Origin of the sequence: Arthrobacter sp. UYP6, assembly GCF_040547315.1 — a bacterium.
Classification (GTDB): domain Bacteria; phylum Actinomycetota; class Actinomycetes; order Actinomycetales; family Micrococcaceae; genus Arthrobacter_B.
The window spans coordinates 1-55,993 of sequence record NZ_JBEPPM010000001.1; the positions used below are offsets into that span (position 1 = coordinate 1).

The 55,993-nt window shown below is 63.8% G+C and carries 56 protein-coding genes (1 of these 56 cut by a window edge); 15 read left to right on the plus strand and 41 right to left on the minus strand.

All coding sequences use genetic code 11. The features are described from left to right. From ABIB35_RS00005 to ABIB35_RS00035, 7 genes are all read right to left on the minus strand, one after another. Window positions 1–203 (minus strand): hypothetical protein (locus ABIB35_RS00005; protein WP_354177850.1); only part of this gene is annotated, 203 nt, incomplete at its 3' end. Window positions 204–396: 193 nt separating this feature from the next. Continuing rightward, a complete protein-coding gene (locus tag ABIB35_RS00010) occupies window positions 397–2,070 on the minus strand; it encodes a leucyl aminopeptidase family protein (protein ID WP_354177851.1) in 1,674 nt (557 codons plus the stop codon). 12 nt (window positions 2,071–2,082) lie between these two features. Continuing rightward, window positions 2,083–2,250: a DUF3117 domain-containing protein gene (locus tag ABIB35_RS00015; RefSeq protein ID WP_354177852.1), complete on the minus strand. Its 168-nt coding sequence runs from the start codon at window positions 2,248–2,250 to the stop codon at window positions 2,083–2,085. A 156-nt stretch (window positions 2,251–2,406) separates the two neighbouring features. Then, window positions 2,407–3,693 carry a putative hexosyltransferase gene (locus ABIB35_RS00020; protein WP_354177853.1) on the minus strand — a complete coding sequence of 429 codons (1,287 nt, stop codon included), beginning with the start codon at window positions 3,691–3,693 and terminating at the stop codon, window positions 2,407–2,409. Next, a complete protein-coding gene (locus tag ABIB35_RS00025) occupies window positions 3,653–4,231 on the minus strand; it encodes a DNA-3-methyladenine glycosylase I (protein ID WP_354177854.1) in 579 nt (192 codons plus the stop codon). The genes ABIB35_RS00020 and ABIB35_RS00025 overlap by 41 nt, the downstream gene beginning before the upstream one ends. Continuing rightward, window positions 4,228–4,599 carry a DivIVA domain-containing protein gene (locus tag ABIB35_RS00030; protein ID WP_354177856.1) on the minus strand — a complete coding sequence of 124 codons (372 nt, stop codon included), beginning with the start codon at window positions 4,597–4,599 and terminating at the stop codon, window positions 4,228–4,230. The genes ABIB35_RS00025 and ABIB35_RS00030 overlap by 4 nt, the downstream gene beginning before the upstream one ends. Window positions 4,600–4,667: 68 nt before the next feature. Further along, window positions 4,668–5,438, minus strand: a complete 771-nt coding sequence (locus ABIB35_RS00035) for an LOG family protein (protein ID WP_354177858.1) — start codon at window positions 5,436–5,438, stop codon at window positions 4,668–4,670. A 136-nt stretch (window positions 5,439–5,574) separates the two neighbouring features. On the opposite strand from ABIB35_RS00035, the gene ABIB35_RS00040 reads away from it, so the two are divergent. From ABIB35_RS00040 to ABIB35_RS00055, 4 genes are all read left to right on the plus strand, one after another. Beyond that, window positions 5,575–6,351 (plus strand): amino acid ABC transporter ATP-binding protein, encoded by a 777-nt coding sequence (locus ABIB35_RS00040; RefSeq protein ID WP_354177860.1) that lies wholly within the window; start codon window positions 5,575–5,577, stop codon window positions 6,349–6,351. A 134-nt stretch (window positions 6,352–6,485) separates the two neighbouring features. After that, the gene (locus ABIB35_RS00045; RefSeq protein ID WP_354177862.1) at window positions 6,486–7,331 is read left to right on the plus strand and encodes a glutamate ABC transporter substrate-binding protein; all 846 of its coding nucleotides are present in this window, start codon (window positions 6,486–6,488) and stop codon (window positions 7,329–7,331) included. A 101-nt stretch (window positions 7,332–7,432) separates the two neighbouring features. Next, a complete protein-coding gene (locus ABIB35_RS00050) occupies window positions 7,433–8,101 on the plus strand; it encodes an amino acid ABC transporter permease (RefSeq protein ID WP_354177864.1) in 669 nt (222 codons plus the stop codon). Beyond that, the gene (locus tag ABIB35_RS00055; protein ID WP_354177866.1) at window positions 8,098–8,973 is read left to right on the plus strand and encodes an amino acid ABC transporter permease; all 876 of its coding nucleotides are present in this window, start codon (window positions 8,098–8,100) and stop codon (window positions 8,971–8,973) included. The genes ABIB35_RS00050 and ABIB35_RS00055 overlap by 4 nt, the downstream gene beginning before the upstream one ends. 80 nt (window positions 8,974–9,053) lie before the next feature. Here the strand turns inward: ABIB35_RS00055 and dapE are convergent, their stop codons facing one another. Further along, entirely contained in the window at window positions 9,054–10,145 is a 1,092-nt protein-coding gene (gene dapE / locus ABIB35_RS00060) for a succinyl-diaminopimelate desuccinylase (protein ID WP_354177868.1), read from the minus strand. 94 nt (window positions 10,146–10,239) lie between these two features. On the opposite strand from dapE, the gene dapD reads away from it, so the two are divergent. From dapD to galE, 3 genes are read left to right on the plus strand one after another with little or no spacing between them, the layout of a single operon-like run. Then, complete coding sequence (dapD, locus tag ABIB35_RS00065; protein WP_354177870.1) at window positions 10,240–11,220, plus strand: 2,3,4,5-tetrahydropyridine-2,6-dicarboxylate N-succinyltransferase; 981 nt, start codon at window positions 10,240–10,242, stop codon at window positions 11,218–11,220. A gap of 12 nt (window positions 11,221–11,232) precedes the next feature. After that, window positions 11,233–12,105: a hypothetical protein gene (locus ABIB35_RS00070; RefSeq protein ID WP_354177872.1), complete on the plus strand. Its 873-nt coding sequence runs from the start codon at window positions 11,233–11,235 to the stop codon at window positions 12,103–12,105. Window positions 12,106–12,141: 36 nt separating this feature from the next. Beyond that, a complete protein-coding gene (gene galE, locus ABIB35_RS00075; protein ID WP_354177874.1) occupies window positions 12,142–13,158 on the plus strand; it encodes a UDP-glucose 4-epimerase GalE in 1,017 nt (338 codons plus the stop codon). Window positions 13,159–13,255: 97 nt separating this feature from the next. Here galE and ABIB35_RS00080 read toward each other — a convergent pair whose 3' ends face one another. The 3 genes from ABIB35_RS00080 to fdxA form a co-directional block, all read right to left on the minus strand. Then, window positions 13,256–14,548, minus strand: coding sequence for a citrate synthase (locus ABIB35_RS00080; RefSeq protein WP_354177876.1), 1,293 nt, complete (start codon window positions 14,546–14,548; stop codon window positions 13,256–13,258). Window positions 14,549–14,729: 181 nt separating this feature from the next. Continuing rightward, window positions 14,730–15,884, minus strand: a complete 1,155-nt coding sequence (gene dapC / locus ABIB35_RS00085; RefSeq protein ID WP_354177878.1) for a succinyldiaminopimelate transaminase — start codon at window positions 15,882–15,884, stop codon at window positions 14,730–14,732. Further along, window positions 15,881–16,207 carry a ferredoxin gene (gene fdxA / locus ABIB35_RS00090; RefSeq protein WP_229964965.1) on the minus strand — a complete coding sequence of 109 codons (327 nt, stop codon included), beginning with the start codon at window positions 16,205–16,207 and terminating at the stop codon, window positions 15,881–15,883. Before fdxA ends, dapC begins: the two co-directional genes overlap by 4 nt. A 121-nt stretch (window positions 16,208–16,328) precedes the next feature. Between fdxA and ABIB35_RS00095 the strand changes: the two genes are divergently transcribed. Continuing rightward, window positions 16,329–16,562 (plus strand): putative acetyltransferase, encoded by a 234-nt coding sequence (locus tag ABIB35_RS00095; protein WP_354177880.1) that lies wholly within the window; start codon window positions 16,329–16,331, stop codon window positions 16,560–16,562. 142 nt (window positions 16,563–16,704) lie between these two features. Here ABIB35_RS00095 and ABIB35_RS00100 read toward each other — a convergent pair whose 3' ends face one another. The 13 genes from ABIB35_RS00100 to ABIB35_RS00160 all read right to left on the minus strand — a co-directional run bounded on the left by ABIB35_RS00100 (window position 16,705) and on the right by ABIB35_RS00160 (window position 34,715). After that, window positions 16,705–17,175: a hypothetical protein gene (locus tag ABIB35_RS00100; protein ID WP_354177882.1), complete on the minus strand. Its 471-nt coding sequence runs from the start codon at window positions 17,173–17,175 to the stop codon at window positions 16,705–16,707. 19 nt (window positions 17,176–17,194) lie between these two features. After that, a complete protein-coding gene (gene typA, locus ABIB35_RS00105) occupies window positions 17,195–19,117 on the minus strand; it encodes a translational GTPase TypA (RefSeq protein WP_354177884.1) in 1,923 nt (640 codons plus the stop codon). Between the two features lie 309 nt (window positions 19,118–19,426). Further along, on the minus strand, window positions 19,427–21,133 hold the full coding sequence (locus tag ABIB35_RS00110) for an ABC transporter ATP-binding protein (protein ID WP_354177886.1): 1,707 nt from the start codon (window positions 21,131–21,133) through the stop codon (window positions 19,427–19,429). Further along, window positions 21,130–22,083 carry an ABC transporter permease gene (locus ABIB35_RS00115; RefSeq protein ID WP_354177888.1) on the minus strand — a complete coding sequence of 318 codons (954 nt, stop codon included), beginning with the start codon at window positions 22,081–22,083 and terminating at the stop codon, window positions 21,130–21,132. Before ABIB35_RS00115 ends, ABIB35_RS00110 begins: the two co-directional genes overlap by 4 nt. Beyond that, window positions 22,076–23,002 (minus strand): ABC transporter permease, encoded by a 927-nt coding sequence (locus ABIB35_RS00120; protein ID WP_354177890.1) that lies wholly within the window; start codon window positions 23,000–23,002, stop codon window positions 22,076–22,078. Before ABIB35_RS00120 ends, ABIB35_RS00115 begins: the two co-directional genes overlap by 8 nt. Window positions 23,003–23,132: 130 nt before the next feature. Then, a complete protein-coding gene (locus ABIB35_RS00125) occupies window positions 23,133–24,776 on the minus strand; it encodes a peptide ABC transporter substrate-binding protein (RefSeq protein ID WP_354177892.1) in 1,644 nt (547 codons plus the stop codon). Window positions 24,777–25,094: 318 nt separating this feature from the next. Then, entirely contained in the window at window positions 25,095–26,894 is a 1,800-nt protein-coding gene (locus tag ABIB35_RS00130) for an ABC transporter family substrate-binding protein (RefSeq protein WP_354177893.1), read from the minus strand. Window positions 26,895–27,042: 148 nt separating this feature from the next. Next, a complete protein-coding gene (locus tag ABIB35_RS00135; RefSeq protein WP_354178361.1) occupies window positions 27,043–29,298 on the minus strand; it encodes an exo-beta-d-1,3/1,6-glucosidase in 2,256 nt (751 codons plus the stop codon). Further along, a complete protein-coding gene (locus ABIB35_RS00140) occupies window positions 29,298–30,359 on the minus strand; it encodes an ABC transporter permease (protein ID WP_502915687.1) in 1,062 nt (353 codons plus the stop codon). The genes ABIB35_RS00135 and ABIB35_RS00140 overlap by 1 nt, the downstream gene beginning before the upstream one ends. Before the next feature lies 1 nt (window position 30,360). Next, window positions 30,361–31,356: an ABC transporter permease gene (locus ABIB35_RS00145; RefSeq protein WP_354177895.1), complete on the minus strand. Its 996-nt coding sequence runs from the start codon at window positions 31,354–31,356 to the stop codon at window positions 30,361–30,363. Then, on the minus strand, window positions 31,353–32,165 hold the full coding sequence (locus ABIB35_RS00150) for an ABC transporter ATP-binding protein (protein ID WP_354177896.1): 813 nt from the start codon (window positions 32,163–32,165) through the stop codon (window positions 31,353–31,355). Before ABIB35_RS00150 ends, ABIB35_RS00145 begins: the two co-directional genes overlap by 4 nt. Beyond that, window positions 32,162–32,986 carry an ABC transporter ATP-binding protein gene (locus ABIB35_RS00155; protein ID WP_354177898.1) on the minus strand — a complete coding sequence of 275 codons (825 nt, stop codon included), beginning with the start codon at window positions 32,984–32,986 and terminating at the stop codon, window positions 32,162–32,164. Before ABIB35_RS00155 ends, ABIB35_RS00150 begins: the two co-directional genes overlap by 4 nt. Window positions 32,987–33,059: 73 nt before the next feature. Continuing rightward, window positions 33,060–34,715 carry an ABC transporter substrate-binding protein gene (locus tag ABIB35_RS00160; protein WP_354177900.1) on the minus strand — a complete coding sequence of 552 codons (1,656 nt, stop codon included), beginning with the start codon at window positions 34,713–34,715 and terminating at the stop codon, window positions 33,060–33,062. 159 nt (window positions 34,716–34,874) lie between these two features. Between ABIB35_RS00160 and ABIB35_RS00165 the strand changes: the two genes are divergently transcribed. Together ABIB35_RS00165 and ABIB35_RS00170 are read left to right on the plus strand one after the other, a co-directional pair. Further along, on the plus strand, window positions 34,875–35,522 hold the full coding sequence (locus tag ABIB35_RS00165; RefSeq protein ID WP_354177902.1) for a TetR/AcrR family transcriptional regulator: 648 nt from the start codon (window positions 34,875–34,877) through the stop codon (window positions 35,520–35,522). Window positions 35,523–35,616: 94 nt separating this feature from the next. Beyond that, window positions 35,617–36,228: an NAD(P)-dependent oxidoreductase gene (locus ABIB35_RS00170; protein ID WP_354177904.1), complete on the plus strand. Its 612-nt coding sequence runs from the start codon at window positions 35,617–35,619 to the stop codon at window positions 36,226–36,228. A gap of 9 nt (window positions 36,229–36,237) precedes the next feature. Here ABIB35_RS00170 and ABIB35_RS00175 read toward each other — a convergent pair whose 3' ends face one another. Together ABIB35_RS00175 and ABIB35_RS00180 are read right to left on the minus strand one after the other, a co-directional pair. Then, complete coding sequence (locus tag ABIB35_RS00175; protein WP_354177905.1) at window positions 36,238–37,251, minus strand: amidohydrolase family protein; 1,014 nt, start codon at window positions 37,249–37,251, stop codon at window positions 36,238–36,240. 80 nt (window positions 37,252–37,331) lie between these two features. Further along, window positions 37,332–38,027, minus strand: a complete 696-nt coding sequence (locus ABIB35_RS00180) for a helix-turn-helix transcriptional regulator (protein WP_354177907.1) — start codon at window positions 38,025–38,027, stop codon at window positions 37,332–37,334. Window positions 38,028–38,101: 74 nt separating this feature from the next. On the opposite strand from ABIB35_RS00180, the gene ABIB35_RS00185 reads away from it, so the two are divergent. Then, window positions 38,102–38,833 carry an alpha/beta fold hydrolase gene (locus tag ABIB35_RS00185; RefSeq protein WP_354177909.1) on the plus strand — a complete coding sequence of 244 codons (732 nt, stop codon included), beginning with the start codon at window positions 38,102–38,104 and terminating at the stop codon, window positions 38,831–38,833. A 108-nt stretch (window positions 38,834–38,941) separates the two neighbouring features. Next, a complete protein-coding gene (locus ABIB35_RS00190; RefSeq protein ID WP_354177911.1) occupies window positions 38,942–39,400 on the plus strand; it encodes a hypothetical protein in 459 nt (152 codons plus the stop codon). 81 nt (window positions 39,401–39,481) lie between these two features. Here the strand turns inward: ABIB35_RS00190 and ychF are convergent, their stop codons facing one another. The 3 genes from ychF to ABIB35_RS00205 form a co-directional block, all read right to left on the minus strand. Next, window positions 39,482–40,567 (minus strand): redox-regulated ATPase YchF, encoded by a 1,086-nt coding sequence (ychF, locus tag ABIB35_RS00195; protein ID WP_354177913.1) that lies wholly within the window; start codon window positions 40,565–40,567, stop codon window positions 39,482–39,484. A 22-nt stretch (window positions 40,568–40,589) separates the two neighbouring features. Further along, window positions 40,590–41,669: a 4-hydroxy-3-methylbut-2-enyl diphosphate reductase gene (locus ABIB35_RS00200; RefSeq protein ID WP_354177915.1), complete on the minus strand. Its 1,080-nt coding sequence runs from the start codon at window positions 41,667–41,669 to the stop codon at window positions 40,590–40,592. A gap of 125 nt (window positions 41,670–41,794) precedes the next feature. Further along, the gene (locus ABIB35_RS00205; protein WP_354177917.1) at window positions 41,795–42,613 is read right to left on the minus strand and encodes a hypothetical protein; all 819 of its coding nucleotides are present in this window, start codon (window positions 42,611–42,613) and stop codon (window positions 41,795–41,797) included. Between the two features lie 64 nt (window positions 42,614–42,677). Here ABIB35_RS00205 and xseA point away from each other — a divergent pair, with 64 nt between their 5' ends. Beyond that, window positions 42,678–43,979: an exodeoxyribonuclease VII large subunit gene (xseA, locus tag ABIB35_RS00210; protein WP_354177920.1), complete on the plus strand. Its 1,302-nt coding sequence runs from the start codon at window positions 42,678–42,680 to the stop codon at window positions 43,977–43,979. Window positions 43,980–44,088: 109 nt separating this feature from the next. After that, a complete protein-coding gene (locus ABIB35_RS00215) occupies window positions 44,089–44,328 on the plus strand; it encodes an exodeoxyribonuclease VII small subunit (RefSeq protein ID WP_354177922.1) in 240 nt (79 codons plus the stop codon). Between the two features lie 43 nt (window positions 44,329–44,371). On the opposite strand, the gene ABIB35_RS00220 is transcribed toward ABIB35_RS00215, so the two are convergent. The 8 genes from ABIB35_RS00220 to ABIB35_RS00255 form a co-directional block, all read right to left on the minus strand. Continuing rightward, window positions 44,372–45,589, minus strand: a complete 1,218-nt coding sequence (locus ABIB35_RS00220) for a pyridoxal phosphate-dependent aminotransferase (RefSeq protein WP_354177924.1) — start codon at window positions 45,587–45,589, stop codon at window positions 44,372–44,374. 96 nt (window positions 45,590–45,685) lie between these two features. Further along, window positions 45,686–46,648, minus strand: coding sequence for an ABC transporter substrate-binding protein (locus tag ABIB35_RS00225; RefSeq protein ID WP_354177926.1), 963 nt, complete (start codon window positions 46,646–46,648; stop codon window positions 45,686–45,688). After that, window positions 46,645–47,436: an ABC transporter permease gene (locus ABIB35_RS00230; protein WP_354177928.1), complete on the minus strand. Its 792-nt coding sequence runs from the start codon at window positions 47,434–47,436 to the stop codon at window positions 46,645–46,647. The genes ABIB35_RS00225 and ABIB35_RS00230 overlap by 4 nt, the downstream gene beginning before the upstream one ends. A gap of 3 nt (window positions 47,437–47,439) precedes the next feature. Beyond that, a complete protein-coding gene (locus ABIB35_RS00235; protein WP_354177930.1) occupies window positions 47,440–48,210 on the minus strand; it encodes an ABC transporter permease in 771 nt (256 codons plus the stop codon). A 1-nt stretch (window position 48,211) separates the two neighbouring features. After that, window positions 48,212–49,315: an ABC transporter ATP-binding protein gene (locus ABIB35_RS00240; RefSeq protein WP_354178365.1), complete on the minus strand. Its 1,104-nt coding sequence runs from the start codon at window positions 49,313–49,315 to the stop codon at window positions 48,212–48,214. 134 nt (window positions 49,316–49,449) lie between these two features. Continuing rightward, window positions 49,450–49,899, minus strand: coding sequence for an NUDIX hydrolase (locus ABIB35_RS00245; RefSeq protein ID WP_354177931.1), 450 nt, complete (start codon window positions 49,897–49,899; stop codon window positions 49,450–49,452). Further along, the gene (locus tag ABIB35_RS00250) at window positions 49,892–50,818 is read right to left on the minus strand and encodes an N-acetylglucosamine kinase (protein ID WP_354177933.1); all 927 of its coding nucleotides are present in this window, start codon (window positions 50,816–50,818) and stop codon (window positions 49,892–49,894) included. The genes ABIB35_RS00245 and ABIB35_RS00250 overlap by 8 nt, the downstream gene beginning before the upstream one ends. Before the next feature lie 101 nt (window positions 50,819–50,919). Next, window positions 50,920–52,161: an MFS transporter gene (locus tag ABIB35_RS00255; protein ID WP_354177934.1), complete on the minus strand. Its 1,242-nt coding sequence runs from the start codon at window positions 52,159–52,161 to the stop codon at window positions 50,920–50,922. Between the two features lie 205 nt (window positions 52,162–52,366). Between ABIB35_RS00255 and ABIB35_RS00260 the strand changes: the two genes are divergently transcribed. After that, window positions 52,367–52,840: an Lrp/AsnC family transcriptional regulator gene (locus ABIB35_RS00260; protein WP_354177935.1), complete on the plus strand. Its 474-nt coding sequence runs from the start codon at window positions 52,367–52,369 to the stop codon at window positions 52,838–52,840. On the opposite strand, the gene ABIB35_RS00265 is transcribed toward ABIB35_RS00260, so the two are convergent. The 4 genes from ABIB35_RS00265 to galU form a co-directional block, all read right to left on the minus strand. After that, window positions 52,837–54,048 carry an aminoglycoside phosphotransferase family protein gene (locus tag ABIB35_RS00265; protein WP_354177937.1) on the minus strand — a complete coding sequence of 404 codons (1,212 nt, stop codon included), beginning with the start codon at window positions 54,046–54,048 and terminating at the stop codon, window positions 52,837–52,839. The genes ABIB35_RS00260 and ABIB35_RS00265 overlap by 4 nt on opposite strands. An 87-nt stretch (window positions 54,049–54,135) precedes the next feature. Further along, window positions 54,136–55,185 carry a hypothetical protein gene (locus ABIB35_RS00270; RefSeq protein WP_354177939.1) on the minus strand — a complete coding sequence of 350 codons (1,050 nt, stop codon included), beginning with the start codon at window positions 55,183–55,185 and terminating at the stop codon, window positions 54,136–54,138. A gap of 88 nt (window positions 55,186–55,273) precedes the next feature. Further along, window positions 55,274–55,888: a GNAT family N-acetyltransferase gene (locus ABIB35_RS00275; RefSeq protein ID WP_354177941.1), complete on the minus strand. Its 615-nt coding sequence runs from the start codon at window positions 55,886–55,888 to the stop codon at window positions 55,274–55,276. A 4-nt stretch (window positions 55,889–55,892) separates the two neighbouring features. Beyond that, on the minus strand, window positions 55,893–55,993 hold the 3' portion of the coding sequence (galU, locus tag ABIB35_RS00280; RefSeq protein WP_354177943.1) for a UTP--glucose-1-phosphate uridylyltransferase GalU. 805 nt of this gene lie beyond the right edge of the window; 101 of the gene's 906 nt are visible here — the last part of the coding sequence; its start codon lies off the right edge, out of view; it ends in the stop codon at window positions 55,893–55,895.

Here is a 55,993-nt window from a genome sequence, read left to right on the forward strand (position 1 = left end):
GCAGCACACGCCTGCGCCGCCGCCACCGCACACTTCAGCTCCTCCAACAACCGAATCTCATCAATCAACCGCACCCGCTCCGCAGCCTCCAAAGCCTCCAACGGGTCACCCAAGGCAGCCCCCTCAGCGCCGTTTGGGCTGGAAACACCAATGGGGCCGGTGGGAGCATTGCTGCCGTCCTTGACGGCCGGGAAGTAGTACATACCTTCTATTTTAGTGTCGGAAACCAGACAATTTGAGGTATCCAGTTACCGGACATCTGCGTCCAATTACTCGTATTTGCCATGGTCAAGTGGCTTAATTACACGTGCCGAATTACTCGTACCGGCGAAAACCCAGCAACGGTCGCAGCACCTGTATTTTGGCACGGCGCAACCGTACGAGCAGGGCAACTAACTACTCCGCAGGTGGCTGGGGCGCAGACCGATCCCGAAGGAAACTGATGAGCAGCCGTGTTCCGAACCCCGTGGCGCCCTTAGTAATCTCATGACGATCCGAACTGGCACGCATGGGCCCGGCGATATCCAGATGTACCCACGGAACACCGCCCACAAACTTCTCCAGGAAGAGCGCGGCCACAATTGCACCGGCTCCAAACTTGAGCGCGGGGGGTGCCACATGCGCCAGGTCGGCCGTATCCGAGGTCAGTGCGAACTCGTACTCATGGACCAGCGGCAGCGGCCAGATGCGGTCTCCTGAAGTGTTGCCGGCCTTTTCCAGGACACTGAGCAGCTCCGGCGCATTGGAGAAGACCGCACCATACTGTTGTCCCAGGCCCACCGCTGCCGCTCCGGTCAGGGTGGCAATGTCCACCAGCACATCAGGCGAAAGCTCCGCGACGGCGTAGGCAAGTGCGTCAGCAAGGACCATCCTGCCCTCGGCGTCAGTGTTGCCGATCTCCACAGTGGTGCCGTCATACGTCCTCACAACGTCACCGGGCCGGTAAGCGGACGCACCAATGGCGTTTTCCGCCAGGGCAAGAACGCCGGTAACGCGGTGCGGGATCTCCAGCGCGGCAGCAGCCTCGACGGCGGCCAGGACCACGGCCGCACCGGCCATGTCCATCTTCATGCTCATCATGGCCTCACGCGGCTTCAGCGAGATGCCGCCGGAATCAAAAGTGATGCCCTTGCCCGCAAGGACAATATGTTCTCCGCCAGTCGCGTCGTCCCCGGCAGGTACATAGGAGATCTGCACCAGACGCGGCGGATTGGCTGCCCCGGAGCCCACGGCCAGCAGGCCGCCGAATCCCTGCCGCAGAAGTTCGGTCTCGTCCAGTACGGAAAGGCGAAGGCCGGCACGATCGGCGACTACACGGCTTTGTGCGGCCATCCACTCCGGAGTGGCAATGTCTGGCGGGAGGTTCGTCAGGTCCCGCGCGAGCAGGACGGCCCGGGCGGTGATTTGTGCCAGTCGCAGCGCCTCGGGATCCAGCCCGGTGAGTTCCATTTCGCTTGCCACGAGGGGGCCGGCTGGTGTTACGCCTTGTCGAGGAGCACGGTATCCCCCCAAGAAGAAACCTTCAAGGAAGGCCTGCTGTGCGTCGGGGGCCAGCCCGTCAACCACTGCCGCGCGTATTCGGCGGGCACCTTTGGTAGCGCGGGCAAGCGCTGCTCCCGCGCGGCGCATGCCCTGGACGGACTCATCGCCCACGCCCACATAAATAAGTTTGGCGGGCAGCTGCCCGGTTTTGCCCGACGGAGGCTCCACCAACAGCGTTTCACCGGCTTTGCCGGTAATTCCCGCAGTGGCCGCGCGGGCAGCCACGTCCACTGAGTACCAAAGCGCCGTCTCAACGGCACCCCGGCGGGGCTGCGGGGTGGGATGCAGCGCGTCCTCGGTATCCGCCCGGACAGACGTTTCCGGGGCCGCCGCCATGGCCACGGCCAAAACGTCGACTCCTTCTTCAGGTGAGGGCTGCAACCCGGTGCCGGCGGTGGGGGCGCCGGTCCGTGCATGCAGTTGCTCCACTGCGGACACAGCCGTCATGGCTGGGTCCGGCAGTGCGGTTCCGGTGGCCTCCCCGCTGGACGGGGCGGGCTTGGATGATCCTCTGGGAGCTCGCTGCATGGGGTTTATTTCCTAGCTCGTGACGCCCAGAAGGCAATCCTTGAGCATGCCCGCTTCCTCGGCGTTCAGCTCAACAACCAAACGTCCGCCGCCGTCAATCGGCACCCGCAGGATAAGGCTTCGCCCTTCCTTGGTGACTTCCATAGGTCCATCCCCTGTACGCGGTTTCATGGCAGCCATGTTCCAGTTCCCCTTTCACAGTGCGCTGTGGGCGATCCCCCAGTCACATGTAATCCTCTGTCGCACGGCCTTGAAAGCTGCTCCGGCGGCAATTGCCCTTCATTATTCCGCACAATGGTGACGCAAACGAAATTTCGTGTGTTCCCCGCCACAGGATCAGGGTGGATAATCACCTCCGCCGGGAAGCGGAGTCCATCTCCAGAGCCACGCAACCCAAACAATCTGCAGCACAAGGAACCCCAGCGCCACTGCTGGGCGGTAGGCACGGGAGCTGCTCAGGGCCGCCAGCGCCAAGCCGAGCGGGAACAGCGGCAACAACAGGCGGAAGGTGCTGGTTAGCGGATTCAGGAAGGCAAACAGGTACATTGCATAAGCCGCACACCACACCTGCATTTCCACTCCGAGTCTGCGCACCGGTTCGGATAGGAGGCAGATAACCACAAGGGCCACCAGGGCAATCAGCGCCGCCGGACCCATCACGGGGCCGAACAACCGTTCCGCCTCGACAAACCACGGATTGAAGACAAGCAGAGTGTCTCCGCGCCAGGCAGTCTCCGTGTCGGTGTAGGCCCGGAGGTCCCCGGTGTAGGCCCATGCCAGCGCGGGCCAGGTCAGCGCTCCCACCCCGGAAGCAGCTGTCAGGACTGCCATCTGCACCGCTTCGGGCCGAGGGAAGGCTTCCTGCCTTCGCAGCGCCCAGCGCCGCAGGAAAAGGATTCCCATCATGAGGGCAAAGGCCACGCCCACAGGTCGGGAGAGGCACATCACGAGCACCACCGGCACGGCCAGCAGGTACCGGCAGGTTATCAGCAGGTACAGCGACGCAGCCAGCAGCAGCAGATTCAGCGACTCGGCATACGGCACCTGCAGAACAGGCGACACCGGGCTCACAGCCAGGAACACGACGCCCCACAGTGCCGTTCCAGAGGAGGCACGGAGCGCGAAAAGGCGATACACCATCAGCGCCGCTCCAAAGCCTGCCGCGGTGGCCACCAGCGGTGCGAGGACTTCCCAGCCCAGACCCGTCACAGCCGCGAGCACCCGCACAACACCCGGGAAGAGCGCGTAGAACGCCCAGGGGTTCTCCTGCGCACGTCCGGTTTCATCGCGCGGGATCGCAGAGGGGTACCCGTCGGAGAAAATACGCTGGTACCACTCGCTGTCCCAGGCGCCAATGAACTGCAGGTACGACGGCGTTCCCTCCCACCCCCAGGGGTTCAGCCCCTGCTGGGCGGCCACGGCCACAAAGACGGCAAACGAGAAGATGCGGGCAAGGGCCCACACAGCCAGGACCTGCACGTACCACGGCCAGCGGCGGCAGACGGAGGCCACCTGCCCCGCTGCTCGTCCCAGCGCTGCGTTAATCCCCGACGGCGGACGGATGTCCCGTTCCGGAGCCGCGTTACCCGCCATGGCGCACCCAGCAGCTTTCCAAATGGTCATTGACGTACCCGGTGGCCTGCAGCATGGCGTAGGCGGTTGTCGGTCCCACAAAACGGAAGCCGCGCTTCTTCAGCGCCTTAGCCAGAGCCATGGATTCCGCCGTGCTGGCGGGAACCTCGGAAATGCTCCGCGGCGCCGGCCGTGACGGGTCGGGCCGGTGCGCCAGCAGCAGCGCTTCCAGGGATTCACCGTCGCGCAGGTCCAACAGGGCACGCGCATTGGCGATGACGGCGTCGATCTTGGCGCGGTTGCGGACAATGCCCGCGTCAGCCATCAACCGCTCCCGGTCTGCATCGGTAAACCGGGCAACCGCGGCGGGATCAAAGCCTGCAAATGCCAGCCGGAACGCCGGCCGCTTGCGCAGGATCGTGATCCAGCTCAGGCCGGATTGGAAGGCTTCCAGGCTCAGGCGTTCAAACAAAGCCGCTTCACCGGTGACCGGCCGGCCCCATTCCTCATCGTGGTACTGCTGGTAGTCGGCACTGGCCACGGCCCAAGGGCAGCGCAGCAGTCCGTCAGCACCTGCCACGGTGCTCATGAAGGTGCCCCGGGGTCCTCCGGAGTCTTACCCGGGGGCTGCCTGGCTGCAGCGAGGGCGGCATCCCGCTCGGCGAGTGCGGATTCCAGCCGGGCCAGGACCGCGTCAACCTGATCCATCCGGTAGCCCCGCAGTCCCACAGAGAACCTCAGCTTCCCGATGTCCGAGGGCTGCACATTCTCGGGCAGCAGGACCGGCGGCAGCCGCGGGTCAGGTTCCACCAATGAGGATGCGCCGTTGACTGCGGCTGGCCCGGCTGCGGGCGCTCCTGCTGCGGGTGGGGCAGGGTGCGAGCGTGGAAGTCCCACGGCTGCAAGGGCCACGCCCCCTGCGGCGAGAACGGCTACGAAGACCAAAAAGGTTGTCACAGGACCATCGTGCCAGACGGGGGCGGCCCTTTCCGGATTTCCTACCACCCCCGGGAGAACGGCGAGCGCTACGGCGAGACGTGTCCGGCACTGTCGCTGATCATGAGTTCAACGGCTTCAGCCGGGTCGTCCACAATGTGGATCAGGGCCAGGTCCTTGGCCGAGATCATGCCCTCCGCCAGCAGCGTGCCCTTGATCCAGTCCATCAGGGGACCCCAGAAGTCCGTGCCGATCAGGACAATCGGGAAGGAGGTGACCTTCTGCGTTTGGACCAGTGTCATGGCCTCAAACAGCTCGTCCATAGTTCCGAACCCTCCCGGCAGGACAATGAACCCCTGGGCATACTTGACGAACATGGTCTTCCGCACAAAGAAGTAGCGGAAGTTGATGCCCAGGTCCACCCAGTCGTTTAGCCCTGTCTCAAAGGGAAGCTCAATGCCCAGGCCCACGGAAAGTCCCTCTGCCTCGACCGCACCCCTGTTCGCGGCCTCCATGGCACCCGGACCGCCGCCGGTGATGACAGCGAGACCCTCCTCCGCCAGCAGCCGCCCCACTTCTTCGCCGAGCTTGTAATACGGGGAGCCGGGCAGGCTACGGGAGGAACCGAAGACACTGACCGCCGGGCCCAGCTCCGACAGCGTGCCGAATCCCTCTACGAACTCGCTCTGGATGCGCAGCACCCGCCACGGGTCGGTATGCGTAAAGTGCGTCTGGTCCTGTGAGTCGAGCAAGTAGCGGTCAGACTGCAGCACTCGAGCCTGCGCCCTGCGAAGTTCCACGGGTCCGCGCTTACGGGGGCTGCCCGGGCGGGCCCGGGAGGTGTTGTCGCTGATTTCCATGATTCAAGGGTAGCCACATGTATGGCTCCGGTCTCACACGCATTACCCGCCCCGTTTGGTTGCTCTTGAGTCACGATTAGCGGCGATTTGTGGAGTGTGACACATTTCCGACACAATCATTGGCTATCTTTTCCTTATGACCCGCGACACTTCCGAAGGCGCAACGCCTGATTCTGCTGCACCTCTTGTCTCTCTCAAGAACGTCAACAAGCACTTTGGCGACCTGCACGTCCTGAAGGACATCAACCTTGAGGTTGCCCGTGGCGAGGTGGTGGTGGTGATTGGCCCCTCCGGTTCCGGAAAGTCGACACTCTGCCGTGCCATCAACCGTCTTGAGACGATCGACGACGGCGAGATCGCCATCGATGGAAAGGTGCTGCCCGCAGAGGGGAAGGCACTGGCGAAGCTCCGCGCCGACGTCGGCATGGTGTTCCAGTCCTTCAACCTGTTCGCCCACAAATCGATCCTTGACAACGTGTCCCTCGGACCGGTCAAGGTCAAGGGCATGAAGAGCGCCGAAGCAAAGAAGCTCTCCATGGAACTGCTGGACCGGGTGGGCGTCGCCAACCAGGCCAACAAGCTTCCGGCCCAGCTCTCCGGCGGGCAGCAGCAGCGGGTGGCCATTGCCCGGGCGCTGGCCATGAAGCCCAAGGTCATGCTTTTCGACGAACCCACCTCGGCGCTTGACCCGGAAATGATCAACGAGGTGCTGGACACCATGGTGTCCCTGGCCAAGGAGGGCATGACCATGATCGTGGTCACCCACGAAATGGGCTTCGCCCGCAAGGCAGCGGACCGCGTGGTGTTCATGGCTGACGGCCAGATCGTCGAAGAAGCCACGCCGGAAGAATTCTTCACCCATCCCAAGAGCCGCCGCGCCAAGGACTTCCTGGGCAAGATCCTCGCCCACTAGCTGCGGCGTCCACGCTGCCGGCCTCACTGCCGCGGCAGCCTTCAAGCGTTCCACTTTCACCAGATTCACCAGTTGGGGGCAACCCCTTGAAGCAAGGCCAACCCGTCCGGGAAGCCGCTATGCAAGGAGAAAACATGCGCAAGACCCGTTACGCCGCAGTGGCATTTGCCGCTGCCGCAGCACTGACCCTATCCGCCTGCGGAGGCGACTCCGGCGACGAGGCCGGAAGCGGCGCAACCGGTGATGGAGAGAAAATCACCGTCGGCATCAAGTTCGACCAGCCCGGCCTGGGTTTCAAGGACGGCAACGACTACACCGGCTTCGACGTGGACGTGGCCAAGTATGTTGCCAACGAACTGGGCTACTCCGAGGACCAGATCGAGTGGAAGGAAACCCCCTCCGCACAGCGCGAGAACGTGCTGGAGAACGGCGAAGTGGACATGATCTTCGCGACGTACTCCATCACTGACGCCCGCAAGGAGCGCGTTGCCTTCGCCGGACCGTACTTTGTTGCCGGACAGGACCTGCTGGTCAACGCCGACAACACAGACATCACCGGCCCCGAGGACCTGAACGGGAAGAACCTGTGCTCCGTCACCGGTTCCACCTCCGCCCAGAAGGTCAAGGACACCCTGGCCTCGGACGTGAATCTGCTGGAGCAGGGCGGCTACGCCAACTGCGTGACCGCCATGCAGGGCGGTCAGATCGATGCCGTCACCACTGACGACATCATCCTCGCCGGCCTGGCTTCCACGGACGCCAATGCAGGCAAGTTCAAGGTGGTGGGCAACCCGTTCTCCGAAGAGAAGTACGGCGTGGGCATCTCCAAGGACAGCACCCAGTGCGAGGCCATCAACACGGCCATCCGCAAGATGGTCGAGGACGGGTCCTGGGCCGAAGCCATCAAGACCAACACCGAAGGCGCCGACTACCAGTTCGACGAGTCCGTCAACCCGCCGGAGCCCGAAGCCTGCGCCTAACCGCGGCCCCGGGGCCGCACCGGCCCCGCACCCATAGTGCATGCGCAGGAAGGTCCCTTCCTGCGCATGCACCGGTTCTTTCACCATAGAAGAGGTACAACATGGGTGATTTCTTCGCCCTCTTCGAGGATGTCCCCGCCGCATTCTGGGTCAACATCCAGCTCGCGTTCTGGGCCGGCCTGGCATCTCTGGTGCTCGGAACACTCCTCGCCGTCATGCGGATTTCCCCTATCGCCAGCCTGCGCTGGTTTGGGACCGCGTACGTCAACATCTTCCGCAACACGCCGCTGACCATCATCATGGTGTTCTCCGTCCTGGCTCTGTGGGGCCAGCTGCAGATCAACCTCAGCTCAGATTTCAAGCTGAACTTCTTCCTGCTTGCGGTACTTTCCCTGAGTGTCTACCACGCTGCCTTTGTCTGCGAAGCCATCCGCAGCGGCGTGAACACCGTGCCGCTGGGACAGGCCGAAGCAGCCCGGTCCATCGGTCTGTCCTTTGTGCCCGCAGCCTGGCTGATTATCCTTCCGCAGGCCTTCCGCGGCGCCGTGGTGCCGCTGGGAAACGTTGTGATTGCCCTGGTGAAGAACACCACGGTGGCCGCTGCCGCGGGCGTGGCTGAGGCTTCCGGACTGATGAAGACACTGATCGAATTCCGGCCCGATGTCATGACTCAGATCTTCCTGGTCTTTGCGCTCGGATTCGTTGTGCTTGTCATTCCCATCGGCCTGCTCACCACGTGGGCTTCAAAGAAACTGGCGGTTAGCCGATGAGCACGCAGGCAGTCCTGTTTGACGTCCCCGGGCCCAAAGCGCGACGCCGGATCCTGGTTTTCAACATCCTTGGCGCACTGTTCGTGCTGGCCATCCTGGGACTCCTTATCAACGGCCTGGCCGAAAAGGACCAGTTTGAGGCAGCCAAGTGGACCCCGTTTGCTGAGTGGTCCACCTGGCGCTACACGCTGCTTCCCGGGCTGCTGCAGACGCTGAAAGCCGCCGGAGTCGCCGTCGTCACCTCCATCGCCTTTGGCCTCATCTTTGGCTTTGGCCGGTTGTCCGGGCTGGCCCCGATTCGGCGGGTATGCGACGTCGTCGTGGAGTTCCTGCGTGCCGTTCCGGTGCTGCTGATGATGATCTTCCTGTACCAGTTCTTCGCCAAGTCCACCCCGATGGAGGCTGCTGACGCTCCGTTCTACGCCGTGGTGGTGGCGCTGACCCTTTACAACGGCTCGGTGATTGCCGAGCTGGTGCGCTCTGGGGTTTTCGGCCTGCCCAAGGGGCAGCGCGAAGCGGGACTGGCGATCGGGCTTACCCCCGGACAGTCCCTGCGCAGCATCGAAATCCCGCAGGCGCTGGTGGCCATGCTGCCGGCGCTGCTCGGCCAGTTTGTGGTGATCCTCAAGGACTCGGCTCTGGGCTACATCATCGGCTACTCCGATTTGCTGGCCAACGCTCAGCGCCTGGGAGCAGGCGACGGCAATATGCTGCCGTCCCTCCTGGTGGCGGCAGCAATCTTCATTGTGATCAATATGCTCCTGACTTTCACTGCACAGCGGCTCTCCCGCCTGCTCGGTGCCCGGTCCGGCAAGCTCCTGGACCAAGAGGACGCCGTTGATCCGGAAGGCGTCGCCGCTCCGGTGAAATAGCAGCACCTCAACACGGGTGAAGGGGAGAACCGGCGCTGCCGGCTCTCCCCTTCACTTGTTTGTTTGCCTACGTGCCTGCGTTAGCTGAGCCAGGTCCGCAGCGCGGTCAGGCAGGCCCGGACGGCGTTGGCGTGCACGTGCTCGTTGTCGGTATGCGCCAGCAGCGCGTCGCCGGGGCCAAAGTTCACGGCCGGAATCCCCAGGGCACTGAACCGGGCAACGTCGGTCCACCCGTACTTGGGCTTGGGTTCCTCGCCGACGACGGCGACAAAGCTCGCCGCCGCGGGCTGGTCCAGTCCGGGACGGGCGCCGGCTGCCGCGTCGGTGCGGACCAGGTCAAAGCCGGAGAGCAGGTTCCGGACATAGGCGTCGGCTTCTTCCACCGACTTGTCCGGAGCGAAGCGGTAGTTGATTTCCACCGTGGCGGCATCCGGAATCACGTTGCCGGCGGTCCCGCCCCAGATCTTCACGGCATTCAGTGATTCCCGGTAGTCCAGGCCCTCCACTGAAACCGTGGCCGGCTCGTGGTCGCGCAGCCGGGTAAGGATTTCCGCGGCCGCATGGATGGCGTTCTCCCCCATCCAGGCCCGGGCTGAGTGTGCGGCTTTGCCGGCCGTAGTGGCGTGAAAGCGCATGGTTCCGTTGCAGCCGCCTTCCACCGTGCCGTTGGTCGGTTCCAGCAGTACGGCAAAGTCTGCCTCCAGCCACTGCGGATAGCTTTCCTGCAGCCGGCCCAGCCCGGATAGTGAGGCCTCGACTTCCTCGTGGTCGTAAAACACGTAGGTGACGTCCCGTGACGGCTCGGCCAGTGCGGCAGCCAGCACCAGCTGCACGGCTACCCCGCCCTTCATGTCCGTGGCCCCGCGCCCGTACAACACTTCGCCCTCCCAGGAAGAGGGAACTGTTCCGCGCGAGCCGGGGACTGTGGGCAGCGGCACGGTGTCCAGGTGCCCGGCAAGGATGACCCGTTCGGCCCGGCCCAGTGACGTGCGCGCCATGACGGAGTCGCCGTCGCGCACAACCTCCAGATGCGGGAGTGCGCGCAGCGCAGCTTCAACGGCGTCCGCCAGCTCCGTCTCGTTGCCGGACACGCTTTCAATGTCCATGAGGTCGGCGGTCAGCAAGGCAACGTCGCGGGTAAGGTCCAGGGTCCGGAAGGTGGATTTCATCATGTTTCCAGCCTACCGAGGTCCGGGCACCCGCCGGGGAAGCGATCCAACACCGACACCGCCGGTGCCGGAGTCGGCGCATCGGTAGACTTAGGCCATGACTTCACCCTCCTCCTCCCCGACCGCCCGCATTGCCTCCGGCCTGGGCCTGGCCACCATCACCAGTAACGGCACGGTGCTGGATGTCTGGTTTCCGCGGCCCCTGCTTGACGCCCGCGACGAAGCCGGTTCATCCGCCGCCAACTCCCTCGCTGCGGAGCTGGAAGCCGCAGCAGCCGCCATGGCCGACGCCGAGCGCGGCACGCACGGCGAGATCCTCCGTACCGAGATCGACCTTGACGCCGCGCCGGCTGACACTGCCGATGCTTACCTGCGCCTGCACCTGCTCTCCACCCGCCTCGCCGCTCCGAACACGCTGAACCTGGACGGAATCTTCGGCAAGCTGCCCAACGTGGTCTGGACCAACTTCGGGCCGTGCGCCGTGGAGGATTTCGAAGCTGTCCGTCTGCGGCTGCGCGCCCGCGGCCCGGTGACCGTGTTCGGCGTGGACAAGTTCCCGCGGATGACCGACTATGTTCTTCCCTCCGGTGTGAGGATCGCCGACGCCGGCCGGGTCCGCCTGGGCGCCCATCTCGCCGAGGGAACCACGGTCATGCACGAGGGTTTCGTGAACTTCAACGCCGGTACTTTGGGAGTCTCCATGGTGGAAGGCCGTATCTCTGCCGGAGTGGTGGTGGGCAACGGCACCGATGTGGGCGGCGGCGCCTCCATTATGGGCACCCTCTCCGGCGGCGGCCGGGAAAAGATTTCCCTCGGCGAGCGGGTCCTGCTGGGCGCCAACTCCGGGGTGGGAATCAGCATCGGCGACGAATCAGTGGTGGAGGCGGGCCTCTACGTGACGGCCGGCACCCGGGTGTCCGTGCTGGTTCCCGGTGCGGAACCGCAGGTTCTCAAGGCAGTGGAGCTTTCCGGTGTGCCGAACCTGCTTTTCCGCCGTAACTCGACCACTGGGGCGGTGGAAGCCCTCGCCCGCAGTGGCGCCAGCGTAGAGCTCAACGCCGCCCTGCACGCCAACTAGGAGCAGCGGCCCGTGCCTCCGACCTCAGGCTTCCGGCGCAGCACCGGGTTCATCCCGGTGCTGGCGCTGGTGGTCCTCTTCCTTGTGGCGGTCACCGTGTATGCGGTGTCCGTGCTCAGCGATTCGGAGGAGAAGAGGCCGGAGCCGGCGGCCTGCACGGCAACAGCGGACGGTGTCTCCTATCATTTGACTCCCGGGCGGACCGAAACGGCCGCCCTGATAGCGGGAATCTCTGTCCGCCGCGGAATGCCGGCGCGGGCAGCCTCGATTGCGGTGGCCACGGCTATCCAGGAGTCCGGACTGCGGAACCTCGATTACGGGGACGACGCCGGACCGGACTCCCGGGGGCTGTTCCAGCAGCGTCCGTCCCAGGGATGGGGCTCTCAGGAGCAGGTGATGGATCCGACGTATGCCGCAAACGCGTTCTACGATGCCCTGGAAAAAGTTCCAAACTACGCGGACCTGCCGCTGACGGTGGCAGCACAGACGGTACAGCGCAGCGCCTTCCCTGACGCGTATGCCGATCACGAAGCCGAGGCCAAGGCATTTGCCTCGGCACTGACCGGCCACTCCCCCGCCGCGCTGACCTGCACCCTTGCACCGCCGTCGTCCTCCGGGAGCCCGGAAGCCGTTCTTGCCGCGATGACGGCGGTTTACGGACCTGTGGAAGCCACTGTTGAAGGAGACCGCGTCACCGTTGCCGGAACCGGCACGTACGGCTGGTCACTGGCACAATGGTCAGTTGCCAACGCCGATTCCCTGTCCCTGGACTCCGTAGCGTTCGCTGAACGCCGGTTCACGCGTGCCTCCGGTACCTGGGATCCCGCTCCGGCCTCGGAAAACGCCGTGGTCCTGACCGTTGTCCGGGTGGCTGAACAGCCCTGAACCGGAGATCGCCACGGGATCCACTAGTCTGAAAGCATGCGAATACTAGTTACCGGAGGCACCGGATACATCGGATCCCATACGACGTTGGCCCTGCTGGAAGCGGGCCATGACGTTGTGGTCCTGGATAATCTGGTCAATTCCAGCGAAGAATCCCTGAACCGGGTCCAGGACCTCGCCGGACGCAAGGCCGCCTTTGTGCAGGCCGATCTGCTGGATGAGGGCGCTGTCGACAGCGTTTTTGCCGAGCACAGTATTGACGCCGTCATCCATTTTGCCGGGCTGAAAGCCGTGGGCGAATCCGTGGCGAAGCCCCTGTATTACTACCACAACAACGTGGGCGGCACCCTGAACCTGTTGCGCATGATGGACAAGCACAATGTCCGGACGCTGGTCTTCAGCTCCTCCGCCACCGTCTACGGAGCCAGCGAAGAGGTTCCGCTGATCGAGAAGATGCCCATGGATGCGGTAAACCCCTACGGGCGCACCAAGGAACAGATCGAAGACATCCTGGCCGATCTGGGCGCTGCTGACGACCGCTGGAACATCGCACTGCTGCGCTACTTCAATCCCGTGGGCGCCCATGAGTCCGGCCGGATCGGCGAAGACCCCACGGGCGTACCCAACAACCTGCTGCCGTTCGTTGCCCAGGTAGCGGTGGGCCGCCGGGACAAAGTCATGGTCTTCGGCAATGACTATCCCACCCCTGACGGCACCGGCGTGCGCGACTACATCCATGTGGTGGACCTCGCCGCAGGCCACCTTGCCGCCCTGGACTACATCACCACCAAGCCGGGAGTTCGCCGCTGGAACCTGGGAACCGGCAACGGCTCCTCCGTGCTGGACGTGCTTGCCGCCTTCTCCAAGGCCGCCGGCAAGGAGATCCCCTATGAGTTCGCACCGCGGCGTCCCGGAGATGCTGCCGTCAGCTACGCCGATCCCTCAGCGGCGCTGGCGGACCTCGGCTGGTCCGCGCACCGCACCCTTGATGCCATGTGCGAGGACCACTGGCGCTGGCAGAAGAACAATCCGCAGGGCTACGCCGCGTCCTAGCGGGCTGATAACCAAGCAAAGGGCCCCCGGACAATCCGATCGGATTTCCGGGGGCCCTTTGTTGTTGCTACAAGACTGTCCAGCTGCTGCTGCGAGCCTAGCGCGTGGGGTAGTTGCGCTCGGCGGAGCCGATGTAGAGCTGGCGCGGACGCCCGATCTTTGTCTGCGGATCCAGCATCATCTCGCGCCACTGGGCAATCCAGCCCGGCAGGCGGCCAATGGCGAAGAGCACCGTGAACATCTTCTCCGGGAAGCCCATGGCCTTGTAGATCAGGCCGGTGTAGAAGTCCACGTTCGGGTACAGCTTGCGCTCAATGAAGTAATCATCGGCCAGTGCCTTCTCTTCCAGGCGCATGGCGATTTCCAGCAGCTCGTCGTTGCCTCCGAGCTTGGCCAGGATGTCATGGGCAGTGGACTTGACGATCTTGGCGCGCGGATCGTAGTTCTTGTAGACGCGGTGTCCGAAGCCCATGAGCTTCACGCCGTCTTCCTTGTTCTTGACCTTCTCCATGAAGGTTTCCGGTGCCATGCCCGTGGACTTGATCTCCCGGAGCATGTTCAGCACGGCCTCGTTGGCGCCGCCGTGCAGCGGTCCGGAGAGCGCGCTGATGCCGGCGGAAACGGAGGTGAACATGTTGGCGCCGGCGCTGCCCACCAGGCGGACAGTGGAGGTGGAGCAGTTCTGCTCATGGTCCGCATGCAGGACCAGCAGCTGATCCAGTGCCTTGACCAGGTCCGGATCGATTTCGTACGGTTCGGCGGGCAATCCGAAGCTCAGCCGCATGAAGTTTTCCACGAGGTTCATGGAGTTGTCCGGGTAGAGCATGGGCTGGCCGATGCTCTTCTTGTGCGCGTACGCCGCGATGACCGGAAGCTTCGCCATCAGGCGGATGGTGGAGAGTTCCACCTGCTCTTCGTCGAACGGGTCCAGGGAATCCTGGTAGAAGGTGGAGAGGGCGCTCACAGCCGAGGACAGCACCGGCATCGGGTGGGCGTCACGGGGGAATCCGCCGAAGAAACCCTTGAGGTCTTCGTGCAGCAGCGTGTGCCGGCGGATCCGCTGGTCAAAATCGTCCAGCTCGGCGGGAGTGGGAAGGTTTCCATAAATCAGGAGATAGGACGTTTCCAGGAAGCTTGAGTGCTTGGCCAGCTGCTCAATCGGGTAACCGCGGTAGCGCAGAATGCCGGCGTCGCCGTCAATATACGTAATAGCGGACTTCGTGGAGGCGGTATTCATGAAGCCGGGGTCATAGGTGACGGTGCCGGTCTGCTTCAGCAGCTTGGAGACATCGAGGCCCTCGTTGCCTTCCACGGCCGCAACCCGGGGAAGTTCCAGGCGGTCTTCGGTGTTTTCCCCGTAGTGCAGCTGTGCACTGGGACGCTCAGTCATTAAGTCTCCTTCAGGAGTTTGAAGAAACCAGAGCTACGGGCGTCGCATGGATTGGGGGCGCCCATAGTGTCAATTCCGCTAGATCTATTTACGCAAAACGCTACCCTTTCGGCAGGCTTTACAACTAATCGTGGGACCGGTTGTTGTTCAAGCGAAACATACTGCTCTGCCGGTAAACCCGTTATAAGGCGGCAGCACTTAGCCGCCGGGCGGCAGCTGCCACCCGCTCGTCGGAGCCGGTCAGCGCAATCCGAACAAAGCCTGCACCGGCGTCTCCGTAGATGACGCCGGGTCCGGAAACAATACCCAGCCGGGCCAGCCGTTCCACGGTGGCCCAGGTGTCTTCACCGGCGGTTGCCCACAGATAAAGTCCCGCTTCGGAGTGATGGATCCGCAGGCCAAAGGCCTCAAGCGCCGGCACCAGCAGCTCGCGGCGGGCACGGTAGCGGTCCTTCTGCTCCACCACATGCGTGTCGTCTGCCAGCGCGGCCTCCATGGCTGCCTGGACCGGTGCGGGCACAATCATGCCGGCGTGCTTGCGGCTGTTCACCAGGTTGGCGATGATGGCGCCGTCACCGGCTACAAAAGCGGCCCGGTAGCCGGCAATGTTGGACTGCTTGCTCAGGGAATAGACCGAGAGGAGAAGCTCATTGCTGCCGCCGCTGACTGCCGGATCCAGAACACTCGGCACCGGCGAACCGCCCCGGGAGGGGTCCCATTCTTCCCAGCCCAGTTCGGCGTAGCATTCATCCGACGCGACCACTGCGCCGGCAGCCCGGGCGGAATCCACCAGGGCCCGCAGTGAGGAAGCTGACCGCACGATCCCGGTGGGATTGCCCGGTGAATTAACCCAGACCAGCCGCACCCGGGCACGGACGTCGTCGTCGAGCTCGTCCAAGCTATCCGCCGCCACGGCAGTGGCACCGGCCAGGACGGCCCCCATGTCATAGGTGGGGTAGGCAACGGTGGGGCGAACGACGACGTCGCCCTCCCCCAGTCCCAGCAGCAGCGGCAGCCAGGCCACCAGTTCCTTGGAACCGACGGTGGGCATGATGTTCTGCGGATCCAGGCCCGGAACCCCGCGGCGGCGTGCGTACCACGCGGCAATTGCTTCGCGGAGGGACTGTGTCCCGTGCGTAGTGGGGTATCCGGGAGCGTTGGCTGCAGCTGACAGGGCCTCGCGGATGACCGCCGGAGTCGGGTCGACCGGTGTCCCGATGGACAGATTGACGGCACCGTCCGGATGCTCGGACGCCAGCTTGGCGTAGGGTGCCATTGCCTCCCACGGGTACTCCGGCAGGTCCAGTCCGAAGGTCCGGGACGGTGCGCCGCTCATGCCTCTTGGTTCTGCGGAGGCAGGACGGCAATGATCGGGTGGTCCTTGTGCGTGTTGCCGATCTTGGCGGCGCCGCCGGGAGAGCCCAGATCGTCAAAGAACTCAACGTTGGCCTTGTAGTACTCGGCCCATTCTTCGGGCGTGTCATCCTCGTAGTAAATGGCTTCGACGGGGCAGACCGGCTCACAGGCACCGCAGTCGACGCACTCGTCCGGGTGAATGTAGAGGGAGCGTTCACCTTCATAGATGCAGTCCACCGGGCATTCCTCAATACATGCCTTGTCTTTTACATCTACGCATGGCTGCGCAATTACGTACGTCACGTCCCTTGCCTTCCTGATCTGCGGACTATCCCGGACGGGAAAAATCCACGAAGTGATGGTTCCACGTTAGTAGCCCAGACCATTATCTCCCAGCCGGACCCTGCCCGAGTACCATGTAACGGTGAACGTTCCGAGCCCTGCTGCCGTCCTTCGTGCCCTCCCCGACGGCGCGCGCGTGGTGGTCCGCTACCGCATTGAGGGCGGCTTCACCGACGTGCTGGGCTATTTGGTGGCGGCTGCCGAAGAGGACGTCACCGTGGCGGGTAGGCGGGGAAACATCACGGTTCCCTATGCTCTGGTCACCGCTGCCAAGCAGGTTCCGCCGCCGCCCGAACGGCGTGCACCCCGGCGCTGAGTTCCCTTTCGCAGCTGACGGCCGGTGGACCCTGGGTCCAAATGGACCTTGGCTCCAAATGGACCTTGGCTCCAAAAAAGCAGGCGCCGCAGTTTCCCGCGGCGCCTGCTTTTTGTTGTACGACTTCTGTGGGGAGCGAGTACTAGCCCTGATACGGGGGCTGGACCATAGCTTGCCGCTGTGCTGCGTTCGCCTCCGCGGCTACGCGGCGGGCCTTAGCCAGGACCCGCGAGGTGATCATCAGGGCAGCGATGGTGGCTACCGCCTGTCCGAACAGCCAGATGCGGCCTGCCAGGACTATGCCGGGCTGCTCCTCAAGGACAGTACCGGTGATGATCAGCGGAGTGTCCCAGAGGTCCAGAGTGAAGAGGCCCAGCACAACATAGGCCAACAATCCCGCCACCGCACTCCACACCGCGTTACCGGCCCAAAGACCGGCAAAGACGGTTGCAGCGCAGCTGAGGATCAGTGCCGCAACTGCACCCAACGGCAGGGCAGTGTCCCCGAGGTACAGGATCTGGGCATGCAGCCCGGTTCCCAGCACGGAGGCCAGCAGCCCGCCAAGCACAGCTGCCACCGGGCCCCGCCAGCGCGGAGCCCGGTGCAGCGGCACTGAAGCCGTGGTAATGGGATTAGCCCTTGGCGCGTGCGCGGGTGACCTTGGCACGCTCGGAAGCGCCCAGGACCAGCTTGCGGATGCGGATGGACTCCGGAGTAACTTCAACGCACTCGTCTTCGCGGGCGAACTCGAGCGACTCTTCCAGGGTCAGCTTGCGCGGCGGAGTCAGGTTTTCGAAGGTGTCCGAGGAAGCGGCACGCATGTTGGTGAGCTGCTTTTCCTTGGTGATGTTCACATCCATGTCATCGGCGCGGGAGTTCTCGCCAACGATCATGCCCTCGTAAACCTCAGAGGTGGGCTCCACGAAGAAGGAACCGCGTTCCTGCAGCTTGATCATCGCGAACGGGGTGACGACGCCGGAGCGGTCAGCGATCAGCGAACCGTTGGTGCGGTACTCGATCGGGCCAACCCAGGGCTCGTAGCCCTCGGCGATGGAGGAGGAGATACCTGCGCCGTGGGTTTCCGTGAGGAACTTGGTGCGGAAGCCAATCAGGCCACGGGCGGGAACAATGAATTCCATGCGGACCCAGCCGGTGCCGTGGTTGGACATGTTGACCATGCGGCCCTTGCGGACGGCCATCAGCTGAGTGACGGCGCCGAGGTATTCCTCGGGTACGTCGATGGTCATGTGCTCCATCGGCTCGCACTTCTTGCCGTCGATCTGCTTGGTCACAACCTGGGGCTTACCCACGGTCAGTTCGAAGCCTTCGCGGCGCATCTGCTCCACGAGGATGGCCAGCGCGAGCTCGCCGCGGCCCTGGACTTCCCAGGCATCCGGACGCTCGGTCGGAAGAACCTTCAGCGAAACGTTACCGATCAGTTCCTTGTCGAGGCGGTCCTTGACCTGGCGGGCGGTAACCTTAGCGCCCTTGACCCGGCCGGCCAGCGGCGAGGTGTTGATACCGATGGTCATGGAGATGGCCGGATCGTCAACGGTGATCAGCGGCAGCGGCATCGGGTTGTCGATGTCGGTGAGGGTTTCACCAATGGTGATGTCCTCGATGCCGGCGACGGCAACGATTTCGCCGGGGCCGGCGGAGTCGGTCGGAACGCGATCCAGTGCCTTGGTGGCGAGGAGCTCGGTGATCTTCACGGACTTCAGGGTGCCGTCAGCGCGGGCCCAGGCAACGGTCTGGCCCTTATGCAGGGTGCCGTTGAAGATGCGCAGCAGTGCCAGACGGCCCAGGAACGGCGATGCGTCCAGGTTGGTCACGTGGGCCTGCAGCACGCCGTCCGGGTTGTAGGTCGGGGCCGGGATGTGGTCGATGATCGTCTGGAACAGCGGTTCCAGGTTGTCATTCGCCGGAGCGGAACCGTCAGCCGGCTGTTCCAGGGAAGCGGCGCCGACGCGGGCAGCTGCATAAACAACCGGAACATTCAGGACGAGGTCCAGGTCCAGGTCCGGAACTTCGTCCGCAAGGTCCGAGGCGAGGCCCAGGAGCAGGTCCATGGCTTCGCCGACTACCTCGTCGATGCGGGAGTCGGGGCGGTCGGTCTTGTTGACCAGCAGGATGACGGGCAGCTTGGCGGCCAGCGCCTTGCGCAGCACAAAGCGGGTCTGCGGCAGCGGGCCCTCGGATGCGTCAACGAGCAGCACAACGCCGTCCACCATGGACAGGCCGCGCTCTACTTCGCCGCCGAAGTCGGCGTGGCCGGGGGTGTCGATCACGTTGATGGTGATGGTTTCGCCCTTGGCAGCAGGACCGTTGTAGAACACTGTGGTGTTCTTGGCCAGGATGGTAATGCCCTTTTCGCGTTCCAGGTCACCTGAGTCCATCACGCGCTCTTCCACGTTTCCGTGGGAGGCAAACGAGTTCGTCTGCTTCAGCATGGCGTCGACGAGGGTCGTCTTACCGTGGTCAACGTGGGCCACAATCGCAACGTTGCGGAGATCGCTTCGTACTGCGGTATTTACAGCCGTGTTGGTTTCTGACATGCGTGAGGACTCAATTCATAGGAGATAAGTTTCGAAGGTGGTGCACAGTAGCCCGGTCATGTGTCCGGGTTGATCCGGCCGTTCTGTACGAATCCCGCTCTGCACGTATGCTCCGTAAGAATGTACCGAAGGCGCCGCCGTCAGCGGGCACGCTAATATTCTAGTCCGAAGACCATAAGTTCCCTAATGGACCTCTTGGAAGCGGCGCCCGCCGCGGAATCCGGGCGCTGGAGCGGACCACAGACAGCAGGCAGGCAGCCCCCTAATCGGGCTACCTGCCTGCTGCCTGTGCGGCTGGAACAGCTGGAGCTAGGCCACCTGCGGCGGAAGTTCCAGGCGCGAGCCCGGAATAGCGGCGAGGAGGGCCTGCGTGTAGGCCTGCTGCGGAGCGTCGAACACCTCGTCAGTGGTTCCGGTTTCCACCAGCTTGCCCTTTTCCATCACGCAGACAAAGTCCGCGATCTGACGGACAACAGCCAGGTCATGGGTAATGAACAGGTAGCTCAGGCCCAGTTCGGACTGCAAGTCCGCCAGCAGGTTCAGGATCTGCGCCTGGACCAAAACGTCCAAAGCCGAAACGGCTTCGTCACAGATGACCACTTCCGGGTCCAGTGCCAGGGCACGTGCAATGGCAACGCGCTGGCGCTGCCCGCCGGAGAGCTCGTTGGGGAACCGGCGCATCACCGATGAAGGCAGTGCCACCTGGTCCAGGAGCTCACGCACCTTGGCTTCCCGGGACTTGGTGTCCCCGATCTTATGCACCCGCAGCGGTTCTTCGATGGTGCGGAAGATGTTGTACATCGGGTCCAGGGAGCCAAACGGATCCTGGAAGATCGGCTGCACGCGGCGCCGGAACGCGAACAGGCGCTTGTTGTTCAGTGTGGTCATATCCACGCCGTCAAACAGGATGGACCCACTGGTGGGTACCTCCAGGTTCAACACCATGCGGGCCACGGTGGACTTGCCCGAGCCTGACTCGCCAACCACCGCCGTCGTGGTGCCTCGCTTGATGTTGAAGGAGACGTTGTCCACCGCGGTGAAGTCGGTGGACCGGCCCAAACCGCTGCGCAGCTTGAAGACCTTTGTCAGGTCCTTGACCTCAATGACGTTGTCCGCAGCCTTGAGGACACTGCTGTCCTCCGAGGTAAGCAGGTCACTGCTTTCAAGGCCCCTGCTTTTCGCAGAGTCAATGCGCTTGGACGCGAGCGAGGGAGCGGACTCCACAAGCTTGCGAGTGTAAGGGTGGCGCGGGTTGGTGAGGATTTCCAGAGCCGGGCCTGCCTCCACCACCCGTCCCTTGTACATGACGACAACCTTCTGTGCACGTTCAGCCGCCAGACCAAGATCGTGGGTGATCAGCAGTACAGCGGTGCCCAGCTCTTCGGTCATGGTTTCAAGATGGTCCAGGATCTGCCGCTGGACGGTGACATCCAGTGCGGAGGTGGGCTCATCTGCGATCAGCAGGCGCGGCCGGCAGGACAGCCCAATGGCGATCAGCGCACGCTGACGCATGCCGCCGGAGAACTCGTGCGGGTACTGCTTGGCGCGGCGGGCCGCGTCCGGCAGGCCGGCTTCCTCCAGGACCTTGGCAATATCCGACGCCGCATGGGGCAATCCGTTGGCCCGCAGCGTTTCCTTAACCTGGAAGCCGATCTTCCACACCGGGTTCAGGTTGGACATCGGGTCCTGCGGGACCATGCCAATGGAATTACCGCGCAGTTCCTTGATCCTCTTTGCGCTGGCGTTGGAGATGTCTTCGCCGTCAAAGAGAATCTGGCCCGAGCTGACGCGGCCGTTGCCGGGCAGCAGGCCAATGGCCGCCAGCGCCGTGGTGGACTTTCCGGATCCGGACTCCCCCACAATGGCGACGGTTTCACCGGGCATGATCGTCAGGTGGGCGTTCCTGACCGCTTCAACATCGCCGTTTGCGGTGGAGAAGGTGATAGCCAGGTCGCGGATTTCCAGCAGCGGCTGGGGCTGTGCAGTGTTGAAAGTACGTTCAGTGTTGAGTGTCATCGTTTACGCGCCTTCGGATCAAGAGCATCGCGGATAGCGTCACCGAGCATGATGAAGCTCAGCACGGTAATGGACAGCGCGGCTGCGGGCCAGAGCAGGGTTGCGGGATTGGTCCGCAGCGAGGTCTGTGCAGACGAGATGTCGTTGCCCCAGGACATAACGCTGGGCGGCAGCCCGATTCCCAGGAACGAAAGCGTGGACTCCGCAACAATGAACGTTCCGAGCGAAATGGTGGCGATCACGATAACGGGTGCAATGGAGTTCGGAACCACATGCTTGACCAGCGCGGAGAACTTTGAGACGCCCAGAGCCTGGGAAGCAACCACAAAGTCGGCATTGCGGACGGAGATCACGGCAGCACGGGTGATACGCGCAACCTGGGGCCAGCCGAAGATCAGCAGAGTGACCACCACGGTCAGCACTGTCCGGTTAGTCCGGAACGCCGGGAGCTGCATGATGATGATGGCACCAAGGATCAGCGGCAGGGCGAAGAAGATGTCACCTACACGGGCCAGGACTGCGTCCAGCACGCCGCCGTAGTAGCCGGCCAAAGCGCCGACAATTCCACCGATGATCACAACGGCGATGGTGGTCAGCACGCCGACCATCACCGAGGCGCGCGCTCCATAGATAACGCGGGCGTACACATCGCAGCCCTGGAAGGTGAACCCGAGCGGGTGCCCGGCTGAGGGTCCTGCGTTGGAGTCGGAGAGCATGCAGCCTTCATCCGGCGAAGCGCTGGTGAACAGGCCGGGGAAGGCCGCCGCAGCCAGGATCAGGAGGATCAACAGGCTGGAGATGATGAACAGCGGCTGTTTGCGAAGGTTTCGCCAAGCTTCCCCCCAGAGGCTCAGCGGCTGAAGATCTTCCTTGACCTTGTCGGTCTCAGCCAGAGGGGTCTCCTCCAACGGAGCAACATAATGTTCGATGATTGTGCGGTCTTTATGCATAACGAATCCTCGGATCAAGCCAGGCGTACAGGAGGTCTACGAGAAGATTGGCTACAACGTAGACGAGGACAAGGACGCTCACGATCGAAACGATGGTGGGTCCTTCACCCCTGATTACTGATTGGTAAAGCCGCTGTCCCACACCGGGGACGTTGAAGATACCTTCAGTGACGATGGCACCGCCCATGAGCGCGCCAAGGTCGGCACCGAGGAACGTCACCACGGGTATCAGCGAGTTACGCAGGATGTGAACAGTGACAACCCGCGGGCGGGAGAGTCCCTTGGCGGTGGCCGTTCGCACGTAGTCGGCGTTCATATTCTCAATAACGGAGGCGCGCGTCAGGCGCAGCACATAGGCAAAGGACGCGAGCCCAAGCACTACTGCCGGCAGGATCAGATCCGACCAGCCGGCGTTGCCGCCCACGGTTGGGCTGGTCCATTGGAGTTTCACGCCCACCACAAACTGGAGCAGGAAGCCAAGGACGAAAACCGGAATAGCGATCACGACCAGTGAGAGAACCAGCACCGTGCTGTCGAAGATCTTGCCCTTCTTCAGACCGGCGATGAGGCCGAAAATGATGCCGAAAACAGCTTCAAAAAGGAGCGCGAGAATAGCCAGGCGGATCGTCACCGGAAAGGCCTGCGCAAGAACGTCTGTGACCTGGCGGCCGGAGAAGTCCACGCCCAGGTCAAAAGTCACCAGGTTCTTGAGGTAGAGCAGGTACTGAACGATGAACGGCTGATCCAGGTTGTACTGGCTGCGCAGCTCCGCAGCGACGGACTCGTTAACGGGCTTGTCACCGAAAAGGGCCGCTATGGGGTCTCCGGGAAGGGAGAACACCAAGAAGTACACGAGGAAGGTAGCCCCAAAAAAAACGGGAATCATTTGCAGGAAGCGCCGAATTACGTACCCGGCCATCAGGAACGGCCTCCGGAGCACATGGGGGGATTTAGATGTCGCATTTTTTATGCCTGTTCTTAGATAGAACCCGAAAACGATTCGGGGCCCGGCTTGTGGCCGGGCCCCGAATCGGTCGGTCTGGGTTCTGCTATTTACCTGTTATTTCGTAGTACACCGGAACGCCGTTCCAGCCGGTTTCAACGTTGTCCACGTTGTCACTCCAGCCGGACTGAGCCACCTGGTACCACAGCGGGATAACGGGGAGATCCTTCAGCAGGATTTCCTGTGCCTGGTTGAAGATCTCAGCTCCGGCTTCCGGGGAAGAGGCGGCGAGTCCTTCACTGAGCATCTTGTCGAACTCTTCGCTCGAGTAGTCACCGTCGTTGGATCCTGCGCCGGTGCCGTACAGCGGGCCCAGGAAGTTGTTCAGCGACGGGTAGTCTGCCTGCCATCCGCTGCGGATGGCACCGGTCAGTGACTTGCCGGTAGCATCGGCGCGCAGTTCCTTGAACGTTGCGTACGGCTTGCCTTCGGCATTGATGCCCAGGTTGTTCTTGAGACCGTTGGCTACGGCGTCAACCCATTCCTTGTGGTTGGCATCGGCATTGTAGCCCAGAGTGAAGGCCTCGCCTGCGGGCCAGGGGGAGATCTTCTCGGCCTGAGCCCAGAGGTCCTTGGCCTTTTCAGGATTGAATTCAAGCACCTCGTTGCCGGGGATGCTGTCGTTGTAGCCCTCGATCACCGGAGCGGTGAATTCGGTGGCCGGTTCGCGGGAACCGGAGAAGATCACGGAGGTGATTTCTTCGCGGTTGATGGCCATGGAGATGGCCTGGCGGCGCAGCTCACCGGCTTCGCCGGAGAACTCCGGCAGGTAACCGGGGATGGTGATGGTCTGGTTACCGGCGTAGGCCTTCTCGGAGTAACGCCCCTCGCCCAGGTCGGTCTTGAACGTCTTCAGGGCACTGTTGGGCATGGTGTCCAGGATGTCCAGGTGGTCCGACTGCAGATCTGCGTAGGCAGAATCGAAGGAGGAGTAGAACGTGAAGGTCACGCCACCGTTCTGCGGTACACGGGTTCCCGTGTAGTCAGGGTTGGCCACCAGGTCAATATCAACCTCGTGCTCCCAGGCGCCTTCGCCGGCGAGCATGTACGGGCCGTTACCCACGGGGTTTTCACCGAAGGTCTTCGGGTCTGCAATGGCACCGGCAGGCAGCGGGAAGAAGGCGGTGTAGCCCAGGCGCTGCGGGAAGTCGGATTCCGGCTGGCTGAGCTTGACGGTGAAGGTGTTGTCGTCAACAACCGTCAGGCCGCTCATGGTGTCTGCTGTTGAGCCCTCGGCGCTGACTGCGTCATATCCTTCGATGCTCTCGAAGAAGTAAGAGTTCAGCTGCAGGTTCTTGGCAGCGGCACCGAAGTTCCAGGCGTCCACGAAGGACGAAGCCGTAATGGCCTCTCCGTTGGTGAACTTCTGGTCGGCCTTGATCTTGATGGTGTAGGTCTGGGAATCCTCAGTCTCAATGGACTCCGCAAGTTCGTTGACCGTCACGCCGTCGGCGTCATAGCTGACGAGTCCTTCGAAGAGCAGGTCCATGATGCGTCCGCCACCAACTTCGTTGGTGTTGACCGGCATCAGCGGGTTCTGCGGCTCGGTGCCGTTGGCCGTGATGATGGCGCTGGAATTGACAGCGGCGTCATCTGAACCGGCGTTGTCGGATCCCCCACCGCAGGCGCTCAGCGCCAGAGTGGCAACGGCCGCGACGCTGAGCAGTTTGGAAGTGCGTGTGAAGCGCATTCCGCCTCCTATGTTCTGAAATAAGGCTGACATTGAGCGTCAGCAGTGCGGCCCCCCAAACAGTGAGCCGACTCACAAGTTCAAAAGCATATTGCTTTGGGCTTCACCGTACTAATCACGAGGGGTAGCAAATGACCACAATGAGGGGTTTGGAGGGTTCCCACAGGGCCTGAGGGTGCCCCTCATCAGGAAATATATAGAAAGACATGCGCATGTAACGATTTGGCATACGGGCGTCGTGTTACGACTCAATGGTGTCTTTTTGCTTCGTGGCGTGCCATCATCTCACCCAGTGCGCCTCGGGCGTGTCGAAGGTCACTAGCGGATAACGGACCACTCCCAGAAGTTCCACCACAGCCCGGTGGAATTAGGCATGTATTCCACCCGCTCTATCGAGTCCGCGGATGCCTGCAGCCCGGGCACCTGATAGAGCGGCAGCCCGTAGCGCTCATCCCAGATGAGCCCGTCAATACGGATCTGGAGCTCGTTCTGGCGCTGTTTGTCGGTTTCCGTGACCAGCTCATCCATGAGCGAGTCAGCCTCGGGGTTGGAAAACCCGTTGTAGTTGGAGGCCGCGCCCGTACGAAAGACCTGGGGAACCCCGGATACGCCCACCCCTGATGCGGTCCAGCCAAAGAGCGCTGCGTCGTAGCTGCCCGTCCCCAGCTGGCCCGCCCAATCAGCGGCGGGGAGGCCGCCGTCGACCACGTTAAAACCTGCTTCCGACGCCGACTGTTCGATCAGCTCGAAGGCAACGGCACGGTTGGCGTTGTCCCGGTTGTAGAGGATCCGCACCTCCGGCGTCTCGTCGTCGAGCAATTCACGGGCCCGGTCCAGGTCCACTTCCGCGAACTCGCTGGATCCGTTCGCGGCGGCGGCATCTTCATAGGCGTCCTGATCGGTGAGGAAGACTTCGGAGTCCAGCGGTTTGGCCCCCGGCTGCAGCTGTGCCGCGGTGGCATCAACGATGGCCTGCCTAGGCACGGTCTCCATGAACGCCTCGCGGACATCCTCGTCCGCAAAAACGCCGGTGAAGCTCAGGTCCAGGTGGTCGTACGCAAGCTGGTTGCCCTGGTGCAGGTTAATGTTGCCCAGGGCCTCAAGCTCGGCCAGCGTGCTGCTGTCCGGCTGCGGGGAGATGATGTCCACCGTGCCGTCCTTCAAGGCAGACACCTGGGCGGCAGGATCCTGGAGGAAACGGACCATGATCCGGTCCAGCTCCGGCTCCGGCCCCCAGACGTAGTCCTCGTTGCGGACCAGCGTGAGGGAGACCCCCGGGTTGATGTCCGAAACGATGTAAGGGCCGTTGGAAAGGTAGAGGGCTGGGTCTTCGGGAAGGCCCTGCGTCGCAAAACCGGTGTTCCAGAAATCAGCGACGGCGCGCAGGTCCGGGTCCACGGGAGCCGGTTCCAGGGGATTTCCGGCCGGAGTGTCCCGAATCAACGTGGTCAGGGCCTTTTCATCGGCCAGCCCGGCACCCCGGGCCACGACGTGGGCCGGAACCCCGATCCCGCCGTCGTCCGTCAGAGATCCGAAGGCTGTCTCCCAGTCCGCGTACGGCTGCGAATACGTCAGCGTCAGGGAGCGGTTGTCTTCGCTAATTTCCGGCAGGTCGGTCAGAGCCAGTGCTTCGGTGGACCCGGCATAGTCGAAATAGCGTGTGCCCGAGAGGACGGTGCCGTTGACGGCCGTGAGCTCGTCGTTGAACCGGCCGGATGCCGCCGCCCAGGCGAGCAGCATGTCATCGGCGCCCACCGGGGCGCCGTCGGACCAGGCCACACCCTCGTTGACCGTGTACTTCACCACCAGCGGATCCTCGGAGACTTTCTCGTAGCTGCCAAAGTCTTCCAGCTTCACGATGTCCAGGTTGTTGTCCACATAGTTGAAGCCCGAGTGCGTGGCGTAGGCGATCCTGTTATTCACATCCGTATTGCCGGACGCCGTCTGCGGATTGAAGGAGCTGAAGGCGTTGGCCTCCGCCACATGGATCTCACCGCCCGGCGTGGGCGAGACTCCGGGCGTGTCCTCGGAGCCGCCTTCCTCCGCCGTACAGGCACTCAGGGCCAGGAGTGCTGCCGCGCAGGCCACACCAAGCTTGGTCAGGCGGTCAAAACGCATTGCTGCTCCCCGGGACGTTATGGCGCTGATCGCACACCCTGTGATGATGACACACTGGGCCGGTCCAGACGAGCATCAGGCGAGGCGTACCTCAGCCTCAGCAGGGAGGGCCACGGAAGCCGCGCCCCTCCCTGTATCGGATTTGGCATCACCCTTTCACGGTGAATCCAGCCTTTAGCAGCGTGTTGTCCCGCGACGACGGGCCGACGAGAAGCTCGAACTCCCCCAGTTCCACGACCCGCCGTCCTGCGGCATCCACGATCGTGCATTCGGCGACCGACAGCTCCAGCCGGACACGCACTGTCTCCCCGGGCGCCACCTCGACCTGGCAGTAGGCTTTGAGCTCCTTATCGGTCCAGCTCACCGAGGTGACCATGTCCCGCACATATACCTGCACGGTCTCCAATGCCGGGCGCGCCCCGGTGTTGACAAGCGTGACGTGGCCAACAATCGTTCCCGACGCTCCCAGCACGGTCTGTTCCAGGACCAAGCCTTCGTACCGGACCGTGGTGTAGCTGAGTCCCTCGCCGAACGACCAGGCAGGAGTCTGGGTCAGGTCGGCGTAACGGTCGCCGTGCTGGCCACGGATCTGGTTGTAATACGTCGGTTGCTGCCCCACGTGCCGCGCAAACGAGATCGGCAGGCGCCCTGAGGGGTTCACCTCGCCCGCGAGGATCTCGGCGAGCGCCCTTCCACCTTCCATTCCGGGATTCGCCGTCCAGATCACGGCTGCAGCGCGCTCTACGGATGCCGGCAGCACGAGCGGCTTGGATGCGAGCAGCACAACCACCACCGGTTTCCCGGTGGCGATCAGCGCGTCAAGAAGAGCGTTTTGCCCGCCGACCAGCTCGAGGGTTGCCGTTGAGCGGCCTTCGCCGATGAGTTCGATCCTGTCCCCGACGACGGCGACCACCACATCAGCCCCGTCCGCCAGTGCCACCGCTTCTGCGATAAGTGCCTGATCCGGCCCGCACGGCACAACGTGCGGAGGGCGGGGTTGCCCATCAGGGAAGGTCGCCCCGGCGGGGTCCTGCTCCAGGGTGAGGATGCCGGCACCCTGCGCAAAGCTCACCGTCCATCCGGCCTTCGCGATATCGCGAAGGCCATCGAGCACGGTCGTGATCATCTCGCGGGGTTGGCCGTCGAGCCAGCCCGCTTGGCCCGATCCTCCGGCCCAGTCGCCCAGCTGGGTCTGGGCGGCGTCGGCCAGCGGTCCCACCACGGCGATCCGGGTCGGCTGGACAGGTGACAGCGGCAGCAGCCCGTCATTTTCCAGGAGCACGATCGATCGGCGGGCCACCTCCAGGTTCAGCTCGGTGTGCGCAGCCTTCCCCACAATGCTCTCCATGTCAGCGGCGGGAAGCCGGGGGTCCTCGAACAGCCCAAGCTCAAACTTCAGGGTGAGAATGCGGGCCGCTGCCGCGTCGAAAGCGTCCGCGGAAAGCAGTCCGCTGTTGACCGCGTCCAATGCACCCTCAAAGAACTTGGGGGTTGTCATGATCATGTCGTTGCCGGCCACTACTGCAGCGGCGGCCGCATGCGTGTAATCAGGCTGGACCTGCTGTTCCCAGACCATCCGGCCAACGTTGTCCCAGTCGGTGATCAGGGTGCCGGTGTATCCCCATTCGCCGCGCAGGACGTCGCTGAGGAGCCAGTCATTGATCGTGATCGGTACCCCGTCCATGCTCTGGTATCCGAGCATGAAGGACCGGCAGCCCTCGCGGGCGACCCGCTCGAACGGCGGCAGGAACCACGAGCGGAGCTTGCGGCGAGATATGTCCGCTTCGTTGGCGTCACGTCCTCCCTGCGTCTCCGAGTACCCGGCGAAGTGCTTGGCGGTTGCCAGGATCGCCGTCGGATCCGATAACCCGTCGCCCTGATAGCCCCGCACCATCGCCGAGGCCAGCTCACCGATGAGGAACGGGTCTTCGCCAAAGGTTTCATTCACGCGGCCCCAGCGCAGGTCCCGGGAAATGCACAGCACGGGAGAAAAGGTCCAGTGCACGCCGGTGGCAGCCACCTCGACCGCAGTCGCACGGGCAACACGCTCCAACAGTCCGGCGTCCCAGGACGCAGCCATCCCCAGTTGCGTCGGATAGATCGTGGCGCCCTCCCAGAAAGAATGCCCATGAATGCAATCCTCGGCGACAAGCAGCGGTATACGCAGCCGTGTCTGCGCAGTGAGCTCGTTCGCGCGCAAAATGCGCTCTGGTGAAGTGTGCAGAATGGACCCAACATGCTTGCGGAGCACATGGTCCTCAAGACAATCCCGTGCATCAAGCTGGAGCATCTGTCCCACCTTCTCCTCCAGCGACATCCGGCCGACGAGGTCGGCAACACGGTCTGGAATCGATAGTGAGGGGTCCTGGTACGGCAGGGAATCAGGAAGGATTTCCGGGGTCATCATTTGGTGTACTGTGCCTTGTCCTCTGTAGGAGTTTCCGTAGTGGTGCGGACAACGGTCACGGCGTCGTTGACGTCGAGGCCCTTCTTTTTCAATGCCCTGGCCCGTTCCCCGGCCGAACGCAGGCGTGGGTTGACATACTCGTCAATCCCGAAGTTGATCAGTGACAGCGCGACTCCGAGGATGGCGATGCAGAGGCCAGCCGGGACGTACCACCACCAAAAATTCGGGAAAGCGCCGTTCTGCTGCGCCCAGAACAGGATTGTTCCCCAGTTCAGGTTGCTGATGGGAATCACTCCGATGAAGGCGAGGGTGGTGAGGCCCAGCACCGCCGCAGTGACGGTCCCGACAAAACTCGATGCGATGATAGCCATGAGATTCGGCAGCATCTCCACAAGAATGATCCGGTGGAGTGGCTCGCCGTTTGCACGGGCCGCCTGGATGAAGTCGCGGTTGCGCAGCGACATCGTCTGTGCCCGGAGCACCCTGGCACCCCATGCCCAGCCGGTCAGGGCGAGGACGGCCGCAATAAGGACCAGCGGCGGGTTCTCGAACTGCGACGCCACAATGATGATCAGCGGCAGCCCGGGGATGACCAGGAAGACGTTGGTTACGGCGGAAAGCGACTCGCTCCGCCAGCCGCGGGTGTACCCAGCGATAACGCCCATGAACACGGCGACGGCTGTGCCCATGATTCCCGCCAGGAAACCGACCACAAGAACGCCTCGCGTGCCGTAGATGATCTGGCTGAAGACATCCTCACCCATGTGTGTGGTGCCGAGCAGATGTGCCCATGATGGGGCCTGCCGGAGCGCCGTGAAATCCTTTTCGAGGGGCCCGTAAGGGGCAATAACGCCTCCGAATATTGCAACTAGGACGAAAACACCGAGGATGATGATGCCAGTCAACGACTTCGGATTGCGGAACATTGCGAACGACGAAGCCAGCTGCGACCGGAATGTCTTCTCGTCAGACGGTTTGCCCGTCAGCTGTGAGCGCTCGGTCTCTGCTGCGGGGCGATCGTCGTCGATCGGCCGGGTGAGGTTTTCCGGGATCGTCATATCAGGCCTCCGTTTGGCGTGTGCGGGGGTCAAGGACCGCGTAGGCGATGTCAGCGAGGATATTTGCGCACAGCACCGCGAGCGTGATGATGAGGAACAGGCCCTGCATGAGCGGAAAGTCCTTGGCCGTAGTCGCATCAAGCAGAAGCTTGCCGACACCGGGATACGAGAACACCATCTCCATCACGATCGTGCCGCCCACGATAAACCCGATGGACAGCGCAAAACTGGACAACTGCGGCAACATCGCGTTGCGGGCTGCGTAGTTCCAGAGCACACGGCTGTTCGGCATGCCCTTTGCCTGCGCAACGGTGATGTAGTCCTCGTCGAGCACCGTGAGCATCATGTTCCGCATGCCGAGGATCCAGCCGCCCAGCGATGCAATGACAATCGTGATCGCCGGCAGTGCGCCGTGGGCTATCACTTCCCCAATGAAATCGAGGGTGAATTCGGGGGACGACCCTTTGTCATAAGCGTGGGATGCCGGGAACCAGCCCAGCACCGTCGAAAACACGGCGATCGCAATCAATCCGAGCCAGAAGTACGGCACCGTGCTGAAGAACGTGGAGATGGGAACGATGATGTCCGCTTTACTGCCGCGGCGCCATCCAATAAGCGCACCCGTTGCGGTGCCGAGAACGAAGGACACGACGGTGGCGATCCCCACAAGTCCCAGCGTCCATGGCAGCGCCGAGGCGATTACGTCGCCGACGGGTGCGAGGCCGTTCGAGAAGGAGCGCCCGAGATCACCGCTGAACAGCAGCGCCCAGTAGTCGAGGTACTGCTGCCATACGGAGGTGTTCTCGTCCAGTCCGAAGAGAATGCGCAGGGAGCGGGCTGCTTCCGGGGTGATCTTTCCAGCGTTGCGCTGCATATAGGCGGTGACAGGATCACCTGACATGAGCCGCGGCAGAAAAAAGTTTATGGTGATGGCTGCCCACGCAGTGAACAGGTAGAAAGCGGTGCGACTAGCAATGAAACGGACGGGGATTTTCATGCGCCATCACCTTCGCCCGGGCCCGACACGGTCGCGAAGAACTTTTCCGGGTCGGGCGACGCTGCCCGAAGTTCCCTGGTGTATTCATGCCGGGGGTTCAGGATGACCTCGTCCGCAGGACCGTGTTCGACCACACGGCCACGGTGCAGAACCATAATTTCGTCGCTGAAGTGACGGGCTGTAGCGAGGTCATGGGTGATGTAGAGCAGTCCCAGCCCTTCCTCCCGTTGCAGATCCGAGAGCAGGTTCAGTACGCCGAGACGGATCGAAACGTCCAGCATTGACACCGGTTCATCGGCGACGAGCAGCGCCGGCCGGGAAGCGAGGGCACGTGCAATCGCGACACGCTGCCGCTGCCCACCCGACAACTCATGCGGGCGGCGGTCGATGACGGCATCCACATCCAGACGCACCCGGTCAAGAAGGCGTCTTACCTCCGCCTCGGTTTCGGCCTTGGGGACGACGTTGTCCAGCCGGAGCGGACGTTCGATGTTGTATCTGATGGAGTGATAGGGGTTGAGCGAGGCGAACGGATCCTGGAACACCATCCGCAATGTCTGCCGGTAGCTGCGGAGCCCCCGCCCCCGGCGCGGAATTGGCTTGCCGTCCAACAGCACCCGGCCGCTGGTAGGCGTCTCCAGCTGGGTCAGGATCTTCGCGATGGTCGATTTGCCACTGCCGGACTGACCTACCAGCGCAATCGTCTCGCGGTCGTGGAGGGTGAAGCTGACGCTGTCAAGGGCAAGCATCGACGATGCGCCGCGCACCCGGAAGCGCTTAGAAACGTTTTCGAACTCGAGCGTGGTCATCGAACCAGGACTCCCCTCTCACCGGTGAGGCGCGGGAACGACGCAAGCAGCGTCTTGGTGTATTCATGCTGCGGACGTTCCCAGAGCTCGCGCGCCGAAGCGAGTTCAACGATCGCGCCATCACGCATGACCGCAATCCGGTCGCTGATTTCCAGCAGCAGCGGGAGGTCATGGGTGATGAAGATGACCGAGAATCCAAACTCGTGGCGAAGGTGCGAGATCTTCCGCAGGATTTCGCGCTGCACCAGGACGTCCAGTGCGGTGGTGGGTTCGTCCATGACCATCAGTTGTGGACGCAGAGCAAGCGCCATCGCAATCATCACGCGCTGGCGCATGCCGCCGGACAGCTCATGGGGATAGGAACGGACACGGTCGCGCCCGACGGCGACGATCTCCAGCAGCTCCTCGCAGGCAGAACGGCGCTCGCGTCTGGAGAGATCAGGGCGGTGCACCTGGAACACATCATCGAGTTGCGCCCCGATGGTCGTCACCGGGTTGAGTGCGTTCATGGCGCCTTGGAACACCATTGACACTTTGTCCCACCGGAAACGGCGCATTTCCTCGGCTCCGAGGGAATTGACGTCGATGTCAGTACCGGATGAATCGTGGAATGTCACGCTTCCGCTGGTAATCACCGCAGGTGCGCGGAGCAGGCGCTGGACTCCGTAGGCGAGCGTAGTCTTGCCGCACCCGCTCTCACCGGCGAGCCCGAGGATCTCACCGCGCTGTAATTCGAGGGTTACGTTCTTGACCGCCTTCACCGGCGGGTCGACGTCGTACACGACTGAAAAATCGCGCACTGTGAGAAGGGCTTCGGGCATCAGTTAATCCCTTTCAGGGAGTCGCCAAGGGAGGAGCGGATATTTTGGGATCCGCCCTCTCCCCCGGCTCGCACTACTCGGCGGGTGACAGTTTCGTGAGAATCAGCGGAACGGTGACCTGCACCGGGTCGGCCGTCGCGTACTGGTCTTCCTCACTCGGCCACCCCGCGTAATTGCGGGTGTTGTACTCACCCAGTGCGGGGTGGGTCCCCACCGGGATTACCGGCACCTCCTCAACGAAGATCTTCTGGATCTCCTCGAGCGCTTTGGTGCGGTCCTCATCGCTTCCCGAAGTCGCATAGGTGTTCAGAAGTTCCGTGGCCCGGTCGTTCTTGTAGCGGCCAAAGTTGTAGTCCACAGCCTCGCCCGCCAGCAGCCACCGGCCGTCCATCGTGTCGGAGTAGAGGTCATACGGGGTTGTGCCGCTGTCCGTCCAGTGCATGATGGCGTCAAAATTGCCGGAACGCTTGTTCTCCCACCAGGTATCGGCGTCGGGCGTGTTGACCTTCGCATCGGCACCAAGGGTTTTCTTGACCTGGTCCGCAATGAGGCTGATACCTGTTACATAGTCATTCCACCCCTGGGGCACCTCGAGCGTGAACGAAACAGCTTCGCCGTCGGGGTCGATGAGGGCCTCGTCCGCCCAGGTGTAGCCGGCCTCCTCGAGGATTTCTCGCGCCCCTTCGACGTCGAGGGAGAGTTCCGCATCCGCATATTCGGAAGCGATGTACTGCTCGCCGATCGGGGTCGGCAGCCCGGTCACCGACGTCAGCTCGGGTCCGGCCTTCTCCCTGGCGATCTCAGTATGTGCGGCACGGTCAATGACCATGTTCACTGCCTGGCGGAAGGCCAGATTGTTGAACGGCTTCTTCTGGTGATTCAGGAAAAGGACATCCGGGGCCATGACGTTTGCCGGCCAGAAGACGTTGTGCTCGGGGTCCTTATCGACAAACGCACTCTGCACATCGGGAATGAACGCCTGCGCCCAGTCGGCCTCGCCGTTGGCAAGGGCGGTGGTCAAAGCGGTGTTGTCGTTGTACGACACGTAGTACAGAGTCGGTACGGCGAGGTCGCCGCCCCAGTAATCGTCGCGTGCCTGGAGGGTGACTGACTGGCTGCTGAAGCTGTCCAGAGTGTAGGGGCCGGTACCGACGGGGTCGGGATTGGCCTCAGTGGTCGGGTCTGAAACATCGGCCCATATATGTTCAGGGACCATCGCGGTATGTAAAACCTGCCCCTGCTTGACGAACTTCGACTCGGCGAACGTGAGCACGACGTTTTCGCCGTCCTTCACGATGTCGGTGAGCTGCAGGTTCCCGGTGTCCAGTGCTGGAGTATTCCGGATCAGGTCGAAGGAGAAGATGATGTCGTCGGCAGTGAAATCCTCGCCGTCATTCCAGGTCACATCGGTCCGCGGGGTGACTGTGAGCTGGGTGTAGTCGTCGTTCCATTCGACTTTCTCGGCGAGCCACGGTGTGGTCTGGTTCTCGCCGACGGCGTTAACCATGGCGAGGGGTTCGAAGATGACGTTCTTGTATCCGAGCTTGTTCGCTGACGAATCGCCGACCCATGGGTTGTTCGACTCCGTGGCGATGGCACCGTCAGGCTTAGCGATGGTGAGCGCCGCGCCTGCCTCGGATTGCCCGTCTGATCCCGTGTCGCCGCCGCAGGCGGTGAGCGCCAGAGCCGTGACGAGACCGACGGCGATGAAGGATGTTTTAAGCCTCATTGCTTCTCCTCATGTGATGCAGCACCGCCATGGTGCGCATACCGGTTTACTTACTTGCTGACCAGTAAGTAAGATTGGACGGTACCACATGTTAGAAAGATCACAAGGGGCAGATCAAAGCCCATCGTCACCGCCAAAGGGGATACCCTGACACACGAAATGAACAGCAATATCCCCCGCAGCCGGCCAGCCACTCAGCGCAAGCGGTCAGAGATCCTCGAAGCCGCCATCGACATCTTCGGCAATAAAGGCTACGCAAACGGGACTCTGGCCGATATAGCGGAACAGGTGGACATCACCCACTCCGGCGTCCTCCATCATTTCGGGTCAAAGCAGAATCTTCTGCTTGAGATGCTCACGTACCGGGATGAGACAGACGTTGCCGATCTCGACGAGCGGCACATCCCGGACGGTCCGGAGCTCTTCCTGCACCTTGTGCGAACGGCCCTGGCAAACTCGCGGCGCGCCGGCGTCGTGCAGGTCTACACGGTGCTGTCAGCAGAGGCAGTCACGGATGAGCACCCGGCGCGCCCGTTCTTCGACAAGCGGTACACAACCCTGCGAGGAGAGGTCTCAGCTGCCTTCCGGGTGCTGTGCGAACAAGAGGGCGTCACCGAGCCGGGCACAATCGGCTCAGCTGCCGCCAGCATTCTGGCTGTAATGGACGGACTGCAATTGCAGTGGCTTCTGCACCCGCAGGAAATAGAACTCGCAGAGACCACCGAGTTTGCCATCCGCGCGATCGTGAACTCGGTACTTACTCCAGGCCCGGAGCTGTCCGAGTACGTCCGGAACCACAAGGATTGACTGTGGAGTACTGGCCCTGCACGACGCGTCGCAGCGTCGCGGATGGGATGATCGGAAACATCACTATCACACCGTGACCAACCAAAGGACGCTTATGAAAATCACCATTGTCGGCGGGTCCCAAGGCACCGGAGCACAACTCGCTGCGCTCGTTCAGGCAGCGGGCCACGAGGTCACCGTTGTTTCCCGGAGCGGGAATGCGCCAGCCGGCGCCCGGGTGATCACCGGGAATGCGGCAGATCCTGAAGTGGCTGCCCGGGCCGTGGCCGGAGCCGACGCCGTCGTTGTCACTGTAGGAGGGGCCAAGGGCGTGTCCCGGCAGCGTGCCGCTGTCACCGAGAGCGTTATCGGTGCGATGCAGAAGGCCGGCGTGCACCGGCTCCTCGTGCAGTCCTCGCTGGGTGCGGGCGATTCCGGCTCGCAGATGCCCGCACCGCTGCGGCTCGTCATGCGGACGGTGCTCGCTAAGGCGCTGGCCGATCACAACGAGCAGGAGGCTGCCGTTCAGAGTTCCGGCCTGGACTGGAGCATTGTCCGGCCCACCGGCCTCACGGACAAGGAACCGACCGGCACATGGAAGGCCCTGGAAACGGGCGACGACGGCCGAATGGGCGGCTCGATCCCCCGCCGGGACCTGGCCGCCTGCATGCTCGGCATTCTCACCGATGACTCCACGATCGGCAAAGCCCTCGGGGTGAGCAGCTAACCCGGCCCATCAGGCCCCCGAGGCTCGGCCGGCGAGGCGCGGCAGCAGACGCTGCGCGTTTTGCCATCCAATCGCGTCTCGGTCCTCGGGAGAAAGATAGTCAGCAGAATTGATGGCTGTGGCCGCTCCCGCCGCCATGTCCATTGAAAAGGGATGATCACTGCCAAACACGAGTTGGGACTGGCCGATCACGTCTCCTGCCAGCGCCAGCACCGGCTCCTGAAAGGAAATCGCAGTATCAAAGTGGAGCCGGCGGAATTGGTCCCGCGCATTTCCGCGGATTTCGCTGCCGGGGACAACCTGAGTGGCGTCAAGCAGATCAAAACGCTGCACGATAAACGGGACCGTTCCGCCCGCGTGGGAGAAGATGTACCGCACCGAGGGCGTGCGGGCAAAGGTGTTGGAATAGTGGAGCCGGGCAATCGCGCGCGTGGTGTCGGCGACGTAGTCGATGACGAAGTCAGGGATGCCAAGAGTGTGTGCAACGGCGTCAGGTGATGCAGTGGGGTGTACAAAGACGAGGGCCCTACGCCGCTCCAGCGCCTCGAAAACAGCATCAAAGGCCGGGTCCCCGAGGTAAGTACCCATGTAGTTGGTTGACAAGATCACCCCGTCAAGGCTGAGCTCATCGAGGATACGGTCGATTTCAGCGATGCTCTCATCGACATAAGGCAGCGGAAGGATCCCAAACCCGCCAAAGCGGTCGGGGCGGTCATGGACTAGCCCCGCTAGGAAGTCGTTGCACTCCCGCGCCATCTTGACGGTACCCGGGATATTTGTGGAAGACACGTTGACGGCAACGGATGAAACTGCGGTTCCGATCCTGTTGTCATCCATGAAGGACAGCATCCCGTCCTTGCTCCACGCAGGCATCCGCAACCTTGATTCGCCGCCAGCACCCAACGAGTCGGCCAGTTCCTGGGTCAGCGCTGGCGGAATTACGTGATGATGGAAATCGATCAATCCGTCTGGCTCCATGGCTTTGCCTCCCGCGTTCCGGTGCGCGCTCTGGGCCCGCACCATTGATGCTCCTCCGGCCATGGGGGCGTCATCAAGCCTTTTGGTCCCCGCCGGGCACGTTGAAGCGGAACTCGACCATCACATCACCCTTCAATCTGAACTGATCTGGATGTTGCCGGCGGGATACCGATCTCCTCAACGCCATGGGTGCCGCACCCCGTCTTTGTTGCGGCGGCATGCTCGATGCGGCTCACACGAAACCAGCGCATGTCGCGGCGTAGCCGGCACCAGCCGATCAGATGCCAGTGCCCGTTCGTCGAAGCAAAGATTACTGGCTCAACGTCCCTGGTGGTCTTAGTGCCGTCCTGTGCCGTGTAGCGGATACGAACCACTCGCTGCTCAGACATCGCTTCTTCAAGCGCCGATCTGACGGCACGCGTTCCAGGCTGATCTGTGTTGACCCAGATGCGGCGCGCCAGTTCATTAGCCTTCACCCGGGTCCGAGGATCAAGCACGTCCATGATCTTCCTGATGGCGACCGAAGCAAGATCTGCGTAAGGCGCGTCCGAAGCAGCCGAGACCGCCGCGAGAAGAGCCACCGCCTGAGCGGGAGTCAGGCTCACAGGAGGGAGGTTAGCCTGGGTGGCCAGACCATATCCCCCGCCGGGTCCCGGACGGGACCAGATCGGAGCCCCGCTGTTCTCCAGCGCCTCAAGATCTCTCTTTATCGTGCGCACAGACACCCCGAACTCAGTGGCCAACCGGTCTGCCGTGCATCCGCGGGACCCGCTGCGCCGCAGCATCTCCGACAATGCGTGGAGCCGCTCCACTCGTTTCATCTCGCCACCCAATCACTGAACCGTGCCATAAATAGTGCCATACTGTTGGCCGAGAGTCGTGTGAGGATCATGGCATGACAACAGCCACAAGCAATCCAACGTTCCTCCTGATTCCCGGCCACTGGCTGGGAGCATGGGCATGGGACGAAGTCCTGGAGCACCTAACATCCATGGGCCACCGGGCGGTCCCGCTGACACTTCCCGGCCTCGACGCAACCGATTCCAACAGGGCAACCAGAACACTGGATGAGCAGGCAGCGGCAATCGAGCAGGCCGCCGCCGGCAGCTCCGGGCCAGTGGTCATCGTGGCACACAGCGGGGCCAACGCTCCGGTGAGTCTTGTGCTCGATCGGCACCCCAACCTGGTCAGCCGTGTGATCTGGGTTGACAGCGGCCCGGCAACCTCCGGGGCCGCCTCGGCCCCCGGCTTTCCCGAGGAATCGGAGGAGCTTCCGCTGCCACCCTTCGAGATGCTCGGAGAGCAGGCCAGCCTCGCGGGCCTGAGCGCCGACGCACTTGAGCGGTTCCGGGAACGCGCAGTGTCCGAGCCCGGACCTGTCCTTCGTCAGATTGTGGAACTCTCAAATGACGCCCGCTTCGACGTACCCACCACTTTTGTTTGCTGCTCAATGCCGAGTTCGCAGGTGCTGGAGCTGGTCGAGGCCGGCCATCCGATGTTCGCGGAGGTTGCCAGTCTCAAGAGCGTTGATTACATCGACCTTCCGACGGGCCACTGGCCTATGTGGAGCCGCCCCTCCGACCTCGCACGGATACTTGATGCGGCATCCTCAAAGAACCGGGACTAACACTGATGCGGACCTGCGAAACGCGCGTTTATCGATGACCGTCGTTACGCGGCCGGTCCCGTGAAGCACGGGCGCAGACAAGTCCGTATCTCCGCGTATGCTTCGGCTATGTCAATCGCTCAGTTGCCGGCCCGTCCCTTGATCCGCAAAGGCGTCGCAATCATCACCGCCGCATTGATTCTCGCTGGCTGCACCAGCAGCCCGGGCCCCGAGCATGATTCGGAAGCAGCATCACTGGCCCTGAACACGCTCTCCAATTCCGTCACGCAGGATGGCCTTGAAATGTACGGAGGGGCAGCCGGTGTTGGCGGACCGGCGCAGAGCATACAGTTCGAGGTCCCCCTCGACCGTAATGGCCTGAGAATTTCAGGCCTATGTTCGGGTGGCGACGGCACCGCTCTAGTGAGCCTCAACGAGCAAGGCCCGTTTGAACTACCGTGCAGCGAGGAGGGCGCAGGCCAAGAGATCACTTCCTCGCTGCCTTTGCAGGGCATTCGCTTACTGGTCAAGGTGGAGGGCGGCCCGGAGAATTCAACGTGGGCTGTTGCAGCCACGAGTGCACCGTGAGAGTACTGGTCCGCCGCCAACATAAAGTACCGCCCCGGCCATCACGCAAGGGCGGCACTTTTAGCGGATTCAGGCAAAAAGCTAAACGTTGAAGCGGAACTCCACCACGTCGCCGTCGGCCATGACGTAGTCCTTGCCTTCAATGCGGACCTTGCCGCGGGACTTCGCCTCGGCCATGGAACCGGCCTCCGCCAGGTCCTCAAAGGAGACAACTTCGGCCTTGATGAAGCCGCGCTGGAAGTCGGAGTGGATGACGCCGGCAGCCTGCGGGGCGGTGTCGCCCTTGCGGATGGTCCACGCACGGGTTTCCTTGGGACCGGCCGTCAGGTAGGTCTGCAGGCCCAGGGTGTGGAAGCCAACACGGGCCAGCTTGTCCAGGCCGGACTCTTCCTGGCCGCTCATCTCGAGCATTTCGCGGGCTTCTTCTTCGTCCAGCTCCACCAGGTCGGCTTCGAGCTTGGCATCCAGGAAGATCGCATCCGCAGGGGCTACCAGGGCGTGCAGTTCTTCCTGGCGCTCCGGGCTGGCCAGCACGGCGTCGTCCACGTTGAACACGTAGATGAAGGGCTTGGCGGTGAGCAGGCTCAGCTCGCGCAGGTGCTCCATGTCCAGCTTGTCCTTCTCCACGGAAGCGAAGATGGTGTCGCCGCGCTCCAGCACAGCCTGTGCGGCCTGCATGGCAGCCAGCTGCGCGGCGTCGCGCTTCTTGATCTTGACTTCCTTCTCCACCCGCGGGATCGCTTTTTCCAGCGTCTGCAGGTCGGCCAGGATCAGTTCGGTGTTGATGGTTTCCATGTCCGAGCGCGGATCTACCTTGCCGTCCACATGGATGACGTCGGGGTCATCGAACACGCGGATCACCTGGGCAATAGCCTCGGCTTCGCGGATGTTCGCCAGGAACTGGTTGCCCAGCCCTTCGCCTTCCGACGCGCCCTTGACGATGCCGGCAATGTCCACGAAGGACACCGTTGCCGGAAGGATGCGCGCGGAGCCGTGAATCTCGGCCAGCTTGGCCAGACGCGGATCCGGCAGCGACACCACGCCGACGTTCGGTTCGATGGTGGCGAACGGATAGTTCGCCGCCAGCACGTTGTTGCGGGTCAGCGCATTGAACAGGGTTGATTTGCCGACGTTGGGCAGGCCGACGATGCCAATAGTAAGAGCCACGTTGCCATCATACCGGTGCCGCTCAGGCTCCGGCGCGCCGCCCGCCCAGACCCCGGGAGGTATCCCCCATGGCCTTGAGGGTGGCACGGATTTCCTTGGGCAGCGAGAAAATGATGTCCTCCTGCGCTGTGACCACCTCTTCGACGTCACCGTAGCCGTACTCGGCCAGCATGTGCAGCACGTCCTGGACCAGGTTTTCCGGCACGGAAGCACCGGAGGTCACACCAACAGTGGCGACGCCCTCAAACCAGGTTTCATCAATCTCGTTGGCGAAGTCCACGCGGTACGAGGCTTTGGCGCCGTATTCCAGCGCCACTTCCACCAGACGCACGGAGTTGGAGGAGTTCGCGGAACCGACCACCAGCACCAGATCCGCCTCGGGGGCGATCTTCTTGATCGCGGCCTGACGGTTGGAGGTGGCGTAGCAAATATCGTCGCTGGGCGGATCCTGCAGCGTGGGGAACCGCTTGCGCAGCAGGTTCACCGTATGCATGGCTTCATCCACGCTCAGCGTGGTCTGGGACAGCCAGATCACCTTGTTCGGGTCCCGGACCACCACTTTGTCCACGTCTTCGGGACCGTTGACAATCTGTGTGTGTTCCGGCGCCTCACCGTAGGTGCCTTCGACTTCCTCGTGGCCTTCGTGTCCGATCAGCAGGATGTCAAAGTCGTCGCGCGCAAAACGCACGGCTTCCTTGTGCACCTTGGTCACCAGCGGGCAGGTGGCGTCGATGGTCTGCAGGTTCCGGTCCTGTGCGGCCTGTACGACGGCGGGAGAGACTCCGTGGGCGGAGAAGATCAGCCGTGCGCCTTCCGGGACCTCATCGGTTTCATCAACGAAGATTGCACCCTTTTCCTCCAGCGTGTGGACCACGTGCAGGTTGTGGACAATCTGTTTGCGGACGTAGATGGGCGGCCCGTAGGCCTCCAGCGCCTTCTCCACGGCAATGACTGCGCGGTCGACGCCGGCGCAGTAGCCGCGCGGTGCGGCCAGCAGGACGCGGCGGTCGCCGGCTACGGGTGCGGCGGCGGCTACCTCCTGCGGACTGCGGCGCCTGCGCGGCACGGTGGGCATAGGCACGGAAACGGCAGTGCTGGTCATGCCTCCATGCTATCGGGTGGTCCGGCGCCGAAGTTCCTCAGCGGTGTTCCGTCCGCTGTCGGCGCACTGACCCGTGCTACGCGGTGGGCGTGCGGCAGGGCGGTCGCTGCCGCGGCCCAAACCGCTCAGCGCCGCCCGCGACCGCTGAACACCGCCCGGACGAGGAGACCAAGTACCAGGAGCACCGCCGCGCCGAGCATGAAGGGAATTGTCCACGCCTGCAGACTCGGGCTGGCCTCGGAGGCAAAGGCTGCGGCGAAGGTCTCAGCCAGGGCACTGGTGTAGACCGGCCGCGCAGCGATCGAGGGAAGGCTGCCGGCGACAATCCACAGCACTCCCCCGGCCAGCAGCGCGCCGGTTCCCAGCCAGGCCAGCGCCGCTCCCCGAATGCGGGCCACCAGCAGGGCCAGGACCGCAGCAATGCCCGCTCCCACGCTCAGAAAGGGCCAGGCGTTGGCAACGCTTACCGCCGCCTCAATTCCCCCGCGCTGGTCCGGCTGGCCCAGCTCCAGCAGGGACTGCTCCGGTGCCGGAATATCAATCCCGGCGGCGCCGCCCAGCTCCTTAGTCACCAGGCCCACCACCGGCGCGAGGTCCAGCGTGACTCCCCCTTCGCCGTCGAACGTTTGGGCGTGCGAGCTCTGCAGGGTCTCATCCCAGGCCTGCGGATAGCCGGGCAGCGACTGCACTCCCTGTACCGCGCTGGTGATCAGGGGCTCAATGAAGGAGGCGACGGCGTCGGGCACCTGGACGCTGTCGCTCACCTGGGCTCCCAACTCCACGGCTAGGTCCTGTTGGAAAGCCTGGTTGGTCCCCAGCGGCCGGCCCAGATCAACAAAGCCGTCCTCGGATATCACGTTTGTATCCAGCCACGCCGAGCACAGCGCAGCAATTGCCAGCAGGATGGCGGCCAATCCCAAGATAGCCGAGCCAAATGTTCGCATCGGGTGTTTCCTCACTCTGGTTCCGGAACGCGCGTTGTGGGCGGCACCTGATAGACATTAACTTATGCAAGACCCCACAGACCGTACAGGTCCAGACGAGCCCGCCGTTCCGACGAGCCTTCCGAAGACCGCTGCGGAGACCAGTCCCGAGAATCCGTGGCCGCTACAGCTGCTCTCACGGAACCTGAAAAGCTACATCGATCGCGCCCCCGCCACATGGGTGGAGGGGCAAATTATCGAGTTGAACAAGCGGGCAAACGCCTCCTACATCACACTGCGCGACGTCGATGCGGAGATTTCGCTGTCTCTGACCGTCTGGAGCGCGGTCATGAATCGGCTGGAGCTGCCGCTGGAACGCGGTGCGCGGGTGGTGGCCCAGGTCAAACCGGATTTCTGGGTCAAGACCGGGCGCCTCTCCATGCAGACCAAGGACATCCGCCCCGTGGGGGTTGGGGACCTGCTGGCTCGAATCGAACGGCTGCGCCAGTCGCTGGCCGCTGAGGGACTGTTCCGCGAGGACCGCAAGCTGCCGCTGCCGCTGCTGCCGGGACGGATCGGGCTGATCACCGGCCGTAATTCCGATGCCATGAAGGACGTCATGCAGAACGCCGCACTGCGTTGGCCGGCCGTGGCCTTTGAAGTTCGGGAAGTAGCCGTGCAGGGCGTCAACGCCGTGGCGGAGGTGACCCGCGCACTGGCCCAGCTCGATGCCATGCCGGAGGTCGACGTCATTGTGATTGCCCGCGGCGGCGGTTCACTGGAGGACCTGCTGCCGTTCAGCCATGAGGACCTGATCCGGGCCGTCTCCGCTGCGGGCACCCCGGTGGTCAGCGCCATCGGCCATGAAGCGGACCGGCCGCTGCTCGATGAGGTTGCGGATCTCCGGGCGTCCACGCCCACTGACGCCGCCAAACGGATTGTGCCGGACGTCGGCGAGGAGCTGCAACGGATCGGCGCGGCCAGGGCACAGCTGCGGCGCATCGTGGAGCTGACCGTCGGCCGGGAAACTGAACGCCTGAATCACATCCGGTCCCGCCCTGTCATGGCAGCACCGCAGACCATTGTGGATGTGCGGGCCCAGGACGTCTCCCGGCTCCGCGAGCGGGCCCTGTCCTGCATGACCGCGGAGGTCCGCCGGGACACCGACCGGATTTCCCACCTCCGGGCCCAGGTCCGGGCCCTGTCGCCGCAGAACACGCTGGACCGCGGCTACGCCGTGGTGCAGCTCGACGACGGAGCCGTGGTGCGGGAGGCCGCATCCGTTCCCGAGGCGGCGCCGCTGCGCATCCGGGTTGCCGTGGGCGAGCTGGCCGCCACCGCCGGAGCACCGGCAACGGCCCCGTCTGTGGAGAAGACCGGCGCATGAGCGGAACATCCCCCGCAGCCACGCCGCCACCATCCCCCGGCCTCACCCGAGTCCCCCGTCTCCCCCGAACCACGCGACACAGCAGGTCCAACCGAAGGAAGCAGCAGAAATGAACCCCGCAGCAAACGAGACAACAGCAATCCCCGCAGACATCGAGGCCATGAGCTACGAGCAGGCGCGTGACGAACTGGTCACAGTGGTTGGCCGGCTGGAAACGGGCGGCGCGTCGCTGGAAGAATCCCTGGCCCTGTGGGAGCGAGGCGAACAGCTTGCCACCCGCTGCGAATCCTGGCTCGAAGGTGCCCGCCGCCGCCTGGATGCAGCCCGGGAGCAGGCGCGCGGCGAATAACCCGCGGCCCGCTCCCCGGGCCCGCACCGCAGCGCGGGCCCGGCTACTGCTTGTAGGTGCTCAGGAACTCCGCGAGCCGGATCATCGCGTCCTCGATGTCCTCCACGTTGGGCAGGGTCACCATCCGGAAATGGTCCGGGCGCACCCAGTTGAAGGCCGTGCCCACGGAGATCAGGATCTTCTGCTGCTTGAGCAGGTCCAGAGCGAACAATTCGTCGCTGGCAATCGGGTACACCTCAGGGTCCAGCTTCGGGAACAGGTACAGCGCCCCCATAGACAGCTCACAGCTCACACCGGGGATCTCATTGAGCATCTTATGGGCCAGGTCGCGCTGCGCCTTGAGGCGCCCGCCGGGCAGGATCAGATCGTTGATGCTCTGGTAGCCGCCCAGCGCCGTCTGGATGGCATGCTGTGCAGGAACATTGGCGCATAACCGCATGTTCGCCAGCAGGTTGATGCCCTCGATGTAGTCGGCGGCCTCATGTTTGGGCCCCGAAATGGCCATCCAGCCGCTGCGGTAACCGGCAATCCGGTAGGCCTTGGACAGCCCGCTGAAGGTCAGACACAGGACATCTTCACCGGTGATCATGGCCGAGTTCACATGCACGGCGTCGTCGTACAGGATCTTCTCGTAGATTTCGTCCGAGAAGATGGCCAGCCCGTGTTTCCGGGCCAGGTCCACAATGGCCTTGACGATGTGCTCCGGATAGACCGCTCCGGTGGGGTTGTTCGGGTTGATCAGCACAATGCCCTTGGTGCGGTCGGTGATCTTCGCCTCAATGTCCTCCACATCCGGCCACCAGTGCTGCTCCTCGTCGCACAGGTAGTGCACGGCGGTGCCGCCGGCCAGCGACACCGATGCCGTCCACAGCGGATAATCCGGTGCGGGGACAAGGATCTCGTCGCCGTTATTCAGCAGCGCCTGCATGGAGAGCGTGATCAGTTCGCTGACCCCGTTGCCCAGGTAGACGTCGTCAACGTCGATGTTCTGGATGCCGCGGCTCTGGTAGTACTGGACCACGGCGGTGCGGGCGGAGAAGATGCCGCGGGAGTCGCTGTAGCCCTGGGCTTTGGGCAGGTGGCGCATCATGTCCACCAGGATGGCTTCCGGGGCCTCGAAACCGAAGGGCGCGGGGTTGCCGATGTTCAGCTTCAGGATCCGCTGGCCGGCTGCTTCCATCCGCTGCGCGTGCTCCAGCAGCGGCCCACGGATGTCATAGAGAACGTTGTGGAGCTTGTGGGACTGCTTGAATTCTGCCATTCAAACATCGTGCCACAGGCAAGGACCCCCTTCCGCACATGTGAAGCGGAAGGGGGTCCTCTGTTGCCCGGTCAGGGGCGGGTTTTTTCCTCGGAGCTAGGCGAGGCCCTTTTCTTCGAGCCACATGCGGGCCGCTTCGCTGGGGTCCAGCTTCTGGTCACCGCTGACGGCCTGATTCAGTTCAATCAGGTCTTCGGTGGTCAGCTGCGCCGATACCTTGTTCAGCACCTCCGTGGCTTCATCCGTCAGCGCCTGGGAAGAGGCCAGCGGAACCACCTGTTGGGCGGGCCAGTTCTGTTTGGGATCTTCCAGGACCACCAGGTCGTTCTCTACGATCGCGGGGGTGGTGGTGTAGATGTCCGCCACCTGCACTTCGTCCTTGAGCAGGGCGTCCACGGTAAGCGGTCCCCCGCTGTCACCGATGGGCGTGAATTCCTTGAATTCGCAGCCGTACTTGTCCTTCAGGCCGATCAGACCCTGGGCGCGCTCCGCGAATTCCGCCGGGGCCGCCAGGGTGAGCTGGTCGCACACCTTGGCAAGGTCTTCGATACTCTCCAGCGAGTACTTCTCCGCGGTGGCCTTGGTGACCACCATGGCGTCCTTGTTCTCGGCGTCGGACGGCTCCAGGATGATCAGCCCCTCGGGCAGCGCCGCCGGCAGGGCATCGACAATTTCGCCGGCGTCCACGAGCTCGGTCTCCGGATCCACACCCACCAGCAGGGCGCCGGTGTATTCGGGGATCAGGTTGATGGATCCGTCCTCGAGAGCGGGAAGGTATACCTCGCGCGAACCGATGCCGAGCTTGGTTTCGGCGGGGATGCCGGCACCGTTCAGCGCGCCGGCATAGATCTCTGCAAGGGTGCTGGACTCGGGGAAGTCGGCGGAGCCCACCACAATGGTCTCAGCGGCACCGGATGCCGCGCCGGCCGACGGCGATTCCGAGGCGAGGGGATCGCCGCCGCCGCCGCTGCAGCCGGCCAGGGCGAGGGCCAGAGTGAATCCTCCGGCCAGGACCGTCAGGCCCTTCGGCCGGAAATTCCGGCGCTTGTGCTGCATCATTGTTTTCCTCCTTGTGAGCCGGCAGCGGAAGATCCGCCGCCGGTGCCTATGGTTGCTGTCCCTGCGGCCGCATCGGACGCGGTGCCGCGTCCGTCCTGCAGCCCGGGTGAGATCAAAAGGCGTGCTGCCAACGCAATCACGCCATCCACTGCGAGCGCCAGCGCAGCAATGATTACGGCACCACCGAATACCCGCCCGTAGTCGCCCACCGCCAGTCCGTCGATCAGGTACCGCCCCAATCCGCCCAGGTTGATGGTTGCCACGACGGCAACGGTCGCCACTACCTGCAGGGTGGCGCCCCGCAGGCCTCCGAACAGGACTTTCAGCCCGTTGGGTATTTCCACCCGGAAAAGGATCTGCAGTTCGGTCAGCCCCATGCTCCGGGCTGAATCCACAATGCTGCGGTCCACGGAGACAATGCCCGAATAGGTTCCCGCCAGCAGCGGCGGAACGGCCAGCAGGACCAGGGACCAGATGGGCGGCATCAGGCCAAGGCCCGCCAGCAGGACAAACAGGGTCAGCATGCCCAGGGTCGGCAGGGCGCGCAGTAGTCCGGAGACGGTGACCACAACCACCTGACCGCGTCCGGTATGGCCGATGAACAGGCCGAGGGGAACAGAAATGGCAATGGCGATCAGCAGGGTCAGGCCGGTGTACTGCAGATGCTCCAGGCTGCGCATGGGAATGCCGGCGGCACCGGACCAGTTGGCCGGGTCGCTCAGCCATTCCCAGCCCTGGCCCAGGGCATTGGTGGAGGTGTACTCGGTGCGGGGAATAGTCACGGCCATGGCCTAGGCCCCCTTCAATGCGGCGTCCGGCGCCGCCGGCAGTGGGCGGGACGGTCCGGAGGTTCCGTTTCCGGACGCGCTTTCACCGTGGGCGTTGGATTTCTGCCGGCCGGAGCCGCCGGTCTTGCTGCCCGCGGATTTGCCCGCCCGCAGCCACGGGGTCAGGGCGCGCTGCAGCAGCACCAGCAACAGGTCCATGACGAAGGCCAGGACCAGGGTGGCGATAATCCCCACCACGATCTCGGTGATGAAGTAGCGCCGCAGCCCGTCCCGGAAGAAGAAGCCCAGATTTTCCACTCCGATCAGGGCGCCCACGCTCACCATGGAGATGTTGCTGACCGAGACCACCCGCAGCCCGGCAATCAGCACCGGCACCGACAGGGGCAGATCCACGGTCAGGAACCGGCGCAGCGGCCGGTAGCCCATGGCAACAGCGGCCTGCCGCACGCCGTCGTCCACCGAGTCGAAGGCGTCCACGGCCACCCGCAGCATCAGCGCCACGGCATAAATGGTCAGGGCGATAATGATGTTGCTGATGTCCAGGATGCGGGTTCCAAGGATGGCCGGCAGTGTGACAAAAAGCGCCAGCGAGGGAATGGTGTAAAGCAGCGACCCGGTGGCGAGCACACTGCCGCGGATCCGCTTGTTACCGCGGACCAGTGCGGCCAGCGGCACGGCAATGATGACGCCCAGGACCAGCGGCACCACTGATTGGAACAGGTGCAGTCCGGTCAGCCGGAACACCTGGTCGGTGTGGGCAAGGAACCACTCCATGTCAGCCTGCGCTCCGCTGCAGCCGGGCGGCCTCGATCAGGGCCAGCACCTCAGCCGGACGGATCGCCCCGATCGCCCGGTTCTGTGCGTCAACGGCCACGCCCACACCTGCGGGCGAGGACAGCGCCGCGTCCAGTGCCTGGCGCAGATTTTGGCCTTCACGGTACAGCGAGCCGCCGGGAACCAGCTGGCTTGCCGCGGTGATTCCCGCCCGGCGGGAGGCAGGCACCCAGCCCAGCGGGCGCCCGTCGTCGTCCACCGCGAGAGCCCAGTCTCCCTCCAGTGCCACGGTGGGATCGGCCAGGGCGGCCGGGTCCAGGAGCTGGACCGGATGCAGCGGCACTTCCTGTCCCGTTTGGAAGGAAAGGTGCCGGAACCCGCGGTCCCGGCCTACGAAGCCCGCCACGAAATCATCCACGGGGGCACGCAGGATCTCCTCCGGAGCTGCGTACTGGGCCAGCCGGCCGCCCACGGCAAAAACGGCTACCTTGTCCCCCAGGATGGTGGCTTCGTCAATGTCGTGGGTGACAAAGACGATTGTTTTGGCCAGGTCCCGCTGCAGGCGCAGCAACTCCTGCTGCAGCTCGGCGCGGACCACCGGATCCACCGCGCTGAAGGGTTCGTCCATGAGCAGCACCGGGGGGTCGGCGGCGAGCGCGCGGGCCACGCCCACGCGCTGCTGCTGTCCGCCGGAGAGCTGGGCCGGGTAGCGTCCGCCCATTGCGGAAGCCAGCCCGACGACGTCGAGCAGCTCCGCGGCACGGGCCCGGGAGTGGGCCTTGGACTGCCCGTTAAGCCGCGGAACGGTGGCCACGTTGTCCAGCACGGTACGGTGCGGCATCAGCCCGGCGGACTGCATGACGTATCCCATGGAGCGCCGCAGTTCGGGAGCCTTGACGCCGCTGACATCGGTGCCGTCCACGGTGATGGACCCGGAAGTGGGTTCGACCATCCGGTTGATCATGCGCAGCGACGTGGTCTTCCCACAGCCCGAGGGGCCCACGAAGACGGTGATGGCACCTCGGTCAATATCCATGCTCAGATTTTCCACGGCAGCTGCCGAGGAACCGGCAAACGATTTGGTGACACCGCGAAAGCTGATCATTGGTTCGGCGGTCCGCGGCGCGGAATCCGGCGGGGTCATGGGAATACCTTCCGTTGGGGTTTGGAGGACTTCTGCGCAGCAGATGCCCTCCCATATGGTCACCGATGGACACGCACAGTATGCGCTGCCGCTGATTATTCGGAACAGGCAGGCATACGGATGGATAACTCTAGCCCCACCTGCACCAGGGGTGTCGCACCCAGTTCCGGAACACGTTCCAGGGGCACCCAGGCCGCCTCGTCCGTGCTGCCGTCCAGTTCGTGGGTCAACGTTCCGGCGAGAACCCGGGCGCGGTAGATGATCCGCAGCGCATGGAGCAGCCGCCGGTTTTCGCCGGGGAAGCGGTGCTCCGGGGGAATGAAGATGCTGTCCACCCCCAGCAGTTCCTCCGCTTCCACGCTGTAGCCGGTTTCCTCGCGGACTTCCCGCACCACGGCGGCGGGTGCGTCCTCCCGTAATTCCAGCCCTCCGCCGGGCAGGGTCCACCCGGAGTAGCCATGGTCCCGCCAGTGCGAAAGCAGGATGCTGCCGTCCCGGATGACCACCGCGTAGGCTCCCACACGGGTGTCGAAATGCTCAGCCACGCTGCACGTCCGGTGCGGCCAAATATCGGACTCCGTGGACGGGGTCCTGCCGCAGGAACCGGATACCGGTCAGTCCGGACCTTTCCAGGTCCTGCCGCAGCCGGTCCTGAAGCAGCGGCTGGTTCATGCCCAGGCCGCCGCCTACCACCACCGGACCGCTGATATTCAGGAGCCGGGCCGTGTCCTGGACCAGCCCGGCGAGATGGCGGGCGGCAGCCTCAATAATCTCCATGGACACGGCGCTGCCCTCGACCGCAGTGTCAAAGACCACTGAGGCTTTCCCCGCCCAGTAGCGCCTCCCCGTCTCCGCGGAGTGGAACAGGGAAATGAGCTCCTCCGGTTCATCCAGCGAGCAGGCGGCTAGCAGGGCCGTGGCCAGCTGATCCGGCTCGTGACGGAGATTGAAGCTGCGCAGCGTGTGGCGCACGGCTTCCCGCCCAATCCAGTAGCCGCTGCCTTCATCTCCCAAAAGATAGCCCCAGCCCCCGCAGCGCGCTTCATCTGAGTTCGGGCCCAGCCCCCAGGCAACCGATCCCGTTCCGGCGATGAGGGCTATGCCGTCCGGGCTTTCACCCGCGGCCAGGATCAGGCGGGTGTCGTGGATGACGTCCACGACGGCTTCCGGGGCATGCGGGCTGATCAACGCACGGAGGGCCGCGGCGTCGTCGTCCGTGTCAATGCCCCCGGAACCGGCAATGACCCGCTCCACCGGGCCCGGACCAAGTGCCGAAAAGATCTCGGCGAGGTTGGCGGCGGCCTGTGCCGTGCTGACGTTTTGAACGTTGGCGCTGCCGGCCATGGCCTCCGCCGCCGGCACGCCGTTGACCAGAAGCAGGCCGTGGGTCTTGGTCCCGCCAATATCCAGCCCGATGACCCGGTGCCCGGCGCCTGTGTTCGGAGTTCCACGGAAAATGTCCATTGAACCACCCTACTTTCCAGCAGCGCCGTGCGGCACGTCTGCGGCACTTTTAGTGTCCGGCCCACGCTCCTGAAAGCGGTGGGGCCGCTGCCCGGGCCCGGTCAGGCTCCCCTCCGGATGACCCGCATCAGGGCGAAGACACATAGGACCGCGCAGCTGAGCGTGATGGCGGCGGCGAACCAGGCCACCGCAACCGACAGGCCCCAGAGGGCACCGGCAGCGCCCAGGCCCAGAACGGGAAGGGCGCTGCCCAGATACGTGATGACGTAGACCGTGCTGATGATCTGGGCATGCTGGGCCGCCTCGACACTGGCGGCGACATCGTTGAAAACGGCGCGGAAGGCCATCCCCTGCCCAAAACCTGCGGCCACCGAGGCTACTACCAGAAGAGACACGCTTCCCGCCGCTCCGGCGGCGGGGATCAGCGCCACGCCGGTGCCCATCAATGCCAGCCCGGCCGGAACTACCCATCGTCCACGCACACCGGTGAGCTGGCTGACGGCTGATGCGGCCAGGGCCAGGGCCGCCAGCAGGCCCACTACGGGCCGGGCGGAAGTGCCGGCAATGCCGGCAAAGTACGTCGGTGCCAGGGACAGGTAGAAACCGAAGACGGCAAAGCTCAGGAAGCCGGTGAGTGAGGCCATCCAGAACTGCGGCCTGGCCCTTTGGGACACCGCCAGGCGCCGGGGGCGCAAGGCCTTCAGCACCCGGCCGTACGGCGGAGCGGCAATGGCCGGGCGTGCCTTGAGCAGGCACAGCGGAACCAGCAGTGCGGCCAGGACGGCGGAATGGATCAGGAACGGGGTCAGGGTAGGGGCCGGGAGCAGCGACAGCAGGCCCCCGATCACCGGTCCGGCGGCCACTCCGCCGGCGGATACCAGCAGCGTAAAGCGGGTGGCCCACTCCGGGCGGTGCGGCAGCAGTTCACGGAGCGCTGCCGAGCTCGCGCCGGTCGCCAGCGCCACTGATGCCCCCTGCAGGGCACGTCCCGCTATGAGGGCGCCCATCCCGGTTGCCGTTCCGAACAGCACGCCGCCGAGGAGGCTGACGACGCCGGCCAGCACCAAAGCCGCCCGCCGGCCAATGAAGTCGGACCAGTGTCCCACCAGCAGCAGTCCTGCCACTAAGACCATGACATACGCGGCGAAGGCCAGGGTGACGCCAAAGTGGGTCATGCCCAGCCGGTCCCCCAGCAGCGGATACAGCGGCGTGGCGAGGTTGGCGCCCACCAGCAGCGTGGTCATGACGGCGAGGGTGAGCAGCAGCCGCGGACGGCGGGCCGCGTCCCACTCGCGGCGCCCGGCCGGGGCCGGCCGCATCCGCAGTTCACTAAGGACCGTCAACGCGCTTTCACTTACCTTTTTCCGTGTTCTTGTCCGCTGCTGCTTGTGGGCTACAGCGGTTCACGGCCGAGCACTATCTGGGCCGAGTATTTCTGATGGAATCATCTATAGGATGAGGCCTATCGGGTCCGATCAAACGACAATGTGCCAATAATTGATGGTTTTGATCAAAATACTCGGGAACCACTGAGAGGAGATGCGCGCTATGGGCAATCTGGATGCCCTTGACCTGTCGCTGCTGCTGGAACTGGTGCGGGATCCGCGGGCGCAGATAAGTGAGCTCAGTGAAACTCTGGGCATTGCCCGCAATACCACCCAGAGCCATTTGAAGCACCTGGACAAGGCCGGGGTGATCCGGCCCGGCGGACGGGACATCGATCTGGCACGCCTGGGTTATGACGTGCTCGCGTTCGTCACCATCGAGGTGTCCCACCGGGAACTGGACACGGTTATTGCGGGGCTGCGCACCCTTCCGCAGATTCTGGAGGTGCACGAGATTTCCGGACATGGTGATGTCTGGTGCCGCCTCGCCGCCACGGACACCCAGCAGCTGCAGCAGGCGCTGCGTTCCGTGCTGCGCATCAAGGGCGTGATCCGCACCGAGACGGTGCTGGCGCTGCACGAACACATTCCGTACCGGAGCGAGCCGCTGCTGGAAAAGCTGGTGCCCTCCGCCTAGCCCTTGCGGCCAGCGGTTAGGAAGTTCCGGGAGCGCGCCAAAAGCTCCTCAGCAGTGGCCAAAGCCCGTTCTCCGCCCCGGCTTCCTTGTCCGGAGGCTCCGGCCACCAGCGTCAGGGCCACGGCAGCCGAACGAGAGTAGAGCGCTGCCGGATCCGTATCCGCGGCGAAGGCGTCCGCAAAACGCTCGGCAGCTCTCCGCAGCCCGTCGTGACGCGGATTCAGGGCGGCGAACACGTACAGGTGTCCCAGGAAACACGCCAGGTCATCTACCCGGTAACCCGGACCCAGTGAATCTACATCCAGCATGCCGCTGAGCTGCAGGCCTCCTTGACCGCTAACAGCGAGCAGATTTCCGCCGTGAAAGTCGCCGTGGGTGGGCACTACCGGACCCGGGACCGCCGAGCGGACCGCCTCATCTGTTTCCCGGGCGCAGCGGATAATCCGGTCCGCCGCCTCCGGAAGAGCAACTGCCGCACCGGCGGCGTAGTCCAGGACACGCTCGGACCAGGCCGGTCTGCGCGGAAAGGCAAGGGCCTCGCCGGGCAGCCCGGCCAGCAGCCCGGTCAGGACGCCGGGATCAAGTGCAGCAGCTGATCCCTCCCTCAGCTCCTGATGGAGGTTCCGCCCGGGCAGGGACCCCAGTGCGAGGACCGCATCCACGTCCGGACCGGCCCCGGCTCTCACGGGCAGCAGGGGCGGCACGGGAAGGCCGGCGGACGCGGCCAGTTCCAGCCGCCGGCGAAGCTCGGAGGCCAAACGGGGCTGCGGAACTTTGAGATAAGCGGTGACACCGTTGAACCGGGCCCGAATCACTGCTCGGCGCAGGGGTCGGTAGGCCACCAGCTTCAGCGCAGCCCGGGCCCCGCCCTCTTCGGCGCCGAAAAGATTGCGGGCCACGGCTCCGGGGCTTGTGGCCCAGGTCAGCCCGGAAAGGACGGGATCCCGGGGATGCACCCAGAGGCGCATCACTGTGTCATCCACGGCCCCCCGGACCGTGTTGCGGTGTTGGTCTGCACTGAGCGAAGCGGTGGTTGCCCCCACCTGGAGGCGCAACGGTTGCTGCGCGCGGTTCGCAGAGCGGGGCACCGCTTCCACGCGGTAAAGGGCGCTGATTCCCGCGCCGGGCCGGTGATGGGAACGAAGATGGCTCCAGGAAGCGGGCACCAGGCCCAGCGGCCGGAGAGCCGCTGTCAGTGGCCCCGACATAGCGGGTCCCTCCAGGCGGAGTTTCTGGAGGGCTTCAGTCCGGAAAACGCCGGTCCGGCTCCCGGGATTCATACCGGCTGCAGTGGCTTAGGCGCGGCGGCGCTGCAGCACATCGTCCAGATTGATCTTGCCCGTGCCAGGTGCTGCGTCACTGCCGGCAGACTCGGCCTCAGCAGCTGCGGCAACCGCACCGGCACGGATGGAGGTTCGGGCGGCGGGCTTGGGCGTCTGTGGCGGAACCAGGGGTTCCGGCACCGGACGCTGCGCAACCGCGGCGTCCACATAGGTGGGCTTGGGAACCTCAACGGGCTCCCACGGCGTCGTGGAGGTCTTCGGCGGCCCGGAAGGGGCTTTAGCTTCCGAGGCCGCGGCAAGGTTCAGAGCGGCGCTGCGAAGTTCCGCAGCAGTCGGACGGCGGTTTGGTGCTCCCGGGGCAGTGGCAGTGCCCGCTACAACCGCCGGCGCGGTCTTGGTGCCCGGCGTGCTTTCGCGGTCAAAGAGGGCGGTTTCCCGCTGCCGCATGGGTTCCGCGGAGGTGGGCTGCTGTTCCGGAGCAGGGCGGGACACGGGGGCGGACACCGGTGCCGGCGCGGACTGCCGGGCGCCACTCATCGCTGCACGGAAGGCCGCATCAACACGCCGTCGCCGGTCCCGCACTGCAAGTGAGCGAAGGGAGGCCGTTGCCGCCCCGGCTGCTGCCAGGGCACCCACCGGCAGCCACCACGAGGCAGCCCCAAAAGCCGCCAGCGGCAGTCCAACAACGGCGGCGGTGAGCGCCAGTGCTCCGGCAAGGGCAAGGGCCGTCCGGCCGTAGCGGATTCGGAAAGCCGGTTGCCGAACCGGCGCCGCTGCCGGCCTGCCTGCGGAACCTGTTCCCCGGAACGCGGCATTTTCGTTCCGGGAGTTGCCGGGCTGGTGGGCGGAATGGTTGTACATGGTGTTCCCCTGCTGGGACAGTCCATCGGCGGAGATGGAAGAGCGGATGGCTGTTGACGAGGGAGCTGGCATCACCGTTTGCACAGCAGCTGCCGACATGACGGGGACGTCGGATCGGCGGAAAACGTAGGGAGCAACCCACAGCAGCCAGAGGCCAACAGTGATGGCCAGGATTAGGGAGCTGTTAAGAGGGAAGTCCACATCTACGACGTTATGAGCTAATGCACAGCAGGCAGTGCATTACTGCCGGTGTGTCGGCGCACTGTGGCAAAAAAGGCACGCCCGGATCTCATCTGGAGGCCAGCCAGCGGTTCAGCAGGCCCTCGGGCACGTCCTCGGTGGTGAGCGCAAAGCTGCGGTGATCCGCCCACTGGCCGGCGATGTGAAGATATTTCTTCCGCATCCCCTCGTCTCGGAACCCCAGCTTTTCTACCACGCGAAGGCTGGCGGCATTGTCCGGCTTGATGTTGATTTCCATGCGGTGCAGCCCCAGCACCCGAAAACAATGATCCGTGGCCATAGCAACGGCTGTCGGGGCGATCCCGCGGCCGGCTCTCGCTTCGTCCACCCAATATCCCAGGGTGGCCATGCGGGCCGATCCCCACACAATGGTGGAAACCGTCAGCTGACCGGCAATAGCCGGCCCGGAGCGGAGCCCGTCGCGTTCAGTGATGAGGAAGGGCAGAGCTGAATCCTGACGCGCCTGCTGGTTCAGGCTGCGCACCATTGCCGCATAGGAGGGCAGCTCTCCGCCGGGGAGCGGATTGCTCGCTTCCCAGGGTGCCATCCACTTCGCATTGCGGATGCGGAGATCGGTCCATTCACGCCGGTCGCGGTGACGGATGGGCCGCAGCCCCACGTCGCCGCATTCCAGCGTCACCGGCCAGATGACCGACCCCCACACGGCATCAGCTTTCGAGCGTCCCGGTGAAGTCCTTGAGCCACTCGCGCAGGTCGGGACCGAGGTCTTCGCGCTCGGAGGCCAGCGTCACTACGGCCTTCAGATAGC

Bases quoted from the DNA above. Each gene is read 5' to 3' on its own strand.
- ABIB35_RS00010 (WP_354177851.1), bottom strand. From the start codon at position 2,070: ATGCAGCGAGCTCCCAGAGGATCATCCAAGCCCGCCCCGTCCAGCGGG.
- ABIB35_RS00015 (WP_354177852.1), bottom strand. From the start codon at position 2,250: ATGGCTGCCATGAAACCGCGTACAGGGGATGGACCTATGGAAGTCACC.
- ABIB35_RS00020 (WP_354177853.1), bottom strand. From the start codon at position 3,693: ATGACCATTTGGAAAGCTGCTGGGTGCGCCATGGCGGGTAACGCGGCT.
- ABIB35_RS00025 (WP_354177854.1), bottom strand. From the start codon at position 4,231: ATGAGCACCGTGGCAGGTGCTGACGGACTGCTGCGCTGCCCTTGGGCC.
- ABIB35_RS00035 (WP_354177858.1), bottom strand. From the start codon at position 5,438: ATGGAAATCAGCGACAACACCTCCCGGGCCCGCCCGGGCAGCCCCCGT.
- ABIB35_RS00040 (WP_354177860.1), top strand. From the start codon at position 5,575: ATGACCCGCGACACTTCCGAAGGCGCAACGCCTGATTCTGCTGCACCT.
- ABIB35_RS00045 (WP_354177862.1), top strand. From the start codon at position 6,486: ATGCGCAAGACCCGTTACGCCGCAGTGGCATTTGCCGCTGCCGCAGCA.
- ABIB35_RS00050 (WP_354177864.1), top strand. From the start codon at position 7,433: ATGGGTGATTTCTTCGCCCTCTTCGAGGATGTCCCCGCCGCATTCTGG.
- ABIB35_RS00055 (WP_354177866.1), top strand. From the start codon at position 8,098: ATGAGCACGCAGGCAGTCCTGTTTGACGTCCCCGGGCCCAAAGCGCGA.
- dapE (WP_354177868.1), bottom strand. From the start codon at position 10,145: ATGATGAAATCCACCTTCCGGACCCTGGACCTTACCCGCGACGTTGCC.
- dapD (WP_354177870.1), top strand. From the start codon at position 10,240: ATGACTTCACCCTCCTCCTCCCCGACCGCCCGCATTGCCTCCGGCCTG.
- galE (WP_354177874.1), top strand. From the start codon at position 12,142: ATGCGAATACTAGTTACCGGAGGCACCGGATACATCGGATCCCATACG.
- ABIB35_RS00080 (WP_354177876.1), bottom strand. From the start codon at position 14,548: ATGACTGAGCGTCCCAGTGCACAGCTGCACTACGGGGAAAACACCGAA.
- dapC (WP_354177878.1), bottom strand. From the start codon at position 15,884: ATGAGCGGCGCACCGTCCCGGACCTTCGGACTGGACCTGCCGGAGTAC.
- typA (WP_354177884.1), bottom strand. From the start codon at position 19,117: ATGTCAGAAACCAACACGGCTGTAAATACCGCAGTACGAAGCGATCTC.
- ABIB35_RS00110 (WP_354177886.1), bottom strand. From the start codon at position 21,133: ATGACACTCAACACTGAACGTACTTTCAACACTGCACAGCCCCAGCCG.
- ABIB35_RS00115 (WP_354177888.1), bottom strand. From the start codon at position 22,083: ATGCATAAAGACCGCACAATCATCGAACATTATGTTGCTCCGTTGGAG.
- ABIB35_RS00120 (WP_354177890.1), bottom strand. From the start codon at position 23,002: ATGGCCGGGTACGTAATTCGGCGCTTCCTGCAAATGATTCCCGTTTTT.
- ABIB35_RS00125 (WP_354177892.1), bottom strand. From the start codon at position 24,776: ATGCGCTTCACACGCACTTCCAAACTGCTCAGCGTCGCGGCCGTTGCC.
- ABIB35_RS00130 (WP_354177893.1), bottom strand. From the start codon at position 26,894: ATGCGTTTTGACCGCCTGACCAAGCTTGGTGTGGCCTGCGCGGCAGCA.
- ABIB35_RS00135 (WP_354178361.1), bottom strand. From the start codon at position 29,298: ATGACCCCGGAAATCCTTCCTGATTCCCTGCCGTACCAGGACCCCTCA.
- ABIB35_RS00140 (WP_502915687.1), bottom strand. From the start codon at position 30,359: ATGACGATCCCGGAAAACCTCACCCGGCCGATCGACGACGATCGCCCC.
- ABIB35_RS00145 (WP_354177895.1), bottom strand. From the start codon at position 31,356: ATGAAAATCCCCGTCCGTTTCATTGCTAGTCGCACCGCTTTCTACCTG.
- ABIB35_RS00150 (WP_354177896.1), bottom strand. From the start codon at position 32,165: ATGACCACGCTCGAGTTCGAAAACGTTTCTAAGCGCTTCCGGGTGCGC.
- ABIB35_RS00155 (WP_354177898.1), bottom strand. From the start codon at position 32,986: ATGCCCGAAGCCCTTCTCACAGTGCGCGATTTTTCAGTCGTGTACGAC.
- ABIB35_RS00160 (WP_354177900.1), bottom strand. From the start codon at position 34,715: ATGAGGCTTAAAACATCCTTCATCGCCGTCGGTCTCGTCACGGCTCTG.
- ABIB35_RS00165 (WP_354177902.1), top strand. From the start codon at position 34,875: ATGAACAGCAATATCCCCCGCAGCCGGCCAGCCACTCAGCGCAAGCGG.
- ABIB35_RS00170 (WP_354177904.1), top strand. From the start codon at position 35,617: ATGAAAATCACCATTGTCGGCGGGTCCCAAGGCACCGGAGCACAACTC.
- ABIB35_RS00175 (WP_354177905.1), bottom strand. From the start codon at position 37,251: ATGGTGCGGGCCCAGAGCGCGCACCGGAACGCGGGAGGCAAAGCCATG.
- ABIB35_RS00180 (WP_354177907.1), bottom strand. From the start codon at position 38,027: ATGAAACGAGTGGAGCGGCTCCACGCATTGTCGGAGATGCTGCGGCGC.
- ABIB35_RS00185 (WP_354177909.1), top strand. From the start codon at position 38,102: ATGACAACAGCCACAAGCAATCCAACGTTCCTCCTGATTCCCGGCCAC.
- ABIB35_RS00190 (WP_354177911.1), top strand. From the start codon at position 38,942: ATGTCAATCGCTCAGTTGCCGGCCCGTCCCTTGATCCGCAAAGGCGTC.
- ABIB35_RS00200 (WP_354177915.1), bottom strand. From the start codon at position 41,669: ATGACCAGCACTGCCGTTTCCGTGCCTATGCCCACCGTGCCGCGCAGG.
- ABIB35_RS00205 (WP_354177917.1), bottom strand. From the start codon at position 42,613: ATGCGAACATTTGGCTCGGCTATCTTGGGATTGGCCGCCATCCTGCTG.
- xseA (WP_354177920.1), top strand. From the start codon at position 42,678: ATGCAAGACCCCACAGACCGTACAGGTCCAGACGAGCCCGCCGTTCCG.
- ABIB35_RS00215 (WP_354177922.1), top strand. From the start codon at position 44,089: ATGAACCCCGCAGCAAACGAGACAACAGCAATCCCCGCAGACATCGAG.
- ABIB35_RS00220 (WP_354177924.1), bottom strand. From the start codon at position 45,589: ATGGCAGAATTCAAGCAGTCCCACAAGCTCCACAACGTTCTCTATGAC.
- ABIB35_RS00225 (WP_354177926.1), bottom strand. From the start codon at position 46,648: ATGATGCAGCACAAGCGCCGGAATTTCCGGCCGAAGGGCCTGACGGTC.
- ABIB35_RS00230 (WP_354177928.1), bottom strand. From the start codon at position 47,436: ATGGCCGTGACTATTCCCCGCACCGAGTACACCTCCACCAATGCCCTG.
- ABIB35_RS00235 (WP_354177930.1), bottom strand. From the start codon at position 48,210: ATGGAGTGGTTCCTTGCCCACACCGACCAGGTGTTCCGGCTGACCGGA.
- ABIB35_RS00240 (WP_354178365.1), bottom strand. From the start codon at position 49,315: ATGATCAGCTTTCGCGGTGTCACCAAATCGTTTGCCGGTTCCTCGGCA.
- ABIB35_RS00250 (WP_354177933.1), bottom strand. From the start codon at position 50,818: ATGGACATTTTCCGTGGAACTCCGAACACAGGCGCCGGGCACCGGGTC.
- ABIB35_RS00260 (WP_354177935.1), top strand. From the start codon at position 52,367: ATGGGCAATCTGGATGCCCTTGACCTGTCGCTGCTGCTGGAACTGGTG.
- ABIB35_RS00265 (WP_354177937.1), bottom strand. From the start codon at position 54,048: ATGTCGGGGCCACTGACAGCGGCTCTCCGGCCGCTGGGCCTGGTGCCC.